This is a genomic window from Paenibacillus montaniterrae, assembly GCF_018403185.1.
GTDB lineage: Bacteria > Bacillota > Bacilli > Paenibacillales > Paenibacillaceae > Pristimantibacillus > Pristimantibacillus montaniterrae.
The window spans coordinates 230,686-288,356 of the sequence record NZ_BOSE01000003.1 but is presented as its reverse complement, the minus strand read 5'-3'; the positions used below and the strand labels follow the sequence as shown (position 1 = coordinate 288,356).

The window sequence follows — 57,671 nt, the reverse complement described above, 5'->3', positions numbered from 1 at the left end:
AATCGATTTCATAAACGCTGCAATCAGTAAAACACTGATCGGCAAAGCGCCTGCGGTGTAAGGGAGATACAACGCCCAATGCGTATTCAAAATCCCCATATTCATAACTAAAATATATTGTGCGATAAATAAAACATTGCCTGGAATAAGCATGCCGATCAACACAAATTGATAGATGGCTTTGCTTACTTTAACAAATTTCATCCGCACTAAAGCGTAGGCAGTCGCTGCCGACAGCAGTACGCCGGTTAATGCTGAAGTTGTTGCTAAATATACGCTATTCAAAAAGTATACATTAATTTTCGCCTTCACCCAAGCATCAATATAGTTTTGAAAGGAGAAGGATTTAGGAAAGCCGAACGGACTTTCAGCAATTTCAATATTGCTTTGCTTTAACGACGAAAATAGCACAAATACGAATGGAAACAGCACAACGATAACATAAATGAGCAAAATAATGTGCGGAGATATTTTTTTAATAGTATTCATCGCTTGCTCAATCCTCCGTTCTGCCGAAAGTGCGTTGATAGATTGCCGTTAATAGTAAAGCAAATACGAAAATGATTAGTGAGATGGCTGTACCTAAGCCATAGTTCGGGTTCACACCCAGCGCTTCATTAACGAGGTAAGAAGCCATAACCTCTGTTGCGCCAACCGGTCCGCCCTTCGTCATCACGAGTACAATATCTACGACGCGCATCGCGCCTGCGATCGACAGCATAACGACGACTGAAATAATCGGCTTAATTAAAGGCACCGTCAAATACCAAGCTCGCTGGAAGCCAGAAGCGCCATCAATTTCCGCAGCCTCGTTCATTTCCTTCGGTAAAGCTAGAATCGCTGCCAATATAAGCACAATATAGAAGCCCATCCACTGCCATGCATTTACAATGAGCACCGAAGGCAGTGCCCACTTGGAATCAGCAAGCCAAAACACTGGCTCTATTCCAAAGAAGGACAGCATCTTATTAATCGGTCCGATATTGGGATGAAGCACAAAGCCCCATAAAATCCCGATAACTGAAGTAGATAAAATCGATGGAATAAATACAGTTGTTTTGTATAAGCGCTGCAGCCGCTTTACACTGGCAATGAGCAAAGCGAATATAATGATAAGCGGCACTTGCACAAACACCGAAAATACAATAAATAGCATATTGTTTCTAATTGCATGAAGAAAATCTTTATCTGAAAATACATCAATGAAATTTTGCAACCCTATAAACGAGTAATCAGACAGCCCGTTCCAATCGGTAAAGGCGTAGTAAGAAGACGTAGCCATAGGATAAATAAAAAACAAGCTGTATAGCACCAAGGTTGGTACAACCATAATTACGTAGACCCAAGGATTGCGTAGTGTCTGTTTCATCTGTCTTCCCTCATTTCTGCATAAAGGGGAGGCTGCCACCTCGACAACACCCCCCCTTTCATTTATTCGTTATTCCTGATTGGCTTTATCCTGCACAGCCTGCAATTGATCTGCAACAGATTGCGCAGTTTCCTGACCTGCAATCAGCTTAAGAATGGTATCCTCGGTTTCTTTGTAAACAGACGATTGCACGGTTGAGTCAAAGTGAGAGAACGCACCGCCGGCTTCGCCCATAATCGTAATTACCTTTTTCACAATTTTGTCTTCTACCTTGCTGAGCGCATCGCTCGATAGTTTAATAGAAGGAAGCACGCCATCCTCCAGCAAGCCTCTTAGCTGCATTTCCTCGCTGTACATATTTTTGATAAACGCTTTTACTGCAACCAGCTCTTGTTCATTCAAATCTGAGGAGAAGCCATAACCATTGCTATAGTTGCCGTTCACATAGGTTTGATCGCCTACGCCGCCTTCAACTGCCGGCATTGTGAAGAAGCCTACTTTGTTAGTTAACGCCCCTGCTTGCGTTTCATCACTAAATACTGAGGACCTCCAGCTGCCGTCAAACATCATGCCGGCCTTGCCAGTCAAAAATTCATTCAGCATATCTGCATATTCAAAGCCAAGCTCACCCTTCGTGAAGTAGCCCTTCTTCACCCATTCCTCGTATTTCGCATATGCCGCGACCACTTCAGGCGAGTTCCATTTTGCTTCGCCGGAGCTGAAGCCTGAGATCGATTCCGGACCAGCATAGCGGCCGATCAATGTATTAACTAGCATTAACGGTACCCATGCGCCTTTGGAGCCCATTGCAAAGGCCGTGTAGCCATTGTCGGTCAAGGTTTGTGCAGCTTGCTCCAGCTCAGCCCAGGTCTTAGGCTCGGGCAGGCCGAGTGTTGCAAAAATCTCTTCATTATAATAGAAGCCTTCAATGTTGCCGCCAATTGGCAAGCCGTATACTTTGCCGTCAAGCGTAAACTGATCAAGATTCAAGAAGCTGTTGCTCAAGCCAAGCTCCTCAAGAATTGGCGCAAGATCAAGCAAGCGGCCTGCTGCGCCGTATTTCAAGGCATCTCCTTCACCGCCGAACAAGTCGAAAATTTTTGGCGGATTGCCGGCAGCCATCTCAGCTGGAAGCTTTGTAAAGCGGTTCACGCTATCCTCTACCCCTTCCAGTTCAAACGTTAAGCCTGGCACCTCGGCTTCCGTTTTAGCCACGACATCGTCCAAAATCGCTTTGCGGAATTTTTGTGCTTCACCAATTTGAATATGGCGAAGTGAAACGGTAAATGGTTCAGCCTTCTTGTCAGTATCAGTAGGTGAACTCGGATCTGGTGTACTATTGGAGTTTGACGTTGATGAATTCGAATTGCTTGTATTATTGCCCTGTTGATTTCCTCCGTTGTTGCCGCCACAAGCCGTTAATACGGTTGTCGAGACAAGGACTAGCATAATCACGGTCATTAACAATTTCTTCATTTCATAACCCCCTGATTTCATTTTGCTTGCTGCTTCTTACAACTTGATTATAGCAAGCGATAAAACATTACATAAGAACGACATTTTTTAGATAGATGGGGTAATTTCATTTGATTTGTAATATAATCTTACACAAATTATAATTGACAGCGCTTTATATATAACATTCAAATAACATGTATTTCATTGTTTTTCATGCTTATTATGCTTGTTTTTACAATAAAATCATTTGAAACGCTTACAAAAAATGTTGTAAACTATATAAAAAATATCCAAGCCAGCAAATTTGTCAGCTTGGATATTTTTAGCGCAGCAAACACAGCAACTCACAGTTTATGTTTTTACTTGTTATGACAAGCTCTTAGTGTCACTTATAGATGTTTATGACTTAATGTGCCCATCAACCAAGTGTATGCTTCGATCAGCTATTTTTCCTAAATCGCCATCATGAGTAACCATTACTAATGTTGTACCTTGCCTGTGTAATTCGCATAGTAATGAAATAATTTTATTCCCATTGTCACGATCCAGATTCCCGGTAGGTTCATCTGCGAATATAACATCAGGCTGGTTAGCAAGCGCTCTTGCGATAGCAACGCGTTGTTGTTGCCCCCCAGATAGCTGCTTCGGATAAAAATTGACTTTGTCCTCAAGTCCTACTTGTGATAATAGGGCAAGCGCCCTCTCACGTCTTAATTTACGGGGAGTATGCATATAAGCCATAGGAGCTTCAACATTTTGCAATGCTGTAAATTCCTTTATCAAGTGATAGGCTTGAAATACAAATCCAAAGTGTTTTCCGCGGAACTTAGCCAAAGTATTATCTTTATTTGTGCTAAGCTTGTTATCATTAAAATAATAATCACCTGTAGTTAATTGATCCATACATCCAAGAATATGCAGTAAAGTGCTTTTCCCGCTACCTGATTTGCCTCTAATTGCTACAAACTCTCCTTTTTCTATCAATAAATTAAATGGCTGCAGAACGTTTATAATCTTATCATTATGGTTGTAGGACTTAGATCCATCAACAATTTTTAGCATCTAGACTATCTACTCCCTACTAAGTATTTTGATTGGTTTCATGTTATATATCCTCAATAATAACGTACTCGAAGACAAAAAGACTGGAAGCAAGCATCCCGCTACCGTAAAGAACATCCCTATAGCAGTTGGAGATATTTCAATTTGCTCTAATTGAACATATCTTGGGAGATAGTAATACCCTCCCAACACTCCGATTCCAACACCAAGCAAAGCAGGATACATTGATTCCAAGACCATAGATACCCATAAATCTTGCCTTCGCGCCCCCATAGCAATCAAGATTGACAAACCTTGTTTACGCCGATTAAAGAGCAGATGGATGAGTCCTGTTAAACCTAATATGACTAAAATCAGGCATACAATTGCAATGACGGACACAATGACAGCAGTATCTTTAACACCAGTCATCTTTAATAAAAATTGTTGTAATTGTGTGCTTACATTATAGGAATAAGCAGAGTTCCAGCTAAAGAGCTGACTTACGACTTGCATAATTAATATTGTTGCTTCTTCGCCAGGCACTGTAGGATCTACTCTTACAGGTAATCGCAGTGCCATTTCAATGTTCGGCATATGATGCTCATACACAGCTTTTAAGGGGAGAAGTACAATATTTTCAGATAATGCCTTTTTGTCTGTTTCACCAAAATGAATTGAGATTTCAAAGGAATTAGATTTATGATTGCTTACGTTGGTTATCGGTATAATAGAATAATGAGCTTCCTCTCCAATATCTAATGACTCATCTATTATGCGATATGCAGGTGTATCGGGTAGAAGTTTAAGCAAATCACCATTATTCTCCATGAATTGCTTAATTTCTGCTCCCATGTATACATGTTGGGAAGTTTCAAAAGTCTCATCAGATTGGATCATTAACTTCATATAATCATCTGATGCATATATGAAGTAAGCTTCTACTAACTCGTTATCTTGATTGGGATAATGTACCGGATAAACAAAATGTAACGGAAACATCGCTTCCGTATAACTGTTCTTTAATTGCAACAATTGTTCATAGGTTATTGGCGGTGAATCGGAGTCATCGGTAGATTGGGCAACAATATTCCACGTTAAAGCATGGACCTCGTCCTGCATCTCCTTGTAACGGGATTCGATTGAATAATAGATTGTAAGTGATGAATAAATAACGAATGCTCCTGCTGCGATCTGCAACGTAATAAGTATGTAACTTTTCCAATAATAAAGTACCATTCTGAAAGCTAAACTGATTATGTTCATTACCCTGATCATCTATCACCTCGAATTAATGAAACGACATCATTAGATAAAATTTTCTTCAGATAAAGTGTACTCAACAATCCACAAATCATAACATTAGTCAAAAACGTCGCAGCAACAAACCAGCCGTCAATCCGAATAGAGATAATATATTTTTCAATTAAGTGCTCATTGAAATAAAGAATGCCAAGCACCGCTATTAAAGATACGGAAGTAATTAAAAGAAGCTCAATAAAAAACTCCAAAATAATAGTCTTTTTTGTACTGCCCATCGCAATTTGAATACCGTACCTGCTTCTCCGTTCATCCAGCATGAATTTTATAACATTAGAAATATTTATAATGGCATATACAAAAATAGACAGAGTTATTAGCAGCAATAAGCTGTGATTCGTACGTTGTCCAGCTAAGTACTCTTTATTGATATAATCCATGCGCTGCAATTCAAGACTTGGATTGAGCTGTTTTAGAGAAGTTGTCACCTGCTCTACAGATTGACCCTCATTTACTTTAACATAGAACGTTGAGAAGCCTCTCCAATCCTCATCTGAATGATGCAACATAACTACTCGGTTAGGGAATATAGCTGTCGTTCCAATAATAGAACATTGCTTATTATTGATAAATAATTGATCGTAAACACCCGCAGTTCTCCATAATTTCTGGGAAAGCTCAGTACCAACAATACATTCATCTTTCCTTAATGGATTGAACCATCGTCCCTCCTGAACAAACTGGTTATAGTTCTGATTGAACGATTCATCCACATACAAATATTGTAAGTAACGCATATATGTCCCGTAAGCTAGTACTCCGAAAGTTTCTGTTTTATGAAATACATCCTGTACAGCCGAATCAGCGTTTAATTGCTCAAATAATATTACTCGTGCTTTCTCTTTCTGCTTCAAATCTTCCAGGTCAAATTGAGTCCCTTGTATTTGAATAATTTGCTCTGAATGCTTCATAAAAGCTGCCTTCGTTTGTTTTTCATCATGGGCCATAATGGAAACGACGAAAATCGGCATTAATATGCCGATAAAATAACTTATCGCTGTAAAACAAGCTAATAATTTATTGGCTCGTATAAGAGAAAGCGATGTTAAAAAATGAAAGTACATTCTATTCCACATGTTATTGCTTATCCTTCTTCAAATAGTAAATCGTATTTGTCATTGAATTCAAAACAAAAATATCATCCCCTGCAAACGTTAATGTTTCTAAACCCATAAGTTCATCTAGCTCTCCTTCAAAACGATAAACAGTAGTGATATAGTTGCCTTCAAGGTCATAGCGGTCGATTGAAAAGTACCTTTTACTGAACATGTATAAATGCCCTTCGTGAGACTCAATGCCTCCCGCAGTATATTTATAAGGAAGTTCATATACGTCTCCTATCTCATTATTCTGCAAAATTCTCAGCAAATAATTTCTCCCACTTTCAAAGCTTAAGCCTTCTTCAACCTTTTTATATTCTCCTTCGGACACAAAGTATAGATAATCATCTACACTAACAACATGTCCGGATATACTTTCCCCAATCGTTTGAACAGATTCATCTTCAGAGATGGCAATAATCGTTGCCCAAGATTGATCCATTGTTTGTGTGGATACATAAACAGTATTGTTCAGGTAGACAATATCGTGCAATACACTGCTTTTAGGCGAATAAGGAAATTGATCAACTCGGTATTGCTTTACATATTGATCATCCTTATTGATGACCTGGACTCGGTTATTTCCCGAATCAACGACATAAATGTTTGAATCCTCGTCAGCTGTAATCCCGGTTGGTTTAATAAACTGCAATAGGCCATTGCCTGCCTCGCCTATTGAACGAATAAGATTCCCTTCACGATCAATAACTACGATGCGATCATTACCTGTATCCGTTATGTACAAACTTTCATTTACCCATATCATTGATGTGGGGTTGTTAAGAGCAAGCTCCTCTTGGAACTTTCCTGTTATTGTAAATTCAGGTTCCTCTATCAGTTCAAGAGTGTCCATATTAGTGGGCCATTTATTAGAGTTACTATTAGAACTACAACCAAACAAGACTGTTAACGCCGCCAATATAGCAATTAGCTTTATCATTTTGGCCATCTTAATCATACCTTCCTCATAACATACTATTTTTGAGCAGGTAGAAAAAGCGATACACATCTTTAAAATACTGCTCGTAAATAAATTTAAAATCAGTCAGCTGCTCTCCTCCTTCCTATACCATAAGACTAAGCAGAGTTGATTTCGTTACAACTAATTACAAAAAATTGGCCCTGGCATGCTGGCAACACCATATACGATTATCGATTTGCTCTAATTGATCTTAATCCAATTTAAAAATGCAATGAACGTTTTTGTCGTACTATGTTGATTTTTACCCTCGCACGCATTGATACTATCAACTATATGTAATAAGTGTTATTTTTTTACTCATAGATGTTTTCTCCGAAGCGTGACATCTAATCATCTATGCTCCAATGTGGATAGTATAACTGGTGCAAAGTTTAGGCTCGGATGTTTAGTTTAAAATCCAGCGCTTGCCTCGCGTCAGCTCAAAGGTAGCTCTACCGTAACGGCAAGCCTGCTTTGCTTAATGACAGCAGAGGCGCGACCGCCCATTTGCTCAGCCAACAGCCTGACAATCGATAAGCCCAGTCCTGTGCTTTTACGGCTAGTGTGATGACTTCCTGTATAAAACCTGTCGAACAAACGATCAGTCTCCAAATTAGCTGAATTCGTTACAGCGTTGGCAAAGGTAAGGCTGGCATAGCCTTGCTGCACCGACAGCTTCACATGAGTGCTTCCGCTGGCATGCTGGATGCTGTTGCGAACAAGATTTTGCACAATCCTTTTGCACATTTCCTGATCGGCATAGACAAAAACAGCCCCGGTTTCCTCTATAGAAACAAACAGCTGTCGCTCTTCTATTTGCGTAACAAACATCGCAATGCATTCAATTGCTAGATTGGTTAGGTTAATCTTCTCCAGATGAAGCTCCGGCTCTGCACTGGTTAAATAAGAATACTCGAAAAATTGATCAATTAATCGTTCCAGCTCTTTCGCATGCTTCTGAGCAAGGCTCAGCTTCTGTTTCTGCTCCTCTGTCAGCGGCCCTTTTTCCAGCAGCTGCTGATAGCCGCGTATTGCAGTTAAAGGAGTTCGCAAGTCATGCGAAATGTTGGAAATCAGCTCTTTAAATCGCTTTTCCTCTTGAAAGCTTTCAAGGCGGAGCATTTCCTCCGCCTTTAGACATTTATTCATATTTGCGACCAAATGATTAAGCTCTGCATTCATTAATTGCAGGCTAATCGGCTGATTGGTATGCTCGCTCAAACGCTTTGCCAGTTGTCGGTTAATATGACGTAATTGCAGCTGGGAATAAAGCACGAACAGCAACGTTATAATAAGTCCCAGGCTTAATAGCACAACTGCAATTATCATCTTTCATACCGCCTTCCGTTATTTAATTTCCGCTTTTCTAAATAAGCTGTAGGAAATCGCCAGCATAATCGCGATAAATACAATACTTACCGCATACGTTTGGAATATTTTACCTACACCATCCGCAACGGTGAGAAAAACATGATCCCCCCCAAACGGAGTTAATCCATAGATTCGGTCAAACGCTAAAGAATTGCCTCTCCAGCTGCTAAACTGTGCGGCTACAATCGTAAAGCCATAGTAAATCGCCACGATGAGCACGGGCTTTCTTAAAACAAATGCAAGCGGGATGCAAATGCTTAGCTGCGCTATATAGGTCATCAAGGTTGCCAGCATAACAAGCACAAGCTTGCCGATGTCCGCTGCAGTAAAGTCCATGCTGGAATGCGAGGTTAAAATATTCAAAAAACCAACCGCCACAGAGCCCATGTTAAACTGCTGCGGAGTCGAAAGCGCCACTGCTGTAACAATAATATAAGGAAGCAGCAGGCAGGCAGCGGCGATGCCGTACACGACAGCTTTGCTAAAAACGATGCTGCTGCGGCTAATTCCCGCCGATATCGCGCCATGAACCGTCTTATTGTCGAAATCTCCGCATATGAAGATGCTTGCTAAAACTGCTCCAAGAATGCTGATCACATTTACATCAGAAAACATAAAGCCAATGCCAGCCATATCTCCAGCTAATTGCCCCTGCTGTACAGCATAAGCAAATACAGCAACTGCAATAGCACAGATTGATGTAATAGCCAGCAATATTTTATATCCGAGCGATTTGCGCAATTTATACAAATCAGCGACCATCAAATTAAACATTGCCGTCACCATCCCCGATAACTGAAATAAAGTATTGTTCAAGCGTATCTCCTTCAAGTGAAAGATTGGTAACGAAAATACCGTGCTCAAACAAAACCTTGGCAACCTGTTCCTTTTTATCCAGGTAGTCATACAGCTTTACGGAATGATCAGGCATAACCTTGTACTGGCTCGTTTTAAGCTCCATTTCCAGCACGCTGACAAGCTTTTCCGGCTGGTCGCTGCTAATGAGCAGATGATGCTTGCAGTTCTCATCAAGCTGAGCCTGTGTTAAAGCTTGTTTAATTTCGCCCTTATGAATAATAATATAATCCGTTGCCGTCTGATACAGCTCAGGCAGATTATGACTTGAGATGAGAATGGTCATTTGCCGTTCCTCGCTCAGCTTTTTAATAAGCTGGCGAATTTCTACAACACCAAGCGGATCAAGGCCATTGATCGGCTCATCTAAAATAAGCAGCTCGGGATTGCCAAGCAGCGCCAGCGCAATACCTAATCTTTGCTTCATTCCTAGCGAGAAATTTTTCGCCTTTTTACTGCCCGTATCGGCTAGCCCAACCGTTTCCAGCAATTCCTGCTCCAATTCCTGATTGGGAATGCCGCGCATTAGACGATAGAGCCTCATATGCTCCTTTGCTGTCATCGACGGCACAAGTCCCGGGTGCTCAATTAAGCAGCCAACTCGTTTGCGCTCTTGTTGTGCCTGTTCGCCGGTATGTCCAAACAGCTCGATTGCTCCACTCGTCGGAAACGTAAGGCCTGCGATCAAGCGCATCAAGGTTGTTTTGCCTGCGCCATTTTGTCCAATTAGGCCGTATATTTTGCCTCGCTCCAGCGTGACTGTTGCTTGATTTAGGGCGTAAGCGCCGCGATAGCTCTTCGTCAAACGATCTGTTTTCAGTACATGTTTAACCATATTCGTTCCCCTTTCCCTTCTATTTAGCAGTGTAAGGCTCAAAGGTTTAGAAAAGGTTAAGAAGCGACGATAAAATGTGTGGAGAGCGATAATTTACTGCTTGTACAGCCGATAGCCCAACCCCCATACCGTCTCGATGTACGCTTCATCTGGATTCGCTTTTTTCAGCTTGTTGCGCAAATTGCTAATATGTGTCTTAACAGCATTATCGTCACCCAAATACTGCTCCTGCCAAATCGATTCGTACAAATTGGCTTTCGTGTATACCTTCCCCTTATGCTTGATCAGCAGCTCCAATATCATAATTTCCTTAGCCGTCAGTTCAAGCTCAATCCCGTTCACACAGGCTCGCTTGGTCAAATCGTCAAATAGCAAGTCTTTATAGCGAAACTGCCTGTTCTCAACTGCATGCTTGCTGGAGCGCCGCAAATTCGATTCGACTCGCGCTGCTACCTCGCCCAAATCAAATGGCTTCGTAATATAATCATCGGCGCCAAGCTTAAGCAGATCAATTTTAGTGCCGACTAATCCTTTTGCCGAAATAATAATAACTGGAACAGAAGAAAATGCTCGCATCTCCTTCAAAATTTCATCGCCGCTTTTGTAGGGGAGCATCAGATCGAGCAAGATCAAATCATAGCTATTGCGCTTCATTTCTTCCAGTCCGTCAATGCCAGTGCCAATCGTCGATACTGTATGGCCTTCATCCGTTAATGCCTCATGCAGCATACTGCTGACATCCTCTTCGTCCTCTATTATTAATATCGCTGCCATGGCTGCATGCTCTCTCCTTTCTCTACTTAAAGGCGTCTCACGTTTGCTTTTTGGAATGCTTTGCTTCTTCGTCATTGCTTTCTACGAAACAGTATAGCATGTTAACGCCAAATTGGCTGGTCGAAGTCCAGTGCAATACCGAACTTTAACCAGCCAATTTACTGCTCTGAAAGCATCTATTCAACCTTTAACGCCCATTCCTCAATGCTGAAATCCTTTTTCGCCAGCCCTTCCTCCACCAGAAAGTCCTTCGTTCCGCTAATACGCTTAATGCCTTCCTCGACAAATGACTGCTCTGAAATTTCTGAAATCGGGCTAACCTTTTTCGCCAGCTCTACTGTTGTTTTATTCAAATCTGCAATAAATTGATAGTATTCCTCCTCATGCTGCTGCAAATCCTCAAGTGCTTTCTGTCTTGCTTCATTCCATACCTTCGGAAAGTCCGGGAATTTTTCCAGATAGCTCTCTGCTGCAACTGTTACACTTGTACCATGAAGCTCAGGATGACTGCTTGAGCTGTCAATCAAGGTATAGCCGTCGGCAAGCAATTTATGGGCGGGGAAGCCGCTATTTGTCATTGCATCTACATCTCCGCGCGTCAAGGCCGCCTGACCGTCAGGAGAGAGCATATGAACCAGCTTATAGTCAGCAACGCCTGCTTGCTTCAGCAGCCCGACAACATAGCGATGCATGTAGGAGCCTTTCTGGATTGAAATTGTTTTGCCTGCCAACTCCTCTATCGTTTTAGGCCCTTCAGCCGTCGTTAGCAAATAGGCGATGTTCGTAATGTTGGTCTGATTAATCAGTCTTGTTTTTGCGCCTGATGCATAGGCGATAATTGCTGGCGTGTCGCCCAAGCCGCCAACATCAATGCGCCCGCTGATCAACGATTCGGTTTGATCCGGGCCGTTGGGAAATCCAGTTAGCACGATTTGCTCGATGCCGTGCTTTTTCAGCTCCTCTTGAATGATCCCCTTGTACAGCCCCCAGCCTTCAGCGCCGCCTGGCAAATTCAGCTCATTGCTGCCAATGTAGCCGTAATTCAGCACGGCTGGCACCTCGCTTTTGCTGTCAACTGCTCCCGCTCCCTCTGTGCCTGTCGACGTGACAGCTCCGTTATTGCTTGGCTTGCCTGTCTGATTGCCTGATGCAGCGCCGCCGCATGCTTGAAGCAATGCCGCCGCCAGCAGCATAAGCAGCGCGAATGTCAGCCCCCTTCCTGCAAGATTCCTGTTTCTGCTGAAGCTTATCATATGAATAGACCCCTCTCGGATAGTTGTAAAGAGTATTGAATAAAGGACTGCTCGCTTAAAATTTGGCAAATAGCGACAGACGATACATATAGTCGTGAGCAGCAACTGGCGTTCTGCCTTTGCCCCAGCCTACCTTTTCCCGGTAGCCGCCAATTAGTCCCTGCTGCTGCAACTGCTCCTCCGTAACGCCAATTACTTCCTCTGGCTCTGGCGCTACATATAACGCATCGACAGGGCAATACAGCTCGCACATAAAGCAGGTCTGGCAATCACTTTGCCGCGCAATTACAGGAACATCATCCTCAATGCGCTCAAATACATTGGTCGGACATACGGCTACGCATTGATTGCACTGGATGCAGCGCGATGCGCTAAGAACCTCGATCATACCGCTTCACCTTCCTTGACAAGCGCCTGCTCCTGAACTGCTTCAGGCTTTACCCAAATATGGTCCAGGCCGCCGCTGACAAGACGATAATGCTGATTCTCATCAAGCGACTTATAATCCTCGCGCTTGTGCATCCCCCTTGTTTCAGTGCGCGCCAACGCGGAATTGTACATCCATCTTGCCGTAGCCGTCATCGCCATCGCTTCGCGTGACTTCATGCCTAATGAGGAAGGCTCGATTACAGCTCGATTGCGCTGCTCCTTCCACAGCTCATCCAGGCGCTGCAGCGATGCTTGCAAATTGCCCGCGCTGCGGAACAAATTTTTATCATATGGCGCTACTTCATCCTGCACAGCGTGAATGATTTCCTCCGTTTTATTCGCAGTTGACAGTCCGCCCGTCTGATCAATAGCAGTCGCGTGCTGAGCGGAGGAAGCGCTGCGCAGTGTGCGCTCAGCGGCATGCGGCCCCAGCTTTTTCACATAAGCCGCTGCGCCTTCCCCGGCAAATGAGCCTGAGGACATCGCCCAGGCAGCATTGTGGCTGCCGCCACCCGTAAAGCCCCCGCAAATCAATTCGCGCGTCGCGGCATCCCCCGCCGCATACAGTCCCGGAACCGATGTGGCGCAGCTTTCATCAACAATGCGAATGCCGCCCGTTCCCCGCACTGTTCCTTCAAGCCGCAACGTAACAGGAAACAGATCCGTAAACGGATTTATCCCCTTGCGATCAAACGGTAGAAAGAAATTCGTCTGATTGATGCGCAGCAGCTGTTGAATATCTTGAGGAGCCTGGTCAAGCTTGGCATAGACCTGGCGGCCCTCCAACAGCTTGCGGGCAATAATCGAGCGGCCGCGCTTGGAGCCAGCACCCTCCACTGGCGTTCCATCCTCATAATAGAAATTGGCGTAGGAATAGTATGCCGTTTTCGTTACCGAGGAAAAGGTCGGACTAATCGCATAAGCGTTGGAAAACTCCATGCCGGACAGCTCGGCGCCTGTTTCCGCAGCGAGCAGGTAGCCGTCTCCCGTCAGCACGTTGCAGCCCAAAGCCTTGCTTAAAAATGCGCAGCCGCCTGTAGCAATAACGACTGCCCCGGCCTGAACCGTCCATTTCTCATTCGTTTGGATATGAACGCCAGATGCGCCGCCTACGCCATGCTCATCGACCAATAGCTCCAGCACAGGGCTATGGTCCATAATTTTCACGCCTGCTTTTTTTACAAGCTTGCGCATAAGCCGCATATATTCAGGTCCTTGCAGCCCTTTTTTGTACAGCTCGCCCTGATCATCTCTCGGAAACGGGTAGCCCACCTCTCCTAGCCAGTTCATATTGGCAAATGTACGATCAAGCACTCGATCCATCCAGCGATGCTCGGCTAACCGCCCACCCATTTCATAGCGGCTGGCCTTTGCCTCATCGCGCAGCCTTGCATCGGGCTTAACGTACCAAACGCCAGTGCCGGACGGTGCCGTAGCGCCGCTTGAACCGCAATAGCCTTTATCAGCCAAAATTACCTTTGCTCCTTTGGACGCTGCGGTAATTGCAGCCCATGTGCCAGCGGGACCTCCACCGATTACGAGCACATCCGCCTTTAATTGAATATCTCCCAAAACTAATGAATTTGCCAAATTGAACTCCTCCTTAAATGAACTATGCTTTGTTTTTTCTGCTACCCCTTAAAGCTGTCGCGCCAATTCAGCCAGCGCGCCTCAATTACCTTCATCGCAGAATCGATCAGCTTGCCGACAATCGCAAAAATAATGATGCCGACAAAAATAATTGCCGTATCCGAGTTCTGCTTCGCTTCATTAATAAGGAAGCCGATTCCCGCCTGCGACCCGACCAGCTCTGCAACGACCAGGCCAATCCAGGAGACAGCAAGCGAAATCCGCACACCATTGAAAATATGGGGCAGCGCTGCCGGCAAAATTAAGCGAAGCAGCCGCTTGATCGGACTGAAGCCTAATACTTGGGCAACCTCAAACAGCTTTTGATCCACGTTGCGGATGCCCGTAAATACGTTGATGTACAACGGAAAAAACGCGCCGCTAACAATAATTGCAATTTTGGACAGCTCGCCAAAGCCAAACCATAAAATAATAAGCGGAACGATTGCGAGATTCGGCACAAGCCTTAACACCTGAAAGCTTGGATCGAGTAAATATTGCGCTTTGCGGAACAACCCTGTTAAAATGCCGAATAAGAAGCCGGCCGCACCGCCAATTAAAAAGCCGAGCGCTGCTCGCTCTATACTAACCAGCAAATGATGCAGCAGCTGACCCGAAGCGAGCAGCTCTGCCAATGCTCCAGCAATCGCAAGCGGCGACGATACAAATTGCTCCGAGACAAGCCCTGCTGTCACCGCAAGCTGCCAAGCGGCGATGAGGATGACGGGAACAGCAGCGCCGACAGCTGCATTTTTCAAAAATGCAGACGGCAGTCTGCTTGCCCTGCTCAGCACTTTAGGCAGCGGTACTCTATCACCTGACTGCTTACCGCGCCTCGTCTTTTCTCCCTCTCCTGTGTTTATGCTCCCTCCAAGCTCCTGGCTTACTGTATGGGCTGCAGCGGTTTTTACGGAATTGCTCATCCCGTCTCACCTCCTTTGTTTGTTTATCCAGTAAAGCGATCCTTCCAGCTTAATAAGCGGCGCTCCAGCAAGGTCAACAGCCAATCTGTCGCAAGTCCGAGTATGGCAAACAAGAAAATGCCGACAAATACGACAGGCGTATCAGCAAACTGACGAGCATCCGACATCATATAGCCAATGCCCGAGGTCGAGGCAATGAGCTCTGCTACAACCAGACCAAGCCAGGAAAGACCTGCGGAAAGGCGCGCACCGAGTATGATATTGGGCAGTGCCGCTGGAACAATCAGCTTGACAATTCGCTTGTAGTGGCTGAATTCAAGCACTCGCGCCACCTCATAAAGCTTATTGTCGACATTGCGTATCCCTAGAAACGTATTAATATAAAGCGGGAAAAACGCGCTTTTGGCGATGATCAAAATTTTGGATTCCTCGCCAATGCCAAACCAAAGGATGAACAGCGGAATAATAGCCAGGCTCGGGATCATGCGGACCATTTGAATGGTAGGATCCAGCAGCTTTTCAGCTCGGCGAAATTGCCCGATCAAAATGCCAAAAGCAAGCCCGAGTGCTCCGCCAAGCGCATACCCTGTTAAAGCGCGCAGGCTGCTAATTTGAATATGCTGCCATAATTCCCCTGAGGCAGCTAAATCGACAGCAGAAGCAGCGATTGCATACGGTGTTGGAAACAGCAGCTGCGAAATATAACCGTATTGGCCGAGCAGCTGCCACAACACGAGTACGGCTGCCGGCAAGATGAGCGCCAGTCCTGCCAGCGCCCATTTGCCAGGAGCCTTTTCCTTTTCAATTGCGTAATGACTCATCTCATTCACCACGATTCCATATCATTGTGCTTGCCCAACAACAAAAAAGAGGCATCCTCAACTTCATGAATGAGAATGCCTCCGTTCGAACGGTGGACAATATTAGCTTGTAATCAATTGCAGCTTCTGGACTAGATGCCGGCGCCTTCCGTAAAAGCAAATTCCTCGGTTTGCTCAAAGCGGCTGAGCACCTGCAAGCGCAAGCTTTGAAAAATAGGGGTCGCCTTCTGCCTCGGATAAGGCAGCTCAACAGGCACAACAGCACTAATTTCTCCTGGGCGCGGCTTCAAAATGATAACCCTGTTGGCGAGAAAAACAGCTTCATCAATATCATGCGTCACGAAAATCATCGTAGTCTTATTCGCGCGCCATATTTCCAGCAGCACCTCCTGCATATGAGCACGGGTAAAGGCGTCAAGTGCGCCAAACGGCTCATCGAGCAGCAAGATTTTCGGATTTCTCAGCAGCGCTCTCGCAATCGCTACTCGCTGCGCCATTCCGCCTGACAGCTCCTTTGGGTAAGCTTTCTCGAAGCCCTTCAGCTTAACGAGCTCGATCAGCTCATCCACTCTACGACGCACATCCTTATCGCTCAGCGACAGATCAGAGGCGATGTTTTTCTCCACGGTAAGCCATGGGAACAAGCGATGCTCCTGAAAAATAAACCCTTTGTCGATGCCCGGACCTTTAATCGCTTCACCAGCCAGCGTGACCTTGCCCGTATATTCGCCATCGAGTCCGGCAATAATGCGCAGCAGCGTGCTTTTGCCGCAGCCGCTCGGACCGATAATGGTTACGAGCTCCCCTTCCTCAATCGCAAGCTCAATATCCTTGAGCGCATGCACGATATTTTTGCTTCTGCCAAAGCTTTTGTTCAATTGATTAATCTCCAGCAACGCATTGCCCATCCGCGTTTCCCTCCAATCCCGACAATTCAAACTTGACTTATAGGAATAGTTTTGTTTAAATTACCATCTGATTAAATTTCTGTCAATGCTAATTTTCATTTCTTTGAGATGCTTATTTTTTTCTTATCATATGCGAATCTCTAAATTCTTGCGGGGAATACCCTGTGTAATTTTTGAAAAATCTAGTAAAGGAGGTTGCAGTCTCATAGCCAACTTGCCTTGATATTTCATTAATTTTAATATTTTCATTAACTAGCAGCTCTTTCGCTTTTTGCAGCCTGGCAGCGTCAATAAATTCTGTTAGATTTTTTTTCGTTTCTTGTTTGAAGATTCTGGATAAATACGAAGGGTTTAAGTACACCTGCTCAGACAAGCGTACTAGAGATAAATCCTCGCCAAGGTGATCGATAATAAAGCTTTGAATAAATGAAATAATATTGTCTGCTCTTTTTTTCTGTTCGATTTTCTGAAGCTCAAAAACACATGTCGATATCTTTCTTATATACGCAGCTGCATCGCCCCAACTATAAAAGACGGGTGCGTTGACCAGTTGTATTTCTCCTGTTTTCAATATTACCTTTTCACTCAATCCCCATCGATTGATATACGATAATAATAAGGTGGAAATTGAACAATAAGCTTGTTGCGCTACCAAATTATTTTTGCTTTGCAAACAGCTTAATGGCTGTAAAAGCTTCTCTAATTCTTCAAAATACTTTTCCTTTTGTCCTGATTCTAAGTATTGTTCAAGAAACGAAAGCATGCTAGACGTAGCTAGTGCCAGTAAATTATGCTCTGCTTCGTATTCCTCATCGCCAACACTTTTCGACTTTATTGCAGGTCCACCATTCTGACTCACTTCACGATCCAGTAATAAAATGGTGCTTTCAGATCCAATTCGGTAGTTTAGCAGCGAATGCAATGCGGCGTATTGCTGAGACACCTCGTCCCATCTTGACGGCTTGCTGCCAACCGTAAAGCTAATTGATTGATTCAACTTATCCTGGCAGCTTTGCTGGATGGATTCCAGCATTCCTTTTAAGTATTGTAAAGTCTGCTCATAATCCTCCTCAATTGCTACACATTGAACCTTCTCTCTCGGCTGTATCAATATCGTAAATCGAAAATGATCATCTAAAATAATTACACTTTTTAGATTAAATGATAAATATCTTTTAATAATTTGCCGGACAGAATAAACTTGCTGGATGGTTTGCATATAGCTAAGCTCGACACCGTCAATATCTAATTTACCTACAACGAGGATTACGGGAACATCTGCAGCAATCGGCAAAGACAGCTGGTCAAATTGATCTTTAGTCGCTTGAACATTTGAATTTCCCTTTAACAAGCCCAACAAATAATCTTCCTGAAACAGCTCTAGTGCCATATGAATCTTTTCTTTAGCTTCTCTAATCAAATCGCCCGTTTTTATTTCTTTTCTTATTTTAGATGCTGTATCCTCTACTACTTGTATGACCTTATCAATGTCCTCAACCTTTAAAAGATAGCTTACGTCGGGATGTTGAATTGCTTTATAAATATAACTAAATTCACTATGGCCTGTTAAAAAAATGATTTTACACTGCGGCCAGCTTTTAAAGATTTCATCCATAAGCTGCAGGCCATTAATGTTCGGCATATCGATATCCGTCAGCACAATATCAATACGTGTTCGATGCAGCCATTCAATGGCTTCTTCTCCACTATATGCCTTGTATACATCTAAATCTAAATGCTCCATCCCTCTAAACACTTCAAAAAGATGATTCACAATGATTTCTTCGTTATCTACAATTAGAAGTCTTAACATGGCTACTCCCTCATCCTGGCATTAATGTGCAACATGACCTTAAGCCCACCACGAATACTTCTCTCGACCTGCAAGCCGAATTCATCACCGCAAATTAGCTGTATTCGTCGATGGATATTGTTTAGTCCCGAAGATTCACTCATATGAGCTTGATTAAACTGTCTTTGTAATGACATAAGCTTCTCATCCGTTAATTGCGTTCCGTTATCCTCTACAACAATCGTTACCCTCTCATCGGTTAATTGAAAATATACCAGGATCATAATCGGCCCTCTAGAGTGTTCTGCGGCATATTTAAATGCATTCTCTATGATCGGTTGAACGATAAGTCTCGGCACAATAATTTCTTTAAACTGCTCAGGACTGCTTTCAAATTCAATCGTCAGTTTACTAGGGTAACGCATGAGCTGAATATCGGTATATGTGCGTGCATGCTCAATTTCCTCATATAGAGAAATAAAATCAGAATCATTTTTCGTAATAAATTGAAAATATTCACCCAATAGTTTGGTGAACGGAATTAGATTGTCGTCCTTAACTCTTGCCATTGTATTAATTAAAAAAAAGCTGTTATATAAAAAATGAGGGCTTATTTGCGACTGCAGATGCTTTAACTCTGCTTTCTGCTCAAGAATTTTATGCTTATACACCTGATCAATTAAATTGGATACGTTTTGTACCATGGAATTAAAGCCCTTGTTTAAGTAATCAAATTCATTGTTTTGATTCGCATCTACTTTCACATCAAAGTTCCCTTTTTCTACGCTGCGGAAGGCTTTGACCAGCTCCTTCATAGGACGATGAATGAGCTTATACGTATAGGCATAAATAAATACAACAAGAAGGATGACCACTCCAACAAATATCCAAAGCCATACGCTAAAGCTTTCAATTGGAACAAGAACGACGTCCTTCGGAATGAATCTGAACAGCACCATATTCAAATAATCAGATTTCTCAGCAATAACGAACGTATCCCTATAGCTCGATATTTTCCCAAGCTTGATATCGCTTTCATGATTGGAGAAGGATTGAACTACATCGACAAATGGTTGTGGCGTGTCCTCGCTATGTATCATAAGGCCATTTGTCATATCTAATAAAATGGATCCACTGTCCGGATAAGTATCGAACTGCTTTAAGGCTTCACGAAATACGGACGTATTTAATTCAATTTCAATCATATATAGCGGGCTTAATCCCATATTGCCCATTAAAAAAGTAGTAAGATGAAGGTTCCCATTATACATAATTAATTGAGCACCCTTCATCCCCTCAGGTATACGAAGCGATTCAAACTTGTCAGTGTTTAAGGCGTTAACTGATTTCTTGGAGGTAATCGTTTTTTTTATCGGGTAAATATGTGCACTAACATCAGAAATATACGCATTGCTATTCTGAATGGAAACGAGGCGATGATGTAATTTCCTTATGCTTTCTATCGTTTCATATTCATCCATAATCGAGTGCCTGATCGCAAGCTTATTGAGATCCTCATCGTTCAGTACATCATATTGTAATATTTTTATGCGATCAATTTCCGCTTCCAAGCCTTCTAGGTAGAACGTCGTTTGGGCGGTTGTCGATTTAAAAATTTCTTCCTTAACAGTTTTCAAGCTCCAATTATACATATTGCTCCCTAACGCAGCTATTACGATAATTGCAGCAAAAAATGTTGCCATCAATCTTACAAAAATGCTGGATCTAATCGCCACCCCCTCCTTTATACAAGAATCAAGTTTTCCGTATTATCCCTTAACACTCCCTAAAACCATGCCCTTGACAAAATACCGCTGCAGGAACGGATATACGCACAGAATTGGCAGGGCGCCTAAAAATATTTGCGCTGATTTTAACGTTTTATCGGAAATTTTAGCCATAATCTTGGCTTCTTCAGGCGTTAATGTTGTAAATGATTTTTGCACAACAATCGTTTGGATATAGCTTTGCAACGGGTAATTGCCCGGATTGTTCATATAAATCAAGCCATCAAACCAGCTATTCCAATGTCCTACTAAAGAGAATAATAGTATTGTAGCAATGGCTGGCATCGATATCGGAATGTAAATGCTCCATAATGTTCTCCAATGACCAGCACCGTCTATAAAGGCAGATTCACTTAGTTCCTTAGGTGTTGTTCTAAAGAAATTCAATAAAATAATTACACTAAATACAGGTACCGCGCCTGGCAGAATTAATGCCCAAATCGTATCAATTAGCCCTAATTCCTTTACTAGCATATAGGTTGGAATTAAACCGGCGCCAAAAATCATCGTAATAAAAAATGTCCATGCGTAAAAGGTTCTAAGCCTGAACTCGCTCTTTTCCTTTGATAAGGGATAGGCAATCGTTGTCGCCAGAAATACATTGATTGCTCCACCGATGGCAATTCTCTCTAAAGAGATGAGCATCGAATCCCAAAACGCTTTACGCTGTGCAACAAACTCGTAGGAGGTTAACGAAAAATCTTTGGGCCAAAATGTTACCGTTCCCGTAGCTGCAACTGCGCTTGATGATAAGGATATCGCTAAAATATGAATCATTGGAAGCACACAGAGGGCAGCAACCAAAATGAGAAATATATTGTTAATGACAAGAAACCAGTCGATCTTTTTTTTGATTCGCATTACGACACCTCCTAAAAAATTCTGTAATCAGCAAATTTATAAGCACAATAGTATGACGTCGACACTAACACTAGCGCAATGAGTGATTTAAACAAGCCTACTGCAGTTGCTACACCAAACTGTGCATCCAGCAAGCCGATTCGATAGACAAACGTATCCAGTATATCGCCGCTTTCATAAACCATTGGACTATACATATTAAAGATTTGATCGAATCCGGCATTTAATAGATTCCCCAGACTCAGCACCATTAGCAAAACAACGACCATCTGAATTCCAGGCAAGCTAACATGAAGCGTCTGCTTCCATCGGTTAGCCCCGTCAATTTGAGCCGCTTCATACAAATTCGGATTAATGCCCGTCAACGCAGCGAGATATATGATCGTTCCGTAGCCAAAATCCTTCCATGTGTCCGTTACGATCATCGTCGTTGGAAACCACTTATTGTCTCCCAAAAAGAAGATAGATTCCAAGCCAAGCTTATTTAAAAATGTATTAATTAGGCCATCTGTCGGCGAGAGCATATCGATAAAAATTCCGCCTAGCACTACCCATGATAAAAAGTGCGGCAGGTAGATCGCAGTTTGAATGCTTCGCTTCAATAGTGCGTTCTTCATCTCATTTAAAAGTAATGCAATAACGATAGGTACAATCAAGCCCAAAATGACTTTCATAGACGCAATATAAAAGGTATTCCACATAATATTGCCGAAGCTAGGCAAGTTCATCACATATTTAAAATTGTCAAGGCCAATCCACTGTTGATCCCCAAAAAGCTTTTTAGCTGGAATAAATCGCTGGAACGCTATAATAATCCCAGCCATAGGAACATAGCTGAAAATAATAATAAAGATAAACCCTGGCAATATCATGAGATTTAACGGCAATTCCCTCTTAAACTTTTTTATACCCATTTCAATCACCTTTTCCTATGGATTGAGAAGCTGGAAAGCAAGGAGCAGTTCCTTGCTTTCCATTGAAGAATTATTTAGTTGATGCATACCACTCATTCACTTCATTCGTAATATCGGTACCGCCTACTTTATACCAGTTGTCTACGAATTTATCGAATTCATCTAAAGGAACCGCACCCATAATAATTTTCACAAAGGTTTCCTTCTCCAATGCTTCTAGCGTGGACAGCCTTTCAGCCATTGTTTCTGTTGGCGGTCCAGCAAACGCTTCATACATGAATAGTTCATTGTCCATGTAGTTGACGCCATGTCTGTAAACACCTTCTGCACCATAGATTTTCGGCCAGCCCCATTGCGACGTATCTCCATTTTCAAAAGCTGTAATGTTGCGATAAATAGCTAAGGCTTCTCCCGTTAAGCTGTCAAAGCTATTATTTTTTCTTGCCTCTTCGATCTCCTGGAATGCTCGAATATTTTTAAATGCGGAGGCTGGCTGTACTGGAGAATACTTCCATACTCCTACACTATCATTAGCTGCTGGCATGTAATAGTAGTCGAAATCACCTGATTCGCCCCAGTTAAGCTCTACATGCAAATTAAACATTTTGATAAGCGCTTCAGGATGCTCGTAGCCCTTTCTTACTACCCAATAGCTGTCGGCTTGGAAGCTTTGAGGAGAAAGCGCTGGTTTATCATCAATTGAAACGAGTGCATAGCCTACCCAGTTCGCGCCCGGATCGTTTTGATAATTGCTGATCAGCGGATACATTGGATTCCATTGCGCGCCAAAATCGATACCAATTTTCCCGGCTGCAATGCTCTCAGCTACTTTTCCGCCATCTTTAACGCCAAATTCTTTATCCAGCTGTCCTGCTTTGTACATTTCGGATAATACCTTGAGTGTTTCCTTTACTTCAGGAAGCGTGCTGCCCCATACTAAATTGCCTGCACCGTCATCGATCCACATATTCGGATAAGCATGGTAGCCTGCAAAAAATCCATCCAGGCCCATTGCACCGCCGTATAAATCCTTCGTTATCGCCAAGCCATACGTATCATTTAAACTGTTGTCGTCCGGATCCTGTGTTGCAAACGCTTCCGATATTTTCAATAAGTCCTGCATGGAGGTTGGCTCTTCGAGCCCCAGCTTATCCAGCCAATCCTTGCGAAGCCATAAATACACACCGTCGCCGTAAACATCTGCCTTGCCAATTCCCATGATCTTGCCATTCACTGTAGCCGAGTTAAGCACAGCCGGTCCTTGCTCAGCATATAGCTCCTTTAGATCATCAGACGCATACTGTTCCCAATATGGCGTCAAATCTTCAATCATATCTGCTTCAGCAAGCTGTTTCATTTGTGCTGGCGTTACTCTAAGCATATCCGGTAAATCACCAGACGTTAGCGTTACGTTCATTTTTTGTGTATAGGCATCGCCGCCGCTAACGGTCCAATCATAGACGACATTTATACCGAGTTTTTCTGAGAACGCTTTCAACCATCTGTTGTCTTCAACCGTCTCTCCTGGTGTCTTCGGAATAATATTGTCCTGCATGTCATTATCAACATCGCGTGCAAATCGAATTGTGATCGGTGTTTCATACTTTCCAAAAGGATCTGCATCTCCTGAAACTGATGCATTCGAATTGCTGTTGCTCGAATCATTGCTGCTGGTGTTATTGTTGCTTGCGTTAGTCTGAGCCGGCGTGTTTGGTTCCTGCTTGGAATTGCTGCTGCATGCAGTAAGCACGCCTGTTGTAACCATTAATAAAATCAAAATAACAATTGCTTTTGGGAAATATCGCTGCTTCACATTCATACCCCTCTTTCAGTTTTTATTTTATTAAAGCTCAATTTAAATTTTACGTAAGCAAGGGGTACACGTATATTTACTATTTATTACAATAATATCATCTCTTTACATGATGCGTAAGACGATGCTTTCACTTTTTTAGATGACTATCATTTCTTTACATTTTGCTAAGCATTGTATTACATCAGGTTTATAATTTGTTATTGAAAAGCCGGATTCTCAATTGAACCCGGCTTTGTTTGCTTCTTATTATTCTACGCCTGCGTGATCAGCTGAATGATGGGAGCTGGATCTCGACTGTTCAGCCTCCAGCGTTCTTAACCCGGCTTCAAGTACAGCAATGATGCGGTCTGTATCATAGACGCAGCCCTTCCATGTGCCGCCGCTAGCTGCCTGCAGCGCTGCCCATAACCGGGTGTCATCAGGCAAATTAGCATCCTCGCGAATTTCAGCATGCATTGCACGACTGTTCAATATGTCCGTTCCTGCGGCTGAAGTATCCGGTGTCTCCCCGCAGCCTACCATATTGATTTCCCCTTCCAGCTTACGGGTGTCGATCCGAATGTCAATCCAGTCGCCGTTACGCAACCTGCCGATCGGCCCTCCTGCGAGAGCCTCGGGCCCGATATGCCCAATGCAGGCTCCCGTAGAAACACCGGAGAAGCGCGCATCGGTCAAGAGCGACACATGCTTGCCATACGACAAATGCTTTAATGCTGAGGTCAGCTGATACGTTTCTTCCATTCCAGTGCCTGACGGTCCCCGACCAACTAAAGCCAAAATATCACCTGCTGCGATGCCGCCTGTTTTGATTGCCCGGATGGCTTCTTTTTCGGTAGTAAAAACCTTCACTCTTCCTATATGTCGGAATACTCCGTCCTTATCAAGCATGTCTGGATCAATCGCTGTTGATTTAATGACCGAGCCTTCTGGAGCTATATTGCCGACAGGGAAGGTCAATGTTGGTGTTAATCCTGCAAGCTTGGCCTGCTCAGGGCTGTAGATCACAGTGTCGGGATCTATTCCCTCTTGCTCCCGAAGATACGCTCGCATTTGCTTGCGGCGCTCTGAGGCTTCCCACCAGTCCAAAGTTTCTGACAACGTTACGCCTGAAATCGTCATTACTTGCTCCTCCAACAGTCCAAGACGTCTTAGATGGAGCATAACCTCAGGAACACCTCCTGCCAGAAACAGTCGGATCGTTGGATGAGGAATAGGGCCGTTGGGCAGTACACTGACTAATCGTGGAACAGCGCGATTAATGCGTGCCCATTCGGCAGCATCAGGAACCTTTAAGCCTGCTGCTTGTGCAATTGCTGGAATATGAAGCAATAAATTAGTAGAGCCTCCGAAGGCGGCATGCACGACCATCGCATTTCGTATAGAGGCATCGACAAGCACATCAGACATCGCAACACCTTTATTGGCAAGCTGCATCGCGGCACGAGCAGACTGACGCGCCATCTCCAGCCATACTGGCTGACCTGAAGGCGATAATGCAGCATGAGGTACAGTTAAGCCAAGCGCCTCCGCAACGACCTGTGCTGTTCCCGCTGTCCCAAGAAACTGGCAGCCGCCACCCGGTGTAGCACAGGCACGACAGCCTAAATCCGCAGCTTCTTCTAGCGATAATTCGCCATTCGCGTATCTGGCACCTATCGTTTGAATTTTGCCCGCATCCTCGCCATGAGTAGGCGGAAGCGTCACACCTCCCGGCACAATCACACCAGGAATATGCTTCATGCCTGACAATGCCAGCATCATTGCTGGCAAGCCCTTGTCACAGGTTGCCACGCCAAGCACAGCTGCGCGATTCGGCAAAGAGCGGATCAATCTTCGCATAACGATTGCTGCATCATTTCGATACGGTAATGAATCAAACATGCCTGTCGTGCCTTGTGAACGACCATCGCAAGGATCACTGACATATCCCGCAAAAGGAATATTTCCGTACTGATTAATTTCATCTGCTGCTTCGCGCATTAACAGTCCAATTTCCCAATGACCAGTATGATATCCTAATGCAATCGGCTGACCATCCTCAGAGCGTATTCCGCCCTGCGTTCCGAGCAAAAGAATTTCCTTTCCATTAAGTCGATTTGGTTTCCAGCCCATGCCTACATTTTGGCTCCAACCAAAAAGATCGCCGCTTGGCGCATGCATCAGCATATCATGCGTTAACGGCAAGACGCCTTCAGGACCAGGTGCATGAGTCGTTATGTTAAAGAACGCTTTATTTTCGTGCCCCATGACATGATGAAGAGGATCATTCATTGCACATCGCTCCTTATGCTATGGCTTGATAAATACTGTTTTTATCGCCGTATAAAATTCAATAGCAGCCTGACCTTGCTCACGTGAATGAGAGCTTGAATTTTTCATGCCTCCGAATGGAGCTTGCAGCTCGACTCCTGCTGTCTCCGCATTGACACGGACCAAGCCTGCCTCCGTCTCATTAATAAAAGCAAGCGCTTGTTCAATGTTTTTCGTATAAATCGACGCGCTTAAACCATACTGTGTATCATTGGCCAGCGTAATCGCTTCTTCAAAGCTGTCGGCCTTAATTAACGTTAGCACTGGTCCGAATACTTCCTCTTGAGCAATCGTCATATGCGAGGTCACTTGATCAAAAACGACAGGCGCTATAAAATAACCTTGCTGCAGGCCGGAAGCTTGCAGCTGCTCTCCGCCGACTACCAGCTCTGCCCCCTCTGCTACGCCTTTTTCAATATATTGCAGTACCGTTTCATACTGTTTTTGATTTGCACATGGCCCGAGCCATGTATCACCATCAAGCCCGTTTCCAACCTTTAATTGCTTGACTCTTTCAATTAATAGATTTCGGAAAGCATCATAAATCTCTCGAACAACAATGACTCTGCTAGTAGCTGTACACTTCTGTCCAGTGGACCGCAAGCCGCCGCTAATCGTTGCTTCTACGGCAAGCTCCAGATCCGCATCCGCTGCAATAATAATCGGGTTTTTCCCGCCCATTTCAAGCTGATATTTGGCTCCTCTTGCTGCAGCGGTTTGACCAACAAGCTTGCCGACAGCGTTAGAGCCTGTAAATGTAATGCCCTGAACCTTGTTATGCTCCGTTAATTTTTGGCCAATTAGCTTCCCTTCGCCAATCACCATATTCAGAACACCTGCAGGCAGCCCCGCTTCATGAAAGCACTTCATCACTAACGCAGCCGTTACTGCTGTTTCGCGTGCAGGCTTCCATACTACTGTATTGCCATAGATCAAGGCAGGCGCGATCTTCCATATCGGTATCGCAACTGGAAAGTTCCAAGGAGAAATAACGCCAATAACGCCTAATGGTACGCGTGTTGTATACATAAGAGCCGAAGGATCGCTTGCAGGAATAACATCTCCAACTGAACGCATGCCTTCGCCAGCATAATATCTTAATATTGCAACGCCTCGCGACACTTCCCCCTTCGCTTCTCCTAACGTTTTGCCCATCTCTCTTGTCATCATTGTGCCGATCAGCTCTATGTTTTGCTCCATAATGCTTGCGACTTTATAAAGGAGATTGCCTCGCTCTGCTCCTGCCAGGCTTCGCCAAGCTTTACGTGCGCCAGAGGCAGCAGATACGGCAGCCTCCAGGTCCTGCTCATTCGAATCCGGAACATGACCTACTTCCTCTGTTAAGTTGGCCGGGTTTTTATTCACAATATAGTTTTCGGAAGTCGGCTTGTGCCAGCCTCCATTTATATAATTTTCAATCGTTACTTGTGCTTCGCGTGTCATAATCGCGCCTCCTAATATTAATTTACAAGCTTCGTATCTAATTCGTGCTCATAGACCGCAACATTAACGAGCGTACCTATTTCCTCAATTTCAATCTCAATGATGTCGCCTGATTCTAATGTAAACTGATTGGGCGGAACGAGACATGTACCTGTAAGCAGCACCGTTCCTGCGAATAGCTCATTATCTTTTTTCAAATAATGAATAAGTTCATTAAATTTGCGCTTCAATTGATTCGTATTCGCTTGCTCATCCACCACTTTTTCACCGTCTCGATAAATTCGGCAGGCGATTGACAATGAATACGGATCGTCCAGCGTTTCTGCCAATCGTATAAACGGGCCGATAGAGCAAGAGCGTTTCCATATTTTAGCCTGCGGCAAATACAACGGATTTTCACCTTCAATATCGCGGCAGCTCATATCATTGCCAACAGTATAGCCAACAATGACACCGTTTTCATCGAGCACTAAACCAAGCTCGGCCTCGGGAACTTGCCACGTTGAATCACTTCTAAGGCAAACCTGATCATTATGACCTACTGTGCGGGATGAGGTTGATTTCATAAACAATTCCGGGCGAGGCGCATCATACACTTTATCGTAAAACGTCGTGCTGTCCAGCCTGCCCTCGGTTGCTTCGTAATTTCTTGCTTCTCTGCTGCGTTGATATGTAACCCCTGCAGCCCATACTTCTGGTGCGTCTACAGGTGTCAGCAGGTGAAGCTCCTCAATAGACTTTGAGATCGGTGTCGCTTGCGGCAGTGCGGAACGGATATATCCTTCCGCTGTCTTTCCGCTTTGTCGAGCTGCGTTGACAAGCTCCATTACATTCGATTCCTTCAGTTGATACAATTGTCCTTGCTCCACCAATGCCCCTAAATAAATATTGCCTTGATCACGATACCGGAAGATCTTCATAATAACCCAGCTCCTGTCTTTTGTTTTATAATATAAAACAACGTTCTTGTATTTCCACAAAATAAAGAGGGAGAAGTGTATTATCTCCTACCCTATCTCTCTGTAGCCTAACCCGTTAGAAATAAGCTTTGACGTCTCTACTAAACGTAAAACCAAAGCCTGCAGCTCCTGCTCATCGACTGTCGTCACTAATGTGGACATGCTAATTGCTGCTACAACCCTCCGACTATGATCATACACCGGGGCGGCAATACAGCGTACTCCGATTTCATTTTCTTCCCTGTCATAGGCAATTCCTGTTTCTCTCACCTGATCCAGCTCCGTTAAAAACTCTGCCTCGCTAGTAATCGTATTCGCAGTTTGAGTGGAGTATGTATAATTTGCCAACAGCTTTTCGCGCTCAGCCTGCGGCATATATGCGGCAAGAATTTTACCAACTGCACTGCTATGAAGCGGAACTCTGCGACCAATCCATGAATAGCGAATCGCAGCCTTGCTTCCTTCCACTTTATCGATGTACACGCCTTCAGCACCATCTTGAACTACTAAATGCACCGTTTGTCCTGTTTCTTCAGACAGTCTTTTCAGATGCCCATTAGAAACCTCTCTTATATCCAACCCTCTTAACAATAGCTGGCCCTTTTCTAACAATTTCATGCCGAGTCTATACAGTCCATTTTCATCCTGTTCAATATATCCATGTAATTGAAGCGTCTTAAGAAGAGAATGAACAGTGCTTTTATGCAGGCCGAGGCGTTGACTGATCTCAGTAATTTTCAATTCTCGATGCTGATCATCAAATAAATCCAGTATATGAAGCGCCCTGTCCAGCGACTGAATAATCGGCAATTGGCTCACCTCCCTCTTGTTCTATATTATAAAACATGGTTTTATATAATTTTATCAAATGATTGAGGCTCTCGTCTACAGTTTAAATCTGATCCGATGCATTTGTAATAAATAACAGGGATGACTTCGCACAATGTCCAAAGCCATCCCTGTTTCTATAATACGATTGGCAAATGCCTAATACCTCGCAACGATCATTTTTTTTCTTGTATAGAACTCTACGCCGTCCTTGCCGTTGGCGTGCAGATCGCCGTAGAAAGATTTTTTATAGCCCGAGAACGGAAAGAACGCCATTGGAGCAGGCACGCCGACATTGATACCCAGCATGCCTGCGTCGATATGCTCGCGATAATGACGAATCGCCTTCGCACTATTGCTGTACAGCACGCCGCCGTTGGCAAATTCCGATTGATTAGCGAGGGCAATCGCATCATCAAGCGTTGCGGCTCTTACAATCGATAGTACAGGAGCAAACACTTCATCTCGCCAAATTTTCATTTCATTGGTCACATGGTCGAAAATGGTCGGGCCAATAAAGTAGCCGCTAGCCATATCGCTTGCCGCTTCTCTTCCGTCCAGCAGCAGCTGCGCTCCCTCCTGCACCGCAGCTTCAATATAGCCGATCGTTCTCTCCTTGTGGCTTTGGCGAATAACAGGCCCCAGGAAGTAATCGCCCTGACTGCCGTCTCCGATAGACAGCTGCTTGGCCGCTTCAATCAGCTTCGCGATCAATTGATCGGCGATATCGCCGACTGCTACAACAACTGAGGTTGCCATGCAGCGCTCGCCGGCCGAGCCAAACGAAGCATTAATAATTTCCTTTACAGCCAGATTCAAATCAGCGTCAGGCAGCACGATGGAATGATTTTTTGCGCCAGCCAATGCCTGCACTCTTTTGCCATGCGCCGCAGCCGTTTTGTATACATATTCCGCAACTGGCTGTGAGCCGACAAAGGAAATCGCGGCCACAGCTTCATTTTCGAGCAGCTCATTTACAACATCATGCGAGCCGTGCACAATGTTGAGCACACCAGCCGGCAGTCCGGCCTGCTCCAGCAGCTCCGCTAATTTGCACGCTAAAATCGGCGTTCTATCGGACGGCTTCAATACAAAGGTATTGCCGCAAGCGATCGCCAGTGGAAACATCCAGCACGGAACCATCATCGGAAAGTTAAACGGCGTAATGCCGCCGATCACGCCGAGCGGATAGCGGTACATGCCCGACTCCAGGCCTGTGGCAATATCAGGCAGCACGCTGCCCATCATTAAAGTAGGCGCTCCAGCAGCAAACTCGACGCATTCAATGCCGCGCTGCACCTCGCCATAAGCCTCGCTGTAGCTTTTGCCATTTTCAATGGTGATCAGCTTGGCAAGCTCCTCCCAATGCTCAACCAGCAGCTGCTGATACTTGAACAAAATTCGCGCTCGGCGCGGCACCGCCGTATTTTTCCACGCTGGAAAGGCAGCCTGCGCTGCTTGAATTGCCTGCTGCACCTCAGATCTTGTTGAATGAGGAACCACGGCGATCGTTTCGCCGGTTGCCGGATTAGGAACCTCTTCTACCGTTTCACTGGCAGAAGCGACCCAATGGCCGCCGATATAATTTTGAATTTGCGTAATCGTTGACATGATGATTGCTCCCTTCCGTCCGTTTTTCTTCTGCTCTCTGATCGGTCCTAAGCCCGCTCCGCTTCATGCTCGCTTACAACTGCCGCTATTTGCTCAAAGGACGGCATTGCATCCGAGCAGCTGTGACTGGCCACAACAATTGAAGCCGCGGCTGCTCCCCATTGCTGGCATACCGGAATCGGCTGGCCGTTCATTAAGCCGTATATAAATGCACCCGCATAAGAATCACCCGCGCCAAAAGTTTTCACAACCTTAGCCGGGTAAATTCGTCCAGTATGCCGCTCTCCTGACGAAGTGTAAACGACCGAGCCGTCGCCGCCATGCTTAATGACGACAAGCTGCGTCCCTTTATGCAGCCAGCGCTCGGCAATTTGCTCATCTGTCGTATCCGAGCGCCCGAGCATATGCTCCATCAGCATAAATTCATCTCGGCCGCCAAATATAACATCACTTTTCTCAGCGATCAGGCTGGCATAGATGCCCGCTTCCTCAGTCGAATTCCACGTATACGCACGATAGTCGATGTCAAACATGACGACCACGCCGTTCAGCCTCGCCAGCTCTACCGCTTTTAATGCCGCCTCGCGCGAAGGGCTTTTCGCAAGCGCAGTTCCGGAAATTAATATCGCCTTGGCGCGGGCGATATAAGCTTCACGAATGTCCGCCGGCTCAAGCTTCAGATCCGCAACATTGTCGCGGTACATTAAAATGCTGCAATCGGTGGGTGATTTAATTTCCGTAAAGGCCAGACCCGTCACCGAGCCGGAGCGATCTACAATGACATTGCTCGTATCGATAGCCCGCTTCTCCAAATAGCCTTGAATAAATCTGCCATGCTGGTCATCGGAAACTCGCCCGATAAAGCCTGTTTTCAAGCCCAGCCTAGCTGCTGCAATACAAATATTTGCGGGAGATCCGCCCACATATTTCGTAAAGGTTGTCGTCTCTTCCATCGGTCTATGAATCTCGTTTGCATTCAGATCAATACATAAGCGGCCGAGCGCAATTAAATCGAGTGGCCTTGCAGCGTCAAATGAAAGCATGTCCTCTCACCTCAATCTTTTCATATTCAACCTTCATTGAACGTTAACGTCCAAACAGCCATGCGTGGTCCTTGTCATTTTTAAATTTCCAGCTGCGCACCGGCCCTGCCATCACATTCAAATAATAGACCTCATAACCAGGAGGCGCGCCGACAGGATGATAGCCCTTCGGCACGAGCACGACATCGTTATGCCCTACAACAATCGTCTCGTCCAGCGAGCGATCATCCGTATATACCCGCTGGATCGCAAAGCCTTTGTCTGGCGAAATTTTATGATAGTAGGTTTCTTCCAGCAGCGACTCCTCGGGCAAATTCAACTGATCATGCTTATGCGGCGGATAGCTGGACCAGTGGCCTTGCGGTGTAAATACCTCTACGACCAGCAGGCTGTCGGCTGGCTGTGATTCAGGCAAAATATTATGAATCAGCCGCTCCATATTGCCTTTGCCGCGAACCTCAACGCCAACATCGGTCGGCGCAATTAAGCGCGCAGGCAGACCGCCCCCGCCAGGAGCCTTGCAAAATGCAAGCTCTGCCTCAGTTTCCGCTGCTATTTCAATCCGATCCTGCGCCGGGACATAAACAGTGTAAGGCGCAATTTTCTCAAACACACTCATGCGCTGACCGATGTTGTTCCACGTCGCAGCCTTCGTTTTAAGCGTAACAATGCCGGATAAAACAACAACAGCCACCTCATTATCGAGCGTTTCCTGTACCGTAGACTGACCCTGACGCAGCTGCACCACCTCAAAGCCAACATACTTCCAGCCAGCCGACTGCGGTGTAATCTTGATCAACTGACCAGTTTCAGCATCATACTGCGGCGAAACTTTTAAATGACTCATTCTATTAACCTCCTTCAGCGCTCCGGAGCAATGCATCCTCCAGTCGCTTTTTAAATCAGCGCTCCGGAGCAATGCATCCTCCAGTCGCTTTTTAAATCAGCGCTCCGGAGCTAAGCATCCTTCAGTCGCTTTTTAAATCGTAATGCTCTTATTTGAATTTTTATGGTTGCTTTACGATGTTAAAGGCGACTCTCTTCGTTTTTCGGATGCTTTGCTCCTCCGCTGTAGCTTTTTTTCTGTTGAGTGCTCTTCGAAGCGAAAGCAGCAGCAGCGCTCCGGAGCTAAGCATCCTTCAGTCGCTTTTTAAATCGTAATGCTTTCTTATTTGAATTTTTAAGGTTGCATTACGATGTTAAAGGCGACTCTCTTCGTTTTCGGATGCTTTGCTCCTCCGCTGTAGTTTTTTTGAGTGCAGGTCCAAGAAGATGGCACGATAGCAGAAAGCGAGGAGCGCAGCGTAGGCACTTGCTACGTGAGCACCTAAAATGTTTCCGTGGGAACATACATCGGAAGCATAAGCCTTCGCTAGCGTTCAAGATTCGCCACCGACTCCGCTACAACGCCATCTCATCGTCATCAATGTCCAATTTTTAAACTACCTCTTCCAAATAGAAGTTTAAAAATTGGGCTTTCAGGACCAAGAAGCTTGGACGCTAGTAGAAAATGAGGAGCGCAGCGTAGGCACTTGCTACGTGAGCACCGGAATTTTCGCTAGCGTTCAAGATTCGACGCCGACTATGCTACAAGCAACGCATCGTCATCAATGTCCAATTTTTAAACTACCTCTTCCAAATAGAAGTTTAAAAATTGGGCTTTCAGGACCAAGAAGCTTGGACGCTAGTAGAAAATGAGGAGCGCAGCGTAGGCACTTGCTACGTGAGCACCGGAATTTTCGCTAGCGTTCAAGATTCGCCGTCGACTAGGCTACAAAGAAGCCGCATCGTCATCAAAGTTCAATTTTTAAACAACCTCTTCCATGTGTACTATTCTGTGTTCGCCAAGCGACCGCCTAGCTGCACAAGCGATGCGTTCTGCCTGGTAGCCATCGAAAACCGATACGCTCGGTGCGGCGCCGTTGCTTACGCATTCTATAAAATGCTCCAGCTCTGCTTTATAGGACGCCATATAGCGATCAAGGAAAAAGTATTGCGGATGATCGGTTACGATCGCTTCCTCTGTGCTGATTTTCACAGTAGTCGGCAAATCATTTTCTACGCCGATGCTTCCCTTGGCTCCTAATATTTCAACTCTTTGGTCATAGCCATAAGCAGCTCGGCGGCTGTTGTCAATGACGCCCAGGGCGCCGTTGGTAAAACGCAGCGTCACAATCGCTGTATCGATGTCGCCCAGCTCGCCAATAGCCGGGTCGACCAAAACCGTTCCTTCGGCAAATACTGTTTCTACCTCGCTGCCTGCCAGAAAACGAGCCATATCAAAATCATGAATGCTCATATCCATAAACATTCCGCCCGAGGCTGCAATATAGCTTGCCGGGGGAGGAGCCGGGTCGCGTGAAGTAATTTTAATGATATGCGGCTCACCAATTTTGTCTGCATCGACCAGCGCACGGACCTTGCTGAAATTATGGTCAAATCTTCGATTAAAGCCTACTTGAAAGATAATGCCCGCTTCCTGCACAAGCTGCAGCACTTGCTTCGTCTCCTCATAGTGAAAGCTGATTGGCTTTTCGCAAAATATATGCTTCCCGGCGGCTGCCGCTGCTCTAATGATGTCAATATGTGTATTGGTTGGGGAGCAAATAAAGATCGCATCTACGCGCTCATCCTCAATTAATTGCAAATAGCTGTCGGTCACGATCGAAAGATTAAAAGGCTTGCTCCAGCGAAGCAGCGCTTCATTGAGCTGTACATCCGACACCCCAATCAGCTCGATGTCCGGGTGCTTAATCATATTTTCCGCATGCAGCTTTCCTATTCTGCCTGCACCAACTATCCCAATTCCTATCCTGCTCATACGCAGCCCTCTCTCTGTCTTAAAATTTCAGCCGCTTCTGTCACCGCTCTTGATGCTTGGCATCCGTTAAACCGGCAGCCCAATCGTCTGCAAATATCGCAATGCCTTAGCCGCATACTCGACAGGATTGGCTACATCCGGATCCTGTTCAGCCTCAATAATGATCCAGCCATCGTACTTGCGAGCAAGCAATTGCTGCACAATTGGAGCAAAATCGATGCATCCGTCGCCAGGCACGGTGAATACGCCATTTTGCACGCCTGTTCTAAAGCGCAGCCCCGACTCTAGCAACTGCTCCAGCTGCGCCTTGCGAATATCCTTCAAATGGATATAGGCGATACGATCATAGTATTTATTCAGCAGCTCCAATGGATCATAGCCGCCGTAATAGGCATGGCCGGTGTCATATAGCAAATGAACGAGCCTAGCATCCGTCGAGGCCATTAACCGATCAATTTGCGCCGGCTTTTCGATCACCGTTTCGCCATGATAGTGATAGACAAGCTTCATCCCTTTATCGTTGCAGTACTGTCCAGCACGATGCAAACCGTCTATTAAGGACGCCCACTGCTCCTCGTTTAGCTCCTCAATACTTACTTTGTTCTGCGTTAAATCCTCAAAGGTGTTGCCGCTTTCGCAGGTAACGACATGCTTGCAGCCCATTTCAGCCAAAAAATCAACGCGGCGCTTATACTTTTCCAGCTCGGCTTCCTTTCGTGCGGCATCGCTAAAATGAACAGAATTCCACTGCGAGCTCAGCACCATATTGTAGTTGGCAAGCAATGCCTGCAAGGATGGAGCATCCTTGGGAAATTTGCGGCAAAACTCCGTTCCGGCAAAGCCAAGTCCCGACATATCCGCCAGCACTTCTTCAGCTGTATAATGATCGCCTAAAGCCAAAATATCTTCATTCACCCAATTAATCGCTGAAATCCCTAATGAAATCGCCATACAGACCTCCCGTCTACAGCTGTTTTATTTGCTGTACATTTTTTTGATAGCTTGCATAGGCCGCCTGAACAGTCGGCTGCGTGGAAACCTCGGCTACGCCTACCTGCCACCAGGATTGATAGCCGGATGTGTTCGTGCCAGGCAGCACCGGAATCGAAATCAACGTTGTCGTCGCATGCTGCTTGGCGCGAGCCAGCGCTTCTCTCAGCTGCTCCCTGGTCGTTGCGGTATAGGCGTTAGCGCCCATGCTTCTGGCATGCGCGGCAAAATCAATTGGCAAATATTCGCCCGCTAGCTGCCCCTGCTCGTCTCGCACTCTAAATTCGTTGCCAAAGCTGCCGCTGCCATGCTCTCGCTGCAAATTATGAATACATTGATAGCCGTGATTATCGAGCAGTAAAATCGTTATCTTCATTCCTTCCTGCAGACTGGTCAGCAGCTCGGAATGAAGCATCAGGTAGCTGCCGTCACCGACCAGCGCATACACCTCTCGCTCAGGCTCCGCCAGCTTAACGCCAAAAGCACCGCTAACCTCATAGCCCATGCAGGAAAAGCCGTACTCCATATGATAGGTTTTAGGCTGAGTCGTTCGCCACATCCGATGCAAATCGCCTGGCATGCTGCCCGCCGCGCATACGACAATATCCTGCTCGCCTATAAAACGATTAATCTCGCCAAGCACACTCGTTTGCACCAAACCGTGCATTGATTCGGCATCATAAAGTCGATCCACTTCAGCATCCCACGCCTGCTTCAGCTTCTGCAGCTGCTCGGCAGAATAGGAGGATTGATAGGAAATCGCTTTCAACTGCATTGAAAGCTGAGACAGCGCCAACTTTGCATCTGCGATTATCCGCCCGCCGCCGCTCGTTTTATAGGCGTCGAGGCCTGAAATATTAATATTGACGAATTTGGCATCGGGGTTTTTAAAGGCCGTTTTCGAGGCTGTAGAAAAATCGGAAAGTCTTGTACCAACTGCAATGACAAGATCCGCTTCGGCTGCAAGCTGATTGGCAGGCTCGGTTCCTGTTACTCCTATGCCGCCAAAGGATAGTGGATGCTGCCACGACATGGAGCTTTTGCCGGCCTGTGTTTCCGTAACAGGAATTTGGCACGCTTCTGCCAGCTGCTGCAGCTCCTGCAGCGCATAGGAATAGTGAACGCCGCCGCCTGCAATAATGAGCGGGTATCTGGCAGCTGCAATAAGCTGTGCGGCTTCGCTTATGGAGGACTCTGAAGGCTGCCGCCGTTCAATGCGGTGCACGCGTTTTGCAAAAAAGGAGGCCGGATAGTCGTAGGCTTCGCACTGCACATCCTGCGGCAAGCTCAAGGTTACTGCGCCTGTTTCCGCCGGATCGGTCAGCACTCGCATTGCATGCAGCGCAGAAGGGACAAGCTGCTCCGGTCGGCTGATGCGATCCCAAAACTTGCTGACTGGCTTGAAGGCATCGTTGGCAGAAACGGTATAATCCATCGGATATTCGATCTGCTGCAATACCGGGTCCGGCAAGCGGCTGGCAAATATATCGCCTGGCAGCAGCAGCAGCGGAATGCGGTTCACGGTAGCCACTCCGGCTGCCGTCACCATGTTCAATGCCCCAGGTCCAATCGAGGAGGTGCAGGCATAAGCAGCCAAGCGGTTTTTTTGCTTGGCGAAGGCAATTGCGGCATGAGCCATGCCTTGCTCATTTTTGCCTTGAATGAAATGCAGGCCGTCTCGGCTTTGCTCCAGCGCCTGACCTATGCCCGTCACATTGCCGTGACCGAAAATTCCCATCACACCTTGAAAAAACTTGCTTTCCACCCCATCCAGCTCAACATATTGCTGGTCTAGAAAGCGAATTAACGCCTGGGCCATCGTCAAACGAATTGTTTCCATCGTAGCACCTCGCATTCATTACTCTTCTTATTGCTCAAAGAAAGCTGTTTGTCAACGAAAGAATAGGTTAAGCGCTTACCTTATAATGCGAATTATACCGATATTTTGAGCATTGTCAACTAAAAAAACTATTTTCCCGTTTGCGCTATGCCAATGCTGGCGATTGGATTGCATTACGGAAAAATAGTTTAGATGAGCAAGCTTATGATGTTATTTGATCGTACGCGTTGACTGACGCACAACCAGATCGGGCATTAGCAGAACGCGCTGCCTAACCGTTTCCTTGCTTTGAATTTGCTGTACGAGCAGCGCGACGGAGCGCTCCCCGATTTCCTGCATCGGCTGCGCTACTGTAGTGAGCGGCGGGTCGATGATCGTTGCCAATATCGTATTGTCATAGCCGACAATTGAAATATCGTCTGGCACTTTAAGCCCACCTTCCCGCACAGCCTGGATCGCGCCAATCGCAAGAATGTCATTGCAGGCAAATACAGCGGTCGGCCGCTGCTTTTGCTGCAGCAGCTGCTTCATTGCCGCCTTGCCGCTTTCCAGCGTATAGCCGCCCTCGATTACAAGCTGCGGATCGAGCTCCAGCTGTGCTTCCTTCATCGCATCAACACATCCGCGCAGCCGTTCCTTACTCCCCAGCTCCGTTAAATTTTCTACAATTACGGCAATATTTTGATGCCCTTGCTGCAGCAAATGCTGACCTGCCTGCATTCCGCCATAATAGTCATCGACCATCACCGATGTAACCGGAGCGGAAAAAATTTCTCTGGCGATCATAACAAGCGGTACTTTTTCGCTTAATATTTTTTTAACGACTACGTTTTGCTTGTCGCGCGACACCATAATAATGCCGTCAACCCGCTTCTTCATAAACAGCTGATAATATTCCTCTTCCTTGTCAGCATCATTGTCGGTGCTGCAAATAAATACATTAAAGCCATGCTTCCGTCCTTGATCCTCAATCGCTCTTGCCAGCTCGGCAAAATAAGGGTTGGCCAGGTCTGGCAAGGTTAAGCCGAGGGTAAAGGTGCTTTTCCCTGACAGCGCTGAAGCGACAACGCTTGGCTGATACTCCAGCTCGTCCATGATTTGCATCACTTTTTTCCTTGTTTTCTCACTAATCCGTCCGGTATTATTGATGACCTTGGACACAGTCGCGATGGAAACCCCCGCTTTCTCTGCCACATCATATATCGTTATTTTCATTTGCTTAACTCCTACAACTTTTTATGGTACTTCTGATTCTGATTCAGCTTCCCTGTACATAAAAAGCACTTCGAAAGCTAGTGTTATCGTACTTGCGATTAGCCTGCTTGCGATTAACCCATTACTCATAATCATAACTGATTTTTCGGCCGAATGAAATTATGTATTGCATAACAAGCGGTTAGCTTCTACAATGAAAAGGTAAGCGCTTAACTCTGTTGTATGCTATTTGAAGCTTTAATCTCTATATATGACGCTGAAAGGTGTGTGTCCGCATTGGATTTTTCTGCGAAAGAAAGTGCTCATTACAGCTTTGGTGAAGATACTCAGCAGGTGCTTGAGCTTGTCGCTAATCGATATATCGGCGCTAACCCGCCGCTCCCCTTCATTCATCGCGCGTTTTCGGCTGCAGGTATAATGCAAAATAGTGAAGGCCTCTATTTGCTAGATTTTGGCGACATCTACTCAGCTAGCCCGAACGGCTCCTATGCTTATGCGATGGCTTTGGTATGGAGTGATGAGCAGCGCTCAATTGATGGGGTGATGGAGCCGCTTGGTCCAATCTCACTCTATTTGAACGAGCAAAGGCTGTATCACTCAGCTGTAATTGAGGAGCTCAAGCCAGACGGACGAGTCGCCATTCCGCTATTATTCGAAAAAGGCTGGAATGTGCTTATGATCGAGGCTCGCAAAACACCCGCAGGCTTTGGCTGCCGCTTTGGAGCAGAGGAAGGCAAGGTGCGTATTTTGCAGGTGCTGTCGCCCTTTGCCAATCGGAGCGGCCAGGCTGGCTGGATTTATTCAGAGCCGCTCGCACAGCCAGTCTACGGCGAGCAGCAGCAGCTCTTTCCTGACTGGACTAAAGATGAAAGCTTAACCGAGCTAAGCTGGTATCCGCGCGCTTGCTGGAGCGAGCAAGAGCTGGCCTTGCCTAATTTGCAGCGAATATTCGGCTTTCAGGCTGAAGCGGCGGCCTATGCGCGCACGGTGCTGGATATGACGGCAGGCGATGCAGAAACGATGGTTATGTCACTGCAAACCTATGGCGCAACTATGGTATGGCTTGATGAGCAGTTGATTTTCCACACATCGCAGGCCGGCAGCTACATACAGCATGTTCCGCTGGGCAGCAGACGCAAACCGCATATTAAGGTTTGGAGCGCAAGCGGCGGGCAGCACTGGGGATTCCAACTCGCCTTCAGCGTCAATGGCTCGGAGCTGAGGCTGCAGGCATCGCTTAATGTGCACGGCTATAGCGAGCCGTGGATTTACGCAGGGCCGCTTGACCAGGCTGCTCCCGAAGCACAAAGCGAGACGTTCGCTGCACATGCATTGCTGAAGCAGCAGGATAAGCAGCTGTATTGGCAGCTTGACGCCCCGGCTTTCGTCGTTCGTCCTTATTACGAAAATGCGATGCTAAGCAATAAATGGACGGTAGGCAGCATGAGCAACTTTGGACGGTGGGACTATCCGCTCGGCGTGACGATGTATGGCCTGCTCCGCAGCGGCAAGCAGCTGCAGCGCAGCGATATGATCGAGTATGCGCTCAAGCATATTACAAGCTGCACCGATTGGTACGACTATTCCGTATGGGACTATGCGCAATACGGCTTCCCTGCAATTAATCATCAGCTGGTGCTAATTAAAATGCTCGACAACTGCGGCTCCTTCGGCTCGGCAATGCTTGAGGCGTATTCGATCACGAACGACCAACGCTTTGCTCAAATTGCCGAAGTGATCGCCGACTTTATGTTGAACAAGCTGGAAAGAAAAGCGGACGGCGCCTTCTACCGCGTATGCGAAGGCGAGTATTCCGCCAATACGATGTGGGCGGATGATCTGTATATGAGCACGCCGTTTCTAATCCGCTACGCAGAGCTGTTTCACCAAGAAGAAGCGCTGCATGAGGCAGCAAAACAGTTTGTGCTGTATAAGAAATATTTGTTCATGGAGGATCAGCGTCTGATGTCGCATGTGTACGATTTCAAATATGATCGTGCCACAAGCGTGCCATGGGGGCGCGGCAATGGATGGGTGCTGTTTTCCTTGTCCGAGCTTTTGGAAAGACTGCCGCAGGCGCATCCATTGCATGAGGAGCTGCTGGACTTCTATCAGCAATTTGCAGAGGGCATCGCCTCCTTCCAAAGCGACAGCGGCTTATGGCGGCAAGTCATAAATGAGCCGGACAGCTACGAGGAAGCATCCTGTACGGCGATGTTTGTGTACGGTCTGGCGCGGGGCATTCGCTTTGGCTGGCTTCAGCAGCGGACGCATTTCGAGGCAGTCGTCGAGCGCGGCTGGCAGGGCTTGACCAAGCATGCGATTAATCGGCAGGGGCATGTATTTGGCGTTTGCAGCGGCTCCAGATATTCGTTTGCACCGGACTACTATATGTACGACCTAAGAACAGTCGTCAATGACAATCACGGCATCGGCATTATGATGCTGGCAGGCGTAGAGGTCGAGCAAATGCGCACAGCCAGCAGCCCGACCGCCACGAGCCAATCCAGCCTGTAACGCAAGCAGCATCCACAGCCAGCACGCTGCTGGATATTAGCTTATTATTCTACTGTTGTAAAGGAGAATTTGAGACTATGTCTATAACGATCGAGCAACTAAATGAGCAGCAACGCTACGTGCTCAAGCAAGCGATGAGCGGCTTGGATCGGCTGTATGATCCGGTGATGCAATTAATCGGCAGCGGCAGCAACCGCGAAACAGACGAGGAAGTCCATTCCACAAGAGGCAGCGCCCACTACGCGCTTGGACTGCTGCTGCGCGACGAGCCAGGCGATCTTGAGCGGGCATGCCAGCTCATCGACGCCGTGCTGGAGCTGCAGTTTGTCGATCCCGAGGAAATTTACTACGGCACCTTTCGGACATCGCCGCAGGCTGCATTGCCGCCAAGCGGAAATTATCCGTGGAAAAAATTTGGAAGCGGTGTGACCTACTTCCTTAACGATACCTTTGACAAATTCACTAGAGCATGGCTGAAGCAAGACGAGTATGCCGCTGCCTCTGATCAAGAACGCAGAGCAATACGGGCAAAATTAACGAAGGTGTTTGATCAGGTTATCCCTCCGGTTTGGAAAAGCTATGATCCCAACTGGCGCGAATTTATTGCCAGCACCTTTGCTGTCGTCCTCGAGCTGTTCGAGGCGAAGCTGCCTGCCGAGCTTGTCGCCCGTATTGATCAGGCGATGAAAAGAACTGTGCAAGGCTCGATCGACAGACGCTTGTCCGATGCGATTCCGATGAACACCAATATCGAGCTGATGCATTTATTTATTGCCGACTACTTCGCCGATCGTTATCAACACGAGCAGTGGATTGAGCATGCGAAGCGCGAGATGGAGGCGTTTTTGCAAGATTTCCGTGAATTTGGCACCTTCGCAGAGTTCAACTCCGCCACCTATTATGGCGTTGATTTAAGCGTGCTTGGCCTGATTCGCAAGTTCAGCAAGCTTCAGGAAATGAAGCAGTTTGGCGAAGAGGTCGAAGCGCAGCTGTGGCGCACGATTGCCCAGTACTACAATGCCAATATGGAAAATATGGCCGGTCCCTTCTCGCGCGCTTATGAAATGGAGCTTGTCGAGCACAGCTCGATTGGTGTGTTTTTATATTTGGCATTGGGCGAGGACTATGTGCATTTGGCAGGAGAAAACTGCGAAACCTCGCATGATACGCTGATCGCTCTACTGGAGGTAGCCATTCCGGAGGATGTGATCGACAGCTTCAGGTCTCATACGGAAAACCGCTTTGTCAAGCAGCAGTTCAAGGAGCTTTGCGAGCGGCATGAGCCCGGGAATACAAGGCATTTGTGCAAGGCGAGCTCATGGATCGAAAGGAATATGATGCTGGGAGCACTATCTGGCAGTCAAAATACGAGCGGCCAGCTGCATCCCGCTACAATTCATTGGCAAAATGAACACGGCGAAAAATATTATTTGCGCTTGCTGCGCCGCGAGCCGGGCGGACATTGGAGCACGCATTATCGCGGCATTTTATACGATGCGGTTGTCGATAAGCGGGACATGAGCATTTCCGTCCAGCTGTCGGCCGATCATAATCTTGAGGTGTTTTTCCAAATAAGCGGGCCGCAGCTTGAGCAAGCAAGCTATGAGCAAGGCGTATGGAAGCTGCCGGGCTTAACGCTAACGCTTGATGATGATGGACTACAGGCTCGCACAAGCTTCGCCAATGGACAAATCGAGCACATTTACAGCTATGACTATACGAAAGGCCCACAAACGATGCGCATCAAGCTGAGCGCTCAGTTGACATACGAATAAAACATGAGGGGAATTGTCCTGTAAGCCTCTAAGCAAGTTAAAGTGAAGGTCTAAAGAATCTGGGTAACGTTAAATAATCAGAGTGGAGTCAATGGAAATTTTAAAGAATATTCATAACGTTAAGTACGGAAAACTGCATCCACTACAGTATAAACCGTCTATTAAGACGCTGTATATTCATTAAAATGGAGAAAGGCCTCATTTGTCACAAATCCTGCATGGCCTGGCAGCCACCACCAGGGATGAAAATACCAGTTGTCGCCGTTCTGGCTCTACGTTTAGAATCTTTTCAACAGATCAAAAGTCGTCGTTATTTTGGTGCCTTGAGCCCGTTCACAAATCCGACTTCCTGCAATTGTGTGCACCGCCGTGTGATACCCTTGGTTGCTTTAACCATTGGTTCGCGTACAAATATACGTTTCTTTTACCAGTTGCATGATCTGTTGCGAAAGGAGATGGTGTTTATGGAACCTATTATGGAACGTTGTGCAGGTCTGGATGTTCATCAGGAGACGGTCGTCGCTTGTGTGATGTATGGTCCGCTCGATCAGAGACCCAAGAAGGAGATCCAAACCTTCTCCACGACGACGAAGGGACTACTGGAGCTTGCCGACTGGCTTACAGAGCGCGCGTGCATGGATGTCGCCATGGAAAGCACCGGCGTCTACTGGAAACCGGTTTGGAACGTCCTGGAGCAGGAGTTTCGTATCACGCTCGGCAACGCGCAGCGAATCAAGAATATTCCGGGCCGCAAAACCGATGTGAAGGATGCGGAATGGATCTGTCGGTTGATGCGTTGCGGCATGATCCCCGCCAGTCTCGTTCCCCCGCGAGATATTCGCGAAGCGCGGGATTTAACGCGGCGCCGGCGGAAGTTGGTTCAGATGCTGACTTCGGAAAAAAATCGGGTCCACAAGGTGCTGCAAGATGCCAATATCAAGCTAACGACCTATGTGACGGACTTATTCGGCGTTTCCGGACGCGCATTGCTTGAAAAGCTGATCAACGGAGAGGTACTGACCGAAGAGCAGGTCCGAGAGATCGCAAAAGGGAAATTGAAGAAAAAAGTGCCTCAGCTTGTAGAAGCGATGAACGGTCGGGTGAACAAGCATCATCGTAAGATGCTAGCTCGGATTATGAAGCATTACGATTTTCTTAAAGAAGAGATCGCAGAGTTGGAACAGGAAATCCAACTCATCTTACAACCGTATCAACATGAACTCGAATTGTTGGACACGATCCCCGGCATCAATCAGGATGGCGCGGCGGACATTCTGGCGGAGATCGGTCCTGACATGTCGGCGTTCGAAACTGAACATCATTTAGCCTCTTGGGCGACGGTCAGTCCAGGGCAAAACGAAAGTGCAGGGAAAAAAAAGAAGACCGGGACAGGTAAAGGCAACAACTATTTGAAAACAGCCTTAAATCAAGCCGCGAATGCATCGATTCGAAGCAAAGATACGCGATTAGGCAATTTCTATCGCAGCGTGCTTAAACGACAGGGACACAAAAAAGCAGTAGGCGCCGTCAGCCATTTGATTATCCGAATTGCTTACCACATGCTGCAAACGGGTACACCTTACCAAGAGATGGGCGACAGATTTGTACGCAAGAAAAAGGAACCCAATGTGAACACCCTGATCAAGCGAATCGAGCAATTAGGCTACAACGTTCAACTCATACAATAACTGACCAAACTTAGAGGATAATTTTAACAAAAAGAAATTATCCAGCATAGGGGGCCTTTTTGCGCCTTCTTTCGTACTAGGAGTGGTATTTTCGTACAAATAACGTTACCCAGCTTCCTTAGCGACTAGTCATCTTTTAGCTTGCCTTTCAGCCTTACTTTTCGGACAGCCCCCGTTGCTGTGGGAGTGTCAGGTAACCAGCTCAGTGCCCTCTTTCACCACAAGCGACTCGCTTAAGAAACAGCGTCGAATTGATAACAAGCTGATCATCGGGCCGCGTTCGTGCTGCAATTGTCCACCCCTGCCTATTCAAGCGTGCTTCATCAATCGATTCGTACATCATCTGCTTTATCCCCTCAGCAGTGCGTACCGCAACTAACGGCTCGGAAGCTGTTCGATTAATCTGCTCCAGCACCGCCTCCTTGTTTTGCACAAGACTGGCTACAAAGATTCGTTTATACGAGCTATAATTAAAATCAGCTCCATCCATCATGACGACTGTTATCTCGTTGCTTAAGCCTAAGCATTTAAGCAAAGCGCGTGAAGCCTTATAAGCAGCGGCATCAAGCTCAACACAAATCACCTCCGCATTACCGCACAGATGCAAAATGATAGCGCTAAGCGGCAATGAGCCGCTGCCAACAAATACAATTGGAGCCTCATCTGCTCGTCCATCCCGAAGCGAAAGCTGGCGCAAAATAGTCAGCTCTTTGCCGACTAACTCCATGTAAATGTTCCAGTTAGGCAATCTGTCAGCAATAACAGCCTGATTTGTCTGACAAATACGGCGGGATGCGTCCAGCTCTGCCAAGCATTCGGCCTCCGACAGCTTATGCTGCAAGCTTCGCAGATTCATTCGGATATATTCGTTGTCAAGGATAGCTTCAATTTCCTCTGGAAAGTAACCGGCTCGCAGCCGAGCAGATAAACGGCTAACGATGTCCACAACCCGCTGATTGGCGGGCGACAGATCTATTTCTTGCTGCAGAAGCTCATTAGCTTCACGAATAAACGCAATAACAGCCTCAACGATATCCATTCTTCGCAGATTGTCTGCTTCTACATCTGTATCTATAACGAAACTGGTAGAATCGACCTCCATAAACTCAGCGCCTCCCTTATGCTCATCATCTACTACAAGATATATTCGAATCGTCACGTAGATAGACGTACAGGCATTGAGAAGTACAAAGCAACGATGCACTGAGAAGTACAAAGCAACGATAAAGATGGTCATCTTCTAGTAATCCACATTGAAGGAGAATGTAAAATGAAAAGGAAGCTTCTATTAGCATTGATTGAATATAATTGCGGCGGGCCTATTGATCCGGTTATGCAAAGCGAAAATTATTATGTAACTGCTGTTGTTTCGTTTATTGGTAAAGTAAAACTTGAAGGATTTTAAGCCCGATTCTCCATGCTCAGAGAATCGGGCTTAAAAAGCAATGGGATATAACGCGGAAGCAGAAAATATCTATTACTTAAGAAAGTGAGCGAATTTATCCGGCGCGTTTCGTATGTCTTGTGCCAGCTTCTCGTATTCTGCTGATAGTTTAATCGAACGAACTCTTTTGGCGTCTTGATCGCGCGGCTCAATAAATCCTTCTTCTCTCCAATGACTTACTTTTTCTCTTATCGAACGGTCCGATAGCCTAAGCAACTCCCGCATTTCGCTTGTCGTCAGAACATCTTGTTTAAATGTCAGTTGGGCGAACACCATTCGTTGCTGCGGGTCCAGCTTGCGAATCAGGTCTGGTTCAATTTTTGTCATTTGGGCAGATTTTTCTGTTACGATGGCAGCTGCCTCTTCAAATACCTCAGCCAGACCATCAATAAAGAATTCCAGCCACGGCGTTAATACAGCCTCATTTCGACCAAAATAATAATTGTGATGGAGACCTAATTGCAGGCGGCGATAATATTCCGCCAAATTGCGGTCGTAGAAATTTTCTAAAACAAATAAACCTTTCAACCCATACCCGCCTCGGCGTAAAAGATATGTTGTGATCATTCGAGCAGTTCGACCATTTCCATCCATATATGGATGGATTGTAAGAAACTGCCACATAAATATTCCCGCTTTAATCGGAACTGGGACCGAGTAGGTTTCCGGTGAGTTGACCCAAGCAACCAGGTCTTCCATTAATTCAGGGACATCTTTCCATTCTGGTGGAAGATAAAAGCCGGAGGCATTGCGGCTTCCTGCTTGATTTTGCTCTTCACGATACTCACTAATACGCGGCCTTCTTCCGTGTGATACTCTAATAATAGCATGCAGCTTCTTAATAAACTCCTCAGTTACCGGAAGTTGCCTTCTTTCCGCTTCATCCAGAAATTCCAAAGCTTTCATCAAGTTATAAACTTCCTGTTCTTCATTGTCGTTACTGGTTTGATATAATGCTTTGCGCTTCGTTGCTTCATCAAGCGTATTCCCTTCAATCTTCGTTGAAAGAATAACCGTCTTTTCCATCGATTCTTTCTTTAGAAGATCCAGGATTGATGCAGGTAATGGAAGTAAATCCACTACTGCACTGGCGCGTTGTATGTCCATTAGTCTATGGGCAATAGTATCCGTTATTGAATATTTCGGTGTAAACATCGTATCACCTTCCTCAATAACATTATACCATTGCCGCTATTTTGCCGCAAACCATTGTGATTTTCACAAAAAAAGATAACGCCAATATGGCTCACATCCTCTATCAACCGAAGCGAAAGCTGGCGCAGAATATCTATTATTTTACAGATTAGCCCTTGAGCACTGTTCGAAAGCATGCTACATTATGTGATAATCATATGATGCAACTGATAGAAGCTGAAAATATTAGTATGTAAAGAAGGGGTGAATAAGATGAAAAGTAAATTATGCTTGATTACCGGAGCTAATTCGGGAATTGGATTTGCAACCGCAAGCGGTTTGGCTAGGCAAGGGGCGCATGTCATTATCGTTAGCCGCAACGTACAGCGGGGAGAAGAAGCGGTTCATAAAATTAAGGCAGACACTGGAAATTCAACCGTCGAGCTTCTTACTGCTGATCTATCTTCCTTGCAAGATATTCGGCATTTGGCTGAACAATTTAACGAGCGCTACAATAAACTGGACGTGCTTATTAATAATGCGGGAGGACTATTTCCCAAGCAAGAAACAAGCGTTGACGGCTTTGAGATGACCTTTGCTTTAAATTATTTAGCTCCGTTTCTGCTAACCCATTTGCTGCTTGATGCCATGAGAGCCGCAGAAACAGGACGAATTGTAAATGTCGCTTCCAGAGTACAAGCCAAACAGCTTGATTGGCATGAGCTTGGCCAACCGAAAGCTAGCGGATATTCCAGTATGGATGCATATGGGAAAGCGAAAACAGCGCTGCTTATGATGACCTACTATATGGCCGACCAGCTTAATGACAGCAACATTACAGTGAACGCCCTTCATCCCGGAGTAATCTATACGCCGCAAGCTACAAAATTTGCACCGAATTTTTTAAAGCCGCTAGCCAAGCTATTCATGCGTTCGCCAGAGCAAGGAGCTGTTACATCGTTGTACCTGGCTACGTCCCCCGAAGTGGAGCAGGTTACCGGAAAGTATTATTCAGACAAGAAAGCAACACGTACGGTTCCAATCTCTTATCACTCTGAGCTGCAGCAAAAATTGTATGATAAAAGTTTGCACTGGGTCGGATTGAACACTTGAGAAGCTGCCTGTTTCACTCCGCTATAGCAACCGACTGTCAGCCAGCTCGCCAATGTTGCTGGCTTCATGCTTAAGCACCTTCATCTGCTGACGGTATTGCTGCGGCGTAATGCCGAACTTGCGCTTGAATACACGGTGAAAATAATTCGCATTTTTAAACCCGTGCCGCAGCGCTAATTGCTCGATCGTTTCATCGGTCTGTTTGAGCTCCTCGCAAATATGCTGCAGCCGTGTTTGCTCAATATAGCTGCTGAAGGTGCTGCCCGTCAACGACTTGAATATTCGCTGCAAATGTCTTGGGCTCGTATGAATGCGCTCCGCCACATCCTCGAGCGACAAAGGCTCGCGATAGTTATCTTTAATAAACTGCTCCGCCAGCCTGCAGCGAAACCAGTTCATATCCTTGGAGGGTTGCGGCTTTTGCGGCTCCGGGAAGTAGCCGCGCGCAGTGCGCAGCAAAATATTGATAATCGCCTGCCTAATAATCGTCATCAGGCCCGGCTGGCCTTCATACCAGGCGCGATAGGCGGTTAAAAATGGCTCCATGGCCCGGAAGCGGTCCAGAGCAGGTCGCAGCGGAATGCGATTCAGCTGCTTGATGCAGGCCTCCGCCTCGCGCCATTCATTGTCAACGCCCCAGCCAGTAGCCGGGCATTCCTGCTCCAGACGCACAATCTGAATCCGCAGGCACAGCTCATCCATCGCAATTGCTGCATCCGCTTCCTGATAATGCATAACGTGCGGCGCCGTCAAATACATCATGCCCTCGGCCAGCTGAAACGGCTTGTCCTCCAGTATGACTTTTCCTTTGCCGCGTGGAATAAAATGAAATTCATATTCCTCACTATGCTTATGAAACTGATCGATTTTACCCGGAGGAAATGTTGTATGGTGGAAACGAACGACTCTGATTCCATATGGTCCCCAGCGAAAGTCGGCCTGCAGCTGCTCAAGCGCATGGCGCTGCTCCATCATAAGCTCATAGGTATAATGCTGGCTTGATGAAGCATTCATTTCCGGCATACTCATTCCTCCTCGTTTATGTTAGCTCAATCGGCGACCTTGCTTCGTGAGACTGGATCGCTGCTTCCATCAGCGTCGTCAAATCACGAGCAATTGCCACATTGTACGCATTGCTCGTTCCCGCCTGAATATGCGCTACCCACTGCTCAAATGCGCTCGGCAGCGCCGGCGGCAGCTCAAGCTCATGCCATTGCTTGGCGATGTCCGCATCCAGCAGCATGCTTTTATAGATCAGCCTGCCGTCTGCCGCGCTAAAAATCGCGCTGCCATGCTTGCCATGCAGCTCAACGGTAAACGGAGACGCCTGATTGACAAAGCCTGCCTCAACGATGCCAATTGCACCGTTCTCATAGCTCAAGCTAACAACCGCGTTATCCTCGACCTCTTTGTTCGTCATAAAGCCAAAGGCGGCAAATACTCTTTGCGGCATGCCGAGCAGCGCTCTGACAACATACATCGGATGACAGCCCAAATCAATAAGCGCGCCGCCGCCTGCCTGCTGCTTGCTGAAAAAATGCTCCGGCAAATAGCCGTGCGGACTGGCAGCAGTCGGCAACGCGCCGCTATGCGAGAGACGCGCGCGAACAAGCGTCAGCTCGCCCAGCTTGGGCAGCAGCTGCTTCATCCCCTGCATAAACGGCATATTGAGGCGCGGCAAGGACACCGTCAGCACTACATTGGCCGCTTGTACCGCTTCTATTATCATTGTACATTGTTCAGCCGTCAGAGCAATGACCTTTTCTGTAAAAATATGCTTGCCCGCCTTGGCAGCTGCAAGCATAAGCGCAGTATGCTCGCTTGTTGCCGCCGTAACGATAACACCATCTATTGCAGCATCCTGCCATATTTGCTCAAGCTGCTGCACATACGGCACGCCTCTGGCAGCCGCTTCGGCTCGGCCCCGCTCGGCATCCTCATCCCAAATCGCCGCCAGCTCCACAGCAGGATGCTCGCTTGCCTGTAGCGCATAGTCCTTGGCATGGACATGCCAAAAGCTGAGCAGCGCAAGCTTTAACGTCTGATTGCTCATTTGCTCTTCCTCCCACTAATCAAAATAAATGGCTTCACCTGTTTTGGCCGACTCGTAAATCGCTTCTAAAATTTGCGAAACAACGAACGCTTGCTTTGGCGTTACAACAGGCTCCCGATCATGAATAATTGCATCAATCCACATGCGCATTTCAACATCCTGCATCGACTCCTTCTTGCCTTCATAGAAATCCGCGCCCTTCGGATCGAGCTTGAAATGGTTCTCGTACAGCTTGCCGTGCATTTCTCCATTAATGCGCAAGCCGTCTACCATATCTGCACCGCCTTCTGTGCCGCACAGCGTTGTTCTTGCTTCCCTTGTATCCAAGTTATTAAGCGCCCAGCTCGCCTCCAGCATAATGGTCGCGCCGTTTTTCATCTTGATCATGCCAAAGGCAGAGTCCTCGACTTTAAATTTTTCCGGGTCCCAGGAGCCCCAGGCGTTGGCTGCATTCGCTCGCTTGGACAGCTTATGAAATGCCGAGCCCAGCACAACGCTCGGCTCGTAATTATCCATTAGCCATAGCGTCAAGTCGAGCGCATGCGTGCCGATATCGATTAGCGGGCCGCCGCCCTGCTTCTCTTTATCAAGGAATACGCCCCAGGTCGGCACACCGCGCCGCCGCACCGCATGAGCCTTGGCATAATAAATCTCTCCCAGCTGCCCTTCCTTGCACATTTTCTTTAGCAGCATGCTGTCGGAGCGAAAACGATTGTTGTAGCCAATCGTTAATTTCTTGCCTGCTTGCTCAGCTGCCTCTACCATCCGCTTGGCATCCGCAGCTGTAATCGCCATCGGCTTTTCACACATCACATGCTTGCCCGCCTGTAGCGCGGCAATAGAAATTTCGGCATGCGTATCATTAGCCGTGCAGACATGAACAACCTCAATCTCGGCGTTGGACAGCAGCTCTGCATAGCTGTCGTATACTTTGGCGCCCGGAGCGCCGAATTGCTCGCATGCCTTTTGCGCCTGCTCTACAAATACGTCACAAAATGCGACCACCTCTACCGCTTCCAGCTTGCTTAAGCTCGGCAAATGCTTGCCCATCGCAATGCCTCCACAGCCAATGATTCCAATCTTGATGATAGATTTCATACGGTTTCCTCCTAGAAATATGAATGCAATTATTTTCGCCCATTCTATCACGGAACCGTAAGCGAATAGTATGAAGGATTGCGACGAGTTAGAGTGTACAATTGCGACAACAATTAGATGATGCGCATTTTTTGAAAGCGTTTTATTATTGGCGATGGTATAATAAACCTGATCAAATCTCGCGCTATTCGACCAATTGGAGGAGCTAACGGATGTGGATATGGAAATGGTTTTGGAGCACGATTACGACCAGATTCAAATTTAAATTAATCGGCGGACTGTTCCTCATTATTTTGATCTGCTCAAGCGTTGCTGGGCTTTACACCTACTACAGCAATCAAAAGCTGCTGTCCGAGGAGCTGAGCAAGCAGGCGGCCGTCTCCAATCAGGAGGCATTTGCCAAGCTGGAGCTTAAGGTTCAGGAGATGAAGCGCATCTCGCAAATGATCGTATTCAGCCGTGAAATTGAAGATATGATTAAGCGCTACAACGAATATAAAGATACCGACCTCTTTCAGCTTTATTTGGAAAAACAAAAAATTGATGATTTAATTAACCAGCTGCGCTCTGACGCGCCCTACATTACGGGACTGTACATGCTCGATCTAAGCGGTGAAACGATCTATTATCGCTACAATACACCTGCGATCAATGATTTGAATCAATACTCATTCAAGCCGATTCTGCAAAATTTGCAGGAAACCTCCGGCGAATTAATTTGGAAGCGAATGGCTTTGCCCAGTGATATTGAGCCGGATGGCTACCGCGACACGATCGTTGCCTCACGCTGGATGAAAAACAACAAGCTGCAAAAATACGGGATGCTGATGATGACGATTGATGAGTCCTTTTTGTCCAGCGGACTGGATGAGCTAAGCGATCATGGCCTGGACAACGTATATTTGTTCAATCAGGACCAGGAGCTGCTTTATTCCAATGATCCTGCGCTGGTCAAGGATGAGCTGCAGCAGCTTCTAAGCCTAGATTCCTCGCAAATGATTGACAACCAGCTTTACTCCAGAAATCAGTCGCTAAACGCACTGGACGAATCCTTTATTCTTATTAGCTTGAAATCTATGGACGCGATCAATAACAAAAATCAAAGAATTGCGCAAAACATTATCATTGCCGGGCTGCTTATCGCGATTGCCTCAAGCATGCTGCTCGTGCTAATGCTGGAAAGGATGCTGCGTCCGCTTGCCGATTTGATGAAGGGGCTGCAGCGGCTTCGTTCCGGAAGATTCAATACCCGCATTACGGTGCGCTCGAAGGATGAGCTGGCGTATATCGGCGAAAGCTTCAATGCGATGACCGAGCAGGTTGAGAGCTTGATCAAGGAGGTCTATCTTACCCAGCTCAACGAGCGCGAGGCCGAATTAAAAGCGCTGCAGGCACAGCTGAATCCGCATTTTCTCCATAACTTTTTTAATGAAATCTATTGGAAGCTTTATATGCAAGACCAGAAGCAAACGGCTCATCTAATCGGAGCCGTGTCTGAAATGCTCAAGCATTCCTTAATGCCGATCAGACGCGCTACTACTGTGAAGGAAGAAATCCGGCAAATTCAAAACTATATTACGATTCAAAAAGAGCTTTTTGAAAGCGATTTCGAATTCAGCATTGAGGCTGAGGAGCATGTTCTGCCCTATAAAATGATGCGCTCCATGCTGCAGCCGCTCGTTGAAAATGTGTTCGTGCACGCCTTCCGCAATATGGTCTCGCAAAAAATATTGAAAATCTCCATTATGGAGCAAAATGATATGCTGCAGGTCCATATTATCGACAACGGCTGCGGCATGGAGCAGCATGTTATCGACAGGCTGCTCGATAATCAGGACCTCCATTCCGGGCATGCCATTCGCGAAAGCATCGGCGTGCGAAATGTAGCGCGGCGAATTGAGCTGCTTTATGGAAAGCCTTATCACCTCGAGATTGCAAGCCAGCCGGGACAAGGAACGACAATCAGCTTGTACTTGCCGATCCTCGAGGATGCTTCAGACGATCAAATTTCCAGTCAGAGAAAGGGTGCGTAGCGATGAATAGCGGCAATGTTATGGTTATTGAGGATCAATATCATTTTAGAAAAGGGCTTGTCAAAATGATTGAGGACAGTAATTTTAACTGGAGCGTCGTCAGTGAAGCCAGCAATGGCCTCGATGCACTAAAAATATTGGAGTCGCATCAGCCGGATCTCATTCTCACCGATATACGCATGCCGGCGATGGATGGCATTGAATTTGTCAGCAAGCTACGGGAAAAGTATCCTGACACGCTCGTTATCATCTTAAGCGGCTATCGCGATTTCGAATATGCACAGGCGGCGATTAAGCTTGGCGTAATTGATTATTTGGTTAAGCCGTGCACCGAGGAGGATATTAAGCAGATGCTGCATAAGGCAAGCCATCATCTCAGCAGCAATGGTAAGCAAGCTGCCAAGCCTGTTCCTGACAGGGAAGCTGCCGAGCAGCTGGACAGCCTGCCGACCGAGGAAAAGCAGCAAAAGCTGATTGCCAAGGCGCTCGCCTATATCCAATTGCATTATGCCGATGATTGCAGAATGACCGAGGTTGCTTCGCATGTCAAATTAAATCCGAGCTATTTTAGCGTGCTGTTCAAAAGGATGACTGGCGAGAGCTTTACCACTTATCTTACCCGCATCCGCATGGAAAAGGCCGTTCATCTATTATCCTCCACCGATATGAAAATATTTGAAGTGGCCGCTGCTACCGGCTTTGAAGGCTCCAACTACTTTATTAATGTATTCAAGCAGTTTTATGCCATGTCTCCTAAGGAATACCGCAATCGCTTTAGAGAAAACTAGCTTTTGAGAAGGCGAGGAGCGCTTCATGATTCGAATCTGTTGTTTTTTTCTATCTACAGCACTAGCCTGCATGCTTATTTTGAGCGGCTGCAGCACCACAAACACTTCGACACAGGAGGAGCAAGCGCCAACAGCAAAGCAGGGAAAGGTATCGCTCGTCGTTCAGGATCGCGGGCAGGTGGCCTCCTCTGAGGGCTCTTACGAGCAGAATCGCTGGACAAGGTGGATTTTGCAGCATGGTCCGGTGGATGTACAATTTGTTCCGGTATTGCGCAGCGAATCTAAAAAAATATTAAATGTTATGTTCGCCTCCGGCTCCGCTCCTGATCTCATCAACGAAACCAATGCCGCCTTTCGCAATTATTTGTACGAGCAAAACCAGCTGCAGCCATTCGATGAGCTGCTGGACTACATGCCGCATTATAAGGCGCTGCTTGAGCAATATCCGCAGCTGCGCAAGGCGGGCACTAAGTCGGACGGCAAATTATACGAAATCGGACGCATTAATGAAGCCAACCCGCTTCATGCTATGTTTATTCGCCAGGACTGGCTTGACGCATTAGGGCTGGAGATGCCAACGACGACTGAGGAGCTGCTCGAGGTGGCGCTGGCCTTCGCTGCTCAAGATCCTGACCAAAACGGACTGGACGATACGTACGGCATGAATATTAGCTACAACTCGGAGGGTGCGATTAATGAAATGTTTGGCGTACAGCAAAACCATAGCTGGGGCTGGCAGGATGGGCAAATCGTGCGCCAGTGGGAAAAGGAGCTGCATGCGCTTGAATTTAAAAAGCGGCTCTACGACTTAAACATTATTGATAAGGAATTTATGAATGATAAGGACGGCTCGAAGGCCAAGCAGGATTTTCTAAATGGAAAGATCGGCATCTACGTCAATCATAGCTTGAATTGGGTCAAGTTTACGATCAATGATTTGCAAAAGCTGAAGGCCAATGATCCACATGCGGTATTGCAGCCGCTGGAATATCCGCTCTCTCCTACCGGCCGCTATACAGGGGCGATTGACAATCCTGTTCAAATGACGACTGTGCTGAACGCCAGCGCCGCTGATCCAGTTGCCGCCGCGAAATATATCGACTTTATATTGGAGCCGTCTACGACGCAAATGCTGCTGAAAGGCGAGGAGCACGAGCACTGGGTGCAGGGCGAGCATGGCTGCCCTGTCTATACCGACATTAACAAATGGCAAATTGAGGTCGGCTATGCAAGCACAGGGGCGTACAGCCTGTTCTTGAGCAAAGGCACGAACCCGTGCAATTTTGTCATCAATCAATTTAATGCCGAGGACCCTGTGCAGCAGGAGGCGCTTCAGCTCTATCAAAAAACACGAGAGCTGTATATGGACAGCAGCAAGCAATACCCTGGCATTACGCTAGGCGATTATGTGCCTAGTCTGCCTGCAGAGCTCGATGTGCTGCACACGCAGCTGCAGACCGACATTCAGCATCTCTATATTAAAGCGATTATAGGCGGAGAAGCGTATCCTGCTGCTCAAGCGATCGAGGATGCCAAGACGCTTTGGAGCGCTAAAGGAGGTGAGCAAATTGTAGCCTATATGAATGAATGGTATGAAAGCAACAAAGGAACCGCATTTCTTGCCGAGGATTTATGGACGATTGTAGATCAGCAGCAGCAATTGCTGCAAAGCGCTATGCACGTGCAGCCAGAGTAAACATAAGATCAGCACACTCATAATGGAGAGGAATGATTGATATGTACAAGTCTATGTACAAGGCATTGCTAATCGGTCTGGCTCTTTTAATGGTTGCAAGCTATGTTCCGCAAGGTGAAAAAGGAAAGGCTTATGCCAACTCAGCTACCGGCTCGTTCAATATTTTATCCTACAATGTCGGAGGCTTGCCTTGGGGCCTTTCCAGTTCTGACCCTGCCTCAAACACCCCGCTTATAAGCCCTAAGCTGAATGCATACGATATCGTCAATGTGCAGGAGGACTTCAATTATCATGCAGCGCTCTATGCCAATGCCAACCACGCCTACAAAACTGCTACTAGCGGCGGCGCGGGCATCGGCAGCGGCTTGAATACGCTGTCGATTTTCCCGATGACGAATCTGAAGCGGATAACCTGGAATGATCGCTACGGCTTAATTGACAACGGCAGCGACCAGCTAACGCCTAAAGGCTTTACTGCTACGCGGCATCGGCTGGCTGAGGGTGTATTTATTGATGTCTACAATTTGCATGCGGATGCCGGAACCGACAGCGGCTCGATGGCCGCCAGAGCCTCGAATATCCGACAGCTGTATAACTATATTGTGCAGCACTCCGAGGGCAATGCAGTCATTGTTTTCGGCGACACCAATACACGCTATACGCGGGAAAAGCCTCTGCTTGACGAGATGCTGAGCGCGACCGGGTTGACCGATGCCTGGGTTGAGCTTGTCCGCGGCGGCGTTGCCCCTCAGTTAGGCGATGCCTTAATCGATCAGAACAATCTAAACAGCCCCAATCACGAGGTAGTCGATAAAATTTTTTATCGCGGCAGCGCGTTTGTCGATTTGCAGGCTACGCAATACCGCCTGGAGGATACTTACTTTACAGACAGCAATGGCGCACAATTATCCGATCACTATGCGATTAGCGCCGTTTTCAGCTATACGCTGTCTGATCAGCTTTCACTAAGCGATCCCTTTGGCGGTAGCGGAGGAGATGCATTCAACCAATTGAACCATGTGCTTGAGCGGAAAATTTCTTCCTTAACGCTGCAA

At 46.5% G+C, this 57,671-nt stretch carries 47 protein-coding genes (2 of these 47 only partly in view); 9 read left to right on the top strand and 38 right to left on the bottom strand.

Features of this window, described 5'->3' with window-relative positions; genetic code table 11:
- The 33 genes from KJS52_RS10335 to KJS52_RS10175 form a co-directional block, all read right to left on the bottom strand.
- On the bottom strand, positions 1-489 hold the 5' portion of the coding sequence (locus KJS52_RS10335; protein ID WP_213514684.1) for a carbohydrate ABC transporter permease. Its footprint begins 339 nt before the window's first position; only the first 489 of its 828 coding nucleotides appear in the window; the start codon lies at positions 487-489; its stop codon lies beyond the left edge, outside the window.
- 7 nt (positions 490-496) lie between these two features.
- Complete coding sequence (locus KJS52_RS10330) at positions 497-1,369, bottom strand: carbohydrate ABC transporter permease (RefSeq protein WP_213514683.1); 873 nt, start codon at positions 1,367-1,369, stop codon at positions 497-499.
- Between the two features lie 69 nt (positions 1,370-1,438).
- The gene (locus KJS52_RS10325; protein ID WP_213514682.1) at positions 1,439-2,845 is read right to left on the bottom strand and encodes an extracellular solute-binding protein; all 1,407 of its coding nucleotides are present in this window, start codon (positions 2,843-2,845) and stop codon (positions 1,439-1,441) included.
- Between the two features lie 381 nt (positions 2,846-3,226).
- A complete protein-coding gene (locus KJS52_RS10320) occupies positions 3,227-3,889 on the bottom strand; it encodes an ABC transporter ATP-binding protein (RefSeq protein WP_213514681.1) in 663 nt (220 codons plus the stop codon).
- A 9-nt stretch (positions 3,890-3,898) separates the two neighbouring features.
- On the bottom strand, positions 3,899-5,068 hold the full coding sequence (locus KJS52_RS10315; protein ID WP_213514680.1) for an FtsX-like permease family protein: 1,170 nt from the start codon (positions 5,066-5,068) through the stop codon (positions 3,899-3,901).
- 74 nt (positions 5,069-5,142) lie between these two features.
- Positions 5,143-6,264, bottom strand: a complete 1,122-nt coding sequence (locus tag KJS52_RS10310; protein WP_213514679.1) for an ABC transporter permease — start codon at positions 6,262-6,264, stop codon at positions 5,143-5,145.
- 1 nt (position 6,265) lies between these two features.
- A complete protein-coding gene (locus KJS52_RS10305; RefSeq protein ID WP_213514678.1) occupies positions 6,266-7,237 on the bottom strand; it encodes an NHL repeat-containing protein in 972 nt (323 codons plus the stop codon).
- A gap of 447 nt (positions 7,238-7,684) precedes the next feature.
- Positions 7,685-8,578 carry a sensor histidine kinase gene (locus KJS52_RS10300; RefSeq protein WP_213514677.1) on the bottom strand — a complete coding sequence of 298 codons (894 nt, stop codon included), beginning with the start codon at positions 8,576-8,578 and terminating at the stop codon, positions 7,685-7,687.
- Positions 8,579-8,596: 18 nt separating this feature from the next.
- The gene (locus tag KJS52_RS10295) at positions 8,597-9,436 is read right to left on the bottom strand and encodes an ABC transporter permease (RefSeq protein WP_246563407.1); all 840 of its coding nucleotides are present in this window, start codon (positions 9,434-9,436) and stop codon (positions 8,597-8,599) included.
- A complete protein-coding gene (locus tag KJS52_RS10290; protein ID WP_213514676.1) occupies positions 9,387-10,310 on the bottom strand; it encodes an ABC transporter ATP-binding protein in 924 nt (307 codons plus the stop codon). Before KJS52_RS10290 ends, KJS52_RS10295 begins: the two co-directional genes overlap by 50 nt.
- Positions 10,311-10,403: 93 nt before the next feature.
- The gene (locus KJS52_RS10285; protein ID WP_213514675.1) at positions 10,404-11,084 is read right to left on the bottom strand and encodes a response regulator transcription factor; all 681 of its coding nucleotides are present in this window, start codon (positions 11,082-11,084) and stop codon (positions 10,404-10,406) included.
- Positions 11,085-11,260: 176 nt separating this feature from the next.
- Positions 11,261-12,337 carry an ABC transporter substrate-binding protein gene (locus KJS52_RS10280; RefSeq protein WP_213514674.1) on the bottom strand — a complete coding sequence of 359 codons (1,077 nt, stop codon included), beginning with the start codon at positions 12,335-12,337 and terminating at the stop codon, positions 11,261-11,263.
- 55 nt (positions 12,338-12,392) lie between these two features.
- Positions 12,393-12,725 carry a 4Fe-4S dicluster domain-containing protein gene (locus KJS52_RS10275; RefSeq protein ID WP_213514673.1) on the bottom strand — a complete coding sequence of 111 codons (333 nt, stop codon included), beginning with the start codon at positions 12,723-12,725 and terminating at the stop codon, positions 12,393-12,395.
- Entirely contained in the window at positions 12,722-14,356 is a 1,635-nt protein-coding gene (locus KJS52_RS10270) for an FAD-dependent oxidoreductase (RefSeq protein WP_213514672.1), read from the bottom strand. Before KJS52_RS10270 ends, KJS52_RS10275 begins: the two co-directional genes overlap by 4 nt.
- A 41-nt stretch (positions 14,357-14,397) precedes the next feature.
- Positions 14,398-15,318, bottom strand: coding sequence for an ABC transporter permease (locus tag KJS52_RS10265; RefSeq protein ID WP_213514671.1), 921 nt, complete (start codon positions 15,316-15,318; stop codon positions 14,398-14,400).
- 23 nt (positions 15,319-15,341) lie between these two features.
- Positions 15,342-16,139, bottom strand: coding sequence for an ABC transporter permease (locus KJS52_RS10260; protein ID WP_213514670.1), 798 nt, complete (start codon positions 16,137-16,139; stop codon positions 15,342-15,344).
- 131 nt (positions 16,140-16,270) lie between these two features.
- Positions 16,271-17,047: an ABC transporter ATP-binding protein gene (locus KJS52_RS10255; RefSeq protein WP_213514669.1), complete on the bottom strand. Its 777-nt coding sequence runs from the start codon at positions 17,045-17,047 to the stop codon at positions 16,271-16,273.
- Positions 17,048-17,159: 112 nt separating this feature from the next.
- Positions 17,160-18,860 carry a response regulator transcription factor gene (locus KJS52_RS10250; protein ID WP_213514668.1) on the bottom strand — a complete coding sequence of 567 codons (1,701 nt, stop codon included), beginning with the start codon at positions 18,858-18,860 and terminating at the stop codon, positions 17,160-17,162.
- A gap of 2 nt (positions 18,861-18,862) precedes the next feature.
- On the bottom strand, positions 18,863-20,575 hold the full coding sequence (locus KJS52_RS10245) for a sensor histidine kinase (protein ID WP_213514667.1): 1,713 nt from the start codon (positions 20,573-20,575) through the stop codon (positions 18,863-18,865).
- 33 nt (positions 20,576-20,608) lie between these two features.
- Positions 20,609-21,487, bottom strand: a complete 879-nt coding sequence (locus KJS52_RS10240) for a carbohydrate ABC transporter permease (protein WP_213514666.1) — start codon at positions 21,485-21,487, stop codon at positions 20,609-20,611.
- An 11-nt stretch (positions 21,488-21,498) separates the two neighbouring features.
- Entirely contained in the window at positions 21,499-22,401 is a 903-nt protein-coding gene (locus KJS52_RS10235; RefSeq protein ID WP_213514665.1) for an ABC transporter permease, read from the bottom strand.
- A gap of 70 nt (positions 22,402-22,471) precedes the next feature.
- Positions 22,472-24,214, bottom strand: coding sequence for an extracellular solute-binding protein (locus KJS52_RS10230; protein WP_213514664.1), 1,743 nt, complete (start codon positions 24,212-24,214; stop codon positions 22,472-22,474).
- A 249-nt stretch (positions 24,215-24,463) separates the two neighbouring features.
- Positions 24,464-26,488 carry a YjhG/YagF family D-xylonate dehydratase gene (locus KJS52_RS10225; RefSeq protein ID WP_213514663.1) on the bottom strand — a complete coding sequence of 675 codons (2,025 nt, stop codon included), beginning with the start codon at positions 26,486-26,488 and terminating at the stop codon, positions 24,464-24,466.
- Between the two features lie 18 nt (positions 26,489-26,506).
- Complete coding sequence (gene gucD / locus KJS52_RS10220; RefSeq protein ID WP_213514662.1) at positions 26,507-27,970, bottom strand: alpha-ketoglutaric semialdehyde dehydrogenase GucD; 1,464 nt, start codon at positions 27,968-27,970, stop codon at positions 26,507-26,509.
- Between the two features lie 17 nt (positions 27,971-27,987).
- Positions 27,988-28,890, bottom strand: coding sequence for a fumarylacetoacetate hydrolase family protein (locus KJS52_RS10215; RefSeq protein ID WP_213514661.1), 903 nt, complete (start codon positions 28,888-28,890; stop codon positions 27,988-27,990).
- A gap of 87 nt (positions 28,891-28,977) precedes the next feature.
- Positions 28,978-29,739 carry an IclR family transcriptional regulator gene (locus tag KJS52_RS10210; protein ID WP_213514660.1) on the bottom strand — a complete coding sequence of 254 codons (762 nt, stop codon included), beginning with the start codon at positions 29,737-29,739 and terminating at the stop codon, positions 28,978-28,980.
- A gap of 177 nt (positions 29,740-29,916) precedes the next feature.
- Positions 29,917-31,368, bottom strand: a complete 1,452-nt coding sequence (locus tag KJS52_RS10205; RefSeq protein WP_213514659.1) for a CoA-acylating methylmalonate-semialdehyde dehydrogenase — start codon at positions 31,366-31,368, stop codon at positions 29,917-29,919.
- Between the two features lie 47 nt (positions 31,369-31,415).
- Positions 31,416-32,411 carry a 5-dehydro-2-deoxygluconokinase gene (gene iolC / locus KJS52_RS10200; RefSeq protein WP_213514658.1) on the bottom strand — a complete coding sequence of 332 codons (996 nt, stop codon included), beginning with the start codon at positions 32,409-32,411 and terminating at the stop codon, positions 31,416-31,418.
- 43 nt (positions 32,412-32,454) lie between these two features.
- Positions 32,455-33,258, bottom strand: a complete 804-nt coding sequence (gene iolB, locus KJS52_RS10195) for a 5-deoxy-glucuronate isomerase (RefSeq protein ID WP_213514657.1) — start codon at positions 33,256-33,258, stop codon at positions 32,455-32,457.
- Positions 33,259-34,218: 960 nt separating this feature from the next.
- Positions 34,219-35,232, bottom strand: coding sequence for an inositol 2-dehydrogenase (gene iolG / locus KJS52_RS10190; protein ID WP_213514656.1), 1,014 nt, complete (start codon positions 35,230-35,232; stop codon positions 34,219-34,221).
- Positions 35,233-35,298: 66 nt separating this feature from the next.
- Positions 35,299-36,183, bottom strand: coding sequence for a myo-inosose-2 dehydratase (gene iolE / locus KJS52_RS10185; protein WP_213514655.1), 885 nt, complete (start codon positions 36,181-36,183; stop codon positions 35,299-35,301).
- 13 nt (positions 36,184-36,196) lie between these two features.
- Entirely contained in the window at positions 36,197-38,062 is a 1,866-nt protein-coding gene (gene iolD / locus KJS52_RS10180; RefSeq protein WP_213514654.1) for a 3D-(3,5/4)-trihydroxycyclohexane-1,2-dione acylhydrolase (decyclizing), read from the bottom strand.
- Between the two features lie 210 nt (positions 38,063-38,272).
- Entirely contained in the window at positions 38,273-39,277 is a 1,005-nt protein-coding gene (locus KJS52_RS10175; RefSeq protein WP_213514653.1) for a LacI family DNA-binding transcriptional regulator, read from the bottom strand.
- Positions 39,278-39,553: 276 nt separating this feature from the next.
- Between KJS52_RS10175 and KJS52_RS10170 the strand changes: the two genes are divergently transcribed.
- From KJS52_RS10170 to KJS52_RS10160, 3 genes are all read left to right on the top strand, one after another.
- The gene (locus tag KJS52_RS10170) at positions 39,554-41,794 is read left to right on the top strand and encodes a glycoside hydrolase family 88/105 protein (RefSeq protein ID WP_246563403.1); all 2,241 of its coding nucleotides are present in this window, start codon (positions 39,554-39,556) and stop codon (positions 41,792-41,794) included.
- A 77-nt stretch (positions 41,795-41,871) separates the two neighbouring features.
- Entirely contained in the window at positions 41,872-43,569 is a 1,698-nt protein-coding gene (locus KJS52_RS10165; RefSeq protein ID WP_213514651.1) for a DUF8769 domain-containing protein, read from the top strand.
- 464 nt (positions 43,570-44,033) lie between these two features.
- On the top strand, positions 44,034-45,257 hold the full coding sequence (locus KJS52_RS10160) for an IS110 family RNA-guided transposase (RefSeq protein ID WP_213514650.1): 1,224 nt from the start codon (positions 44,034-44,036) through the stop codon (positions 45,255-45,257).
- A 202-nt stretch (positions 45,258-45,459) separates the two neighbouring features.
- On the opposite strand, the gene KJS52_RS10155 is transcribed toward KJS52_RS10160, so the two are convergent.
- Entirely contained in the window at positions 45,460-46,416 is a 957-nt protein-coding gene (locus KJS52_RS10155; protein ID WP_213514649.1) for a nicotianamine synthase family protein, read from the bottom strand.
- A 111-nt stretch (positions 46,417-46,527) separates the two neighbouring features.
- On the opposite strand from KJS52_RS10155, the gene KJS52_RS27700 reads away from it, so the two are divergent.
- Positions 46,528-46,662 (top strand): hypothetical protein, encoded by a 135-nt coding sequence (locus KJS52_RS27700; protein WP_281425581.1) that lies wholly within the window; start codon positions 46,528-46,530, stop codon positions 46,660-46,662.
- 72 nt (positions 46,663-46,734) lie between these two features.
- On the opposite strand, the gene KJS52_RS10150 is transcribed toward KJS52_RS27700, so the two are convergent.
- Positions 46,735-47,856, bottom strand: coding sequence for a Fic family protein (locus KJS52_RS10150; RefSeq protein ID WP_213514648.1), 1,122 nt, complete (start codon positions 47,854-47,856; stop codon positions 46,735-46,737).
- Positions 47,857-48,108: 252 nt separating this feature from the next.
- Between KJS52_RS10150 and KJS52_RS10145 the strand changes: the two genes are divergently transcribed.
- Entirely contained in the window at positions 48,109-48,948 is an 840-nt protein-coding gene (locus KJS52_RS10145; RefSeq protein WP_213514647.1) for an SDR family oxidoreductase, read from the top strand.
- 21 nt (positions 48,949-48,969) lie between these two features.
- Here KJS52_RS10145 and KJS52_RS10140 read toward each other — a convergent pair whose 3' ends face one another.
- The 3 genes from KJS52_RS10140 to KJS52_RS10130 are packed head-to-tail and all read right to left on the bottom strand — an operon-like array spanning position 48,970 to position 52,099.
- The gene (locus tag KJS52_RS10140; protein WP_246563401.1) at positions 48,970-49,971 is read right to left on the bottom strand and encodes a helix-turn-helix domain-containing protein; all 1,002 of its coding nucleotides are present in this window, start codon (positions 49,969-49,971) and stop codon (positions 48,970-48,972) included.
- 16 nt (positions 49,972-49,987) lie between these two features.
- Positions 49,988-51,001, bottom strand: coding sequence for a Gfo/Idh/MocA family protein (locus KJS52_RS10135; protein ID WP_213514646.1), 1,014 nt, complete (start codon positions 50,999-51,001; stop codon positions 49,988-49,990).
- A gap of 15 nt (positions 51,002-51,016) precedes the next feature.
- A complete protein-coding gene (locus tag KJS52_RS10130) occupies positions 51,017-52,099 on the bottom strand; it encodes a Gfo/Idh/MocA family protein (protein WP_213514645.1) in 1,083 nt (360 codons plus the stop codon).
- Positions 52,100-52,311: 212 nt separating this feature from the next.
- Between KJS52_RS10130 and KJS52_RS10125 the strand changes: the two genes are divergently transcribed.
- The 4 genes in view from KJS52_RS10125 to KJS52_RS10110 are tightly spaced (at most 41 nt apart) and all read left to right on the top strand, a layout consistent with a single transcriptional unit that may run on beyond the window.
- Positions 52,312-54,132, top strand: a complete 1,821-nt coding sequence (locus KJS52_RS10125) for a sensor histidine kinase (RefSeq protein ID WP_213514644.1) — start codon at positions 52,312-52,314, stop codon at positions 54,130-54,132.
- 2 nt (positions 54,133-54,134) lie between these two features.
- Positions 54,135-54,920, top strand: coding sequence for a response regulator transcription factor (locus KJS52_RS10120; protein ID WP_213514643.1), 786 nt, complete (start codon positions 54,135-54,137; stop codon positions 54,918-54,920).
- 25 nt (positions 54,921-54,945) lie between these two features.
- Complete coding sequence (locus KJS52_RS10115) at positions 54,946-56,616, top strand: extracellular solute-binding protein (protein WP_213514642.1); 1,671 nt, start codon at positions 54,946-54,948, stop codon at positions 56,614-56,616.
- Positions 56,617-56,657: 41 nt separating this feature from the next.
- On the top strand, positions 56,658-57,671 hold the 5' portion of the coding sequence (locus KJS52_RS10110) for a jacalin-like lectin (RefSeq protein WP_246563399.1). It continues 324 nt past the right edge of the window; 1,014 of the gene's 1,338 nt are visible here — the first part of the coding sequence; its start codon is at positions 56,658-56,660; its stop codon lies off the right edge, out of view.

What these genes read in the sequence shown, in the direction of transcription:
- KJS52_RS10330 (WP_213514683.1), bottom strand. Translation starts at nt 1,369, where the DNA reads ATGAAACAGACACTACGCAATCCTTGGGTCTACGTAATTATGGTTGTA.
- KJS52_RS10325 (WP_213514682.1), bottom strand. Translation starts at nt 2,845, where the DNA reads ATGAAGAAATTGTTAATGACCGTGATTATGCTAGTCCTTGTCTCGACA.
- KJS52_RS10320 (WP_213514681.1), bottom strand. Translation starts at nt 3,889, where the DNA reads ATGCTAAAAATTGTTGATGGATCTAAGTCCTACAACCATAATGATAAG.
- KJS52_RS10310 (WP_213514679.1), bottom strand. Translation starts at nt 6,264, where the DNA reads ATGTGGAATAGAATGTACTTTCATTTTTTAACATCGCTTTCTCTTATA.
- KJS52_RS10305 (WP_213514678.1), bottom strand. Translation starts at nt 7,237, where the DNA reads ATGGCCAAAATGATAAAGCTAATTGCTATATTGGCGGCGTTAACAGTC.
- KJS52_RS10300 (WP_213514677.1), bottom strand. Translation starts at nt 8,578, where the DNA reads ATGATAATTGCAGTTGTGCTATTAAGCCTGGGACTTATTATAACGTTG.
- KJS52_RS10290 (WP_213514676.1), bottom strand. Translation starts at nt 10,310, where the DNA reads ATGGTTAAACATGTACTGAAAACAGATCGTTTGACGAAGAGCTATCGC.
- KJS52_RS10285 (WP_213514675.1), bottom strand. Translation starts at nt 11,084, where the DNA reads ATGGCAGCGATATTAATAATAGAGGACGAAGAGGATGTCAGCAGTATG.
- KJS52_RS10280 (WP_213514674.1), bottom strand. Translation starts at nt 12,337, where the DNA reads ATGATAAGCTTCAGCAGAAACAGGAATCTTGCAGGAAGGGGGCTGACA.
- KJS52_RS10275 (WP_213514673.1), bottom strand. Translation starts at nt 12,725, where the DNA reads ATGATCGAGGTTCTTAGCGCATCGCGCTGCATCCAGTGCAATCAATGC.
- KJS52_RS10265 (WP_213514671.1), bottom strand. Translation starts at nt 15,318, where the DNA reads ATGAGCAATTCCGTAAAAACCGCTGCAGCCCATACAGTAAGCCAGGAG.
- KJS52_RS10260 (WP_213514670.1), bottom strand. Translation starts at nt 16,139, where the DNA reads ATGAGTCATTACGCAATTGAAAAGGAAAAGGCTCCTGGCAAATGGGCG.
- KJS52_RS10255 (WP_213514669.1), bottom strand. Translation starts at nt 17,047, where the DNA reads ATGGGCAATGCGTTGCTGGAGATTAATCAATTGAACAAAAGCTTTGGC.
- KJS52_RS10250 (WP_213514668.1), bottom strand. Translation starts at nt 18,860, where the DNA reads ATGTTAAGACTTCTAATTGTAGATAACGAAGAAATCATTGTGAATCAT.
- KJS52_RS10240 (WP_213514666.1), bottom strand. Translation starts at nt 21,487, where the DNA reads ATGCGAATCAAAAAAAAGATCGACTGGTTTCTTGTCATTAACAATATA.
- KJS52_RS10235 (WP_213514665.1), bottom strand. Translation starts at nt 22,401, where the DNA reads ATGGGTATAAAAAAGTTTAAGAGGGAATTGCCGTTAAATCTCATGATA.
- KJS52_RS10225 (WP_213514663.1), bottom strand. Translation starts at nt 26,488, where the DNA reads ATGAATGATCCTCTTCATCATGTCATGGGGCACGAAAATAAAGCGTTC.
- gucD (WP_213514662.1), bottom strand. Translation starts at nt 27,970, where the DNA reads ATGACACGCGAAGCACAAGTAACGATTGAAAATTATATAAATGGAGGC.
- KJS52_RS10215 (WP_213514661.1), bottom strand. Translation starts at nt 28,890, where the DNA reads ATGAAGATCTTCCGGTATCGTGATCAAGGCAATATTTATTTAGGGGCA.
- KJS52_RS10205 (WP_213514659.1), bottom strand. Translation starts at nt 31,368, where the DNA reads ATGTCAACGATTACGCAAATTCAAAATTATATCGGCGGCCATTGGGTC.
- iolC (WP_213514658.1), bottom strand. Translation starts at nt 32,411, where the DNA reads ATGCTTTCATTTGACGCTGCAAGGCCACTCGATTTAATTGCGCTCGGC.
- iolB (WP_213514657.1), bottom strand. Translation starts at nt 33,258, where the DNA reads ATGAGTCATTTAAAAGTTTCGCCGCAGTATGATGCTGAAACTGGTCAG.
- iolG (WP_213514656.1), bottom strand. Translation starts at nt 35,232, where the DNA reads ATGAGCAGGATAGGAATTGGGATAGTTGGTGCAGGCAGAATAGGAAAG.
- iolE (WP_213514655.1), bottom strand. Translation starts at nt 36,183, where the DNA reads ATGGCGATTTCATTAGGGATTTCAGCGATTAATTGGGTGAATGAAGAT.
- iolD (WP_213514654.1), bottom strand. Translation starts at nt 38,062, where the DNA reads ATGGAAACAATTCGTTTGACGATGGCCCAGGCGTTAATTCGCTTTCTA.
- KJS52_RS10175 (WP_213514653.1), bottom strand. Translation starts at nt 39,277, where the DNA reads ATGAAAATAACGATATATGATGTGGCAGAGAAAGCGGGGGTTTCCATC.
- KJS52_RS10165 (WP_213514651.1), top strand. Translation starts at nt 41,872, where the DNA reads ATGTCTATAACGATCGAGCAACTAAATGAGCAGCAACGCTACGTGCTC.
- KJS52_RS10160 (WP_213514650.1), top strand. Translation starts at nt 44,034, where the DNA reads ATGGAACCTATTATGGAACGTTGTGCAGGTCTGGATGTTCATCAGGAG.
- KJS52_RS27700 (WP_281425581.1), top strand. Translation starts at nt 46,528, where the DNA reads ATGAAAAGGAAGCTTCTATTAGCATTGATTGAATATAATTGCGGCGGG.
- KJS52_RS10150 (WP_213514648.1), bottom strand. Translation starts at nt 47,856, where the DNA reads ATGTTTACACCGAAATATTCAATAACGGATACTATTGCCCATAGACTA.
- KJS52_RS10145 (WP_213514647.1), top strand. Translation starts at nt 48,109, where the DNA reads ATGAAAAGTAAATTATGCTTGATTACCGGAGCTAATTCGGGAATTGGA.
- KJS52_RS10140 (WP_246563401.1), bottom strand. Translation starts at nt 49,971, where the DNA reads ATGCCGGAAATGAATGCTTCATCAAGCCAGCATTATACCTATGAGCTT.
- KJS52_RS10135 (WP_213514646.1), bottom strand. Translation starts at nt 51,001, where the DNA reads ATGAGCAATCAGACGTTAAAGCTTGCGCTGCTCAGCTTTTGGCATGTC.
- KJS52_RS10130 (WP_213514645.1), bottom strand. Translation starts at nt 52,099, where the DNA reads ATGAAATCTATCATCAAGATTGGAATCATTGGCTGTGGAGGCATTGCG.
- KJS52_RS10125 (WP_213514644.1), top strand. Translation starts at nt 52,312, where the DNA reads ATGTGGATATGGAAATGGTTTTGGAGCACGATTACGACCAGATTCAAA.
- KJS52_RS10120 (WP_213514643.1), top strand. Translation starts at nt 54,135, where the DNA reads ATGAATAGCGGCAATGTTATGGTTATTGAGGATCAATATCATTTTAGA.
- KJS52_RS10115 (WP_213514642.1), top strand. Translation starts at nt 54,946, where the DNA reads ATGATTCGAATCTGTTGTTTTTTTCTATCTACAGCACTAGCCTGCATG.